General features: G+C 37.6%; 25 protein-coding genes and 2 pseudogenes. 16 read left to right on the top strand and 11 right to left on the bottom strand.

The genetic code is table 11. From position 1 onward, the window contains the following. The first annotated feature begins 286 nt into the window (after nt 1-286). The 5 genes and pseudogenes from FJR06_RS10995 to FJR06_RS10980 all read left to right on the top strand — a co-directional run bounded on the left by FJR06_RS10995 (nt 287) and on the right by FJR06_RS10980 (nt 25,656). On the top strand, nt 287-451 hold the full coding sequence (locus tag FJR06_RS10995) for a DNA-binding transcriptional regulator (protein WP_254434411.1): 165 nt from the start codon (nt 287-289) through the stop codon (nt 449-451). A 298-nt stretch (nt 452-749) separates the two neighbouring features. Further along, complete coding sequence (locus FJR06_RS10990) at nt 750-1,100, top strand: DUF4347 domain-containing protein (RefSeq protein ID WP_168651423.1); 351 nt, start codon at nt 750-752, stop codon at nt 1,098-1,100. Beyond that, nucleotides 1,034-1,201, top strand: a pseudogene (locus FJR06_RS24910) (DUF4347 domain-containing protein); the annotation flags it as partial. The gene FJR06_RS10990 and the pseudogene FJR06_RS24910, both read left to right, overlap by 67 nt. A 57-nt stretch (nt 1,202-1,258) precedes the next feature. Beyond that, a complete protein-coding gene (locus FJR06_RS10985) occupies nt 1,259-24,703 on the top strand; it encodes a LamG-like jellyroll fold domain-containing protein (protein ID WP_168651422.1) in 23,445 nt (7,814 codons plus the stop codon). A 689-nt stretch (nt 24,704-25,392) separates the two neighbouring features. Continuing rightward, nucleotides 25,393-25,656, top strand: a complete 264-nt coding sequence (locus FJR06_RS10980; RefSeq protein ID WP_041458150.1) for a hypothetical protein — start codon at nt 25,393-25,395, stop codon at nt 25,654-25,656. Between the two features lie 2 nt (nt 25,657-25,658). Here FJR06_RS10980 and FJR06_RS10975 read toward each other — a convergent pair. After that, nucleotides 25,659-26,489, bottom strand: a pseudogene (locus FJR06_RS10975) (IS4 family transposase); the annotation flags it as partial. A 380-nt stretch (nt 26,490-26,869) separates the two neighbouring features. Here FJR06_RS10975 and FJR06_RS10970 point away from each other — a divergent pair. The 5 genes from FJR06_RS10970 to FJR06_RS10950 all read left to right on the top strand — a co-directional run bounded on the left by FJR06_RS10970 (nt 26,870) and on the right by FJR06_RS10950 (nt 29,548). Next, nucleotides 26,870-27,661, top strand: a complete 792-nt coding sequence (locus FJR06_RS10970) for a DUF4231 domain-containing protein (RefSeq protein WP_168651421.1) — start codon at nt 26,870-26,872, stop codon at nt 27,659-27,661. 182 nt (nt 27,662-27,843) lie between these two features. Next, a complete protein-coding gene (locus tag FJR06_RS10965) occupies nt 27,844-28,032 on the top strand; it encodes a hypothetical protein (protein ID WP_041458148.1) in 189 nt (62 codons plus the stop codon). A 200-nt stretch (nt 28,033-28,232) separates the two neighbouring features. Then, entirely contained in the window at nt 28,233-28,751 is a 519-nt protein-coding gene (locus FJR06_RS10960) for an inorganic diphosphatase (protein ID WP_015081563.1), read from the top strand. Nucleotides 28,752-28,880: 129 nt separating this feature from the next. Further along, complete coding sequence (gene panD, locus FJR06_RS10955; RefSeq protein WP_015081562.1) at nt 28,881-29,264, top strand: aspartate 1-decarboxylase; 384 nt, start codon at nt 28,881-28,883, stop codon at nt 29,262-29,264. Nucleotides 29,265-29,398: 134 nt separating this feature from the next. Then, complete coding sequence (locus FJR06_RS10950; protein ID WP_371260363.1) at nt 29,399-29,548, top strand: hypothetical protein; 150 nt, start codon at nt 29,399-29,401, stop codon at nt 29,546-29,548. 527 nt (nt 29,549-30,075) lie between these two features. On the opposite strand, the gene FJR06_RS10945 is transcribed toward FJR06_RS10950, so the two are convergent. The 5 genes from FJR06_RS10945 to FJR06_RS10925 form a co-directional block, all read right to left on the bottom strand. Beyond that, the gene (locus FJR06_RS10945) at nt 30,076-30,480 is read right to left on the bottom strand and encodes a type II toxin-antitoxin system VapC family toxin (protein ID WP_015081561.1); all 405 of its coding nucleotides are present in this window, start codon (nt 30,478-30,480) and stop codon (nt 30,076-30,078) included. Beyond that, nucleotides 30,470-30,685 carry a hypothetical protein gene (locus FJR06_RS10940; protein WP_015081560.1) on the bottom strand — a complete coding sequence of 72 codons (216 nt, stop codon included), beginning with the start codon at nt 30,683-30,685 and terminating at the stop codon, nt 30,470-30,472. The genes FJR06_RS10945 and FJR06_RS10940 overlap by 11 nt, the downstream gene beginning before the upstream one ends. 166 nt (nt 30,686-30,851) lie before the next feature. After that, on the bottom strand, nt 30,852-31,232 hold the full coding sequence (locus tag FJR06_RS10935; RefSeq protein WP_168651420.1) for a hypothetical protein: 381 nt from the start codon (nt 31,230-31,232) through the stop codon (nt 30,852-30,854). Continuing rightward, nucleotides 31,207-32,379, bottom strand: coding sequence for an AIPR family protein (locus tag FJR06_RS10930; RefSeq protein ID WP_168651419.1), 1,173 nt, complete (start codon nt 32,377-32,379; stop codon nt 31,207-31,209). The genes FJR06_RS10935 and FJR06_RS10930 overlap by 26 nt, the downstream gene beginning before the upstream one ends. Beyond that, on the bottom strand, nt 32,342-32,728 hold the full coding sequence (locus FJR06_RS10925) for a hypothetical protein (protein ID WP_041458147.1): 387 nt from the start codon (nt 32,726-32,728) through the stop codon (nt 32,342-32,344). Before FJR06_RS10925 ends, FJR06_RS10930 begins: the two co-directional genes overlap by 38 nt. 421 nt (nt 32,729-33,149) lie before the next feature. Here FJR06_RS10925 and FJR06_RS10920 point away from each other — a divergent pair, with 421 nt between their 5' ends. From FJR06_RS10920 to FJR06_RS10910, 3 genes are all read left to right on the top strand, one after another. Continuing rightward, entirely contained in the window at nt 33,150-34,712 is a 1,563-nt protein-coding gene (locus FJR06_RS10920) for a ferredoxin--nitrite reductase (RefSeq protein ID WP_168651418.1), read from the top strand. Between the two features lie 142 nt (nt 34,713-34,854). Continuing rightward, entirely contained in the window at nt 34,855-36,351 is a 1,497-nt protein-coding gene (locus tag FJR06_RS10915; protein ID WP_015081558.1) for a NarK family nitrate/nitrite MFS transporter, read from the top strand. 190 nt (nt 36,352-36,541) lie between these two features. Beyond that, complete coding sequence (locus tag FJR06_RS10910) at nt 36,542-38,722, top strand: molybdopterin oxidoreductase family protein (RefSeq protein ID WP_015081557.1); 2,181 nt, start codon at nt 36,542-36,544, stop codon at nt 38,720-38,722. An 85-nt stretch (nt 38,723-38,807) separates the two neighbouring features. Here the strand turns inward: FJR06_RS10910 and FJR06_RS10905 are convergent, their stop codons facing one another. From FJR06_RS10905 to FJR06_RS10895, 3 genes are all read right to left on the bottom strand, one after another. After that, nucleotides 38,808-39,851: an anthranilate phosphoribosyltransferase family protein gene (locus FJR06_RS10905; RefSeq protein ID WP_015081556.1), complete on the bottom strand. Its 1,044-nt coding sequence runs from the start codon at nt 39,849-39,851 to the stop codon at nt 38,808-38,810. Nucleotides 39,852-39,909: 58 nt separating this feature from the next. Beyond that, entirely contained in the window at nt 39,910-40,833 is a 924-nt protein-coding gene (locus FJR06_RS10900; RefSeq protein ID WP_015081555.1) for a LysR family transcriptional regulator, read from the bottom strand. A gap of 335 nt (nt 40,834-41,168) precedes the next feature. Beyond that, complete coding sequence (locus FJR06_RS10895; protein WP_015081554.1) at nt 41,169-41,597, bottom strand: ubiquinol-cytochrome c reductase iron-sulfur subunit; 429 nt, start codon at nt 41,595-41,597, stop codon at nt 41,169-41,171. Nucleotides 41,598-42,169: 572 nt separating this feature from the next. Between FJR06_RS10895 and FJR06_RS10890 the strand changes: the two genes are divergently transcribed. Together FJR06_RS10890 and FJR06_RS10885 are read left to right on the top strand one after the other, a co-directional pair. Continuing rightward, nucleotides 42,170-42,322, top strand: a complete 153-nt coding sequence (locus FJR06_RS10890; protein WP_148279087.1) for a type I restriction enzyme HsdR N-terminal domain-containing protein — start codon at nt 42,170-42,172, stop codon at nt 42,320-42,322. A gap of 37 nt (nt 42,323-42,359) precedes the next feature. After that, nucleotides 42,360-43,064, top strand: coding sequence for a hypothetical protein (locus tag FJR06_RS10885; protein WP_200863832.1), 705 nt, complete (start codon nt 42,360-42,362; stop codon nt 43,062-43,064). A gap of 121 nt (nt 43,065-43,185) precedes the next feature. Here FJR06_RS10885 and nifJ read toward each other — a convergent pair whose 3' ends face one another. Beyond that, nucleotides 43,186-46,773 (bottom strand): pyruvate:ferredoxin (flavodoxin) oxidoreductase, encoded by a 3,588-nt coding sequence (gene nifJ / locus FJR06_RS10880; RefSeq protein ID WP_168651417.1) that lies wholly within the window; start codon nt 46,771-46,773, stop codon nt 43,186-43,188. Nucleotides 46,774-47,143: 370 nt separating this feature from the next. Further along, nucleotides 47,144-47,290 carry an AAA-like domain-containing protein gene (locus tag FJR06_RS24905; protein ID WP_083881489.1) on the bottom strand — a complete coding sequence of 49 codons (147 nt, stop codon included), beginning with the start codon at nt 47,288-47,290 and terminating at the stop codon, nt 47,144-47,146. Between the two features lie 318 nt (nt 47,291-47,608). Here FJR06_RS24905 and FJR06_RS10870 point away from each other — a divergent pair, with 318 nt between their 5' ends. Continuing rightward, nucleotides 47,609-47,854, top strand: a complete 246-nt coding sequence (locus tag FJR06_RS10870) for a hypothetical protein (RefSeq protein WP_015081551.1) — start codon at nt 47,609-47,611, stop codon at nt 47,852-47,854. Nucleotides 47,855-48,389 lie beyond the last annotated feature (535 nt).

Below are 48,389 nucleotides of genomic sequence, written 5' to 3'. Positions count from 1 at the left end.
GTTTATTATTTAACAACAATGCCCCTTCTATTCATTTAGAGGGGGTTTTGTTTTTTGTACAAACAGAAATTGATAAGCCTTTGTGTAGCTTGATTTTAATAATATAACCCACATTCCGCACTTCAAAAAGTAGCACAAGTAAACTACATTGACGGTCAATTAAAATTTATGATTTTAACAATTAGGTATACTAAAAACGGTTAAGAATTAGACTTTAGGGACAAAAATAAGTATTATAAACAAATAATCAATAAACTGTAATTAAGAGATAAGGTCTGATGTTATCATGAACCAGATGTTGAAAAGACCATTGCTGGTCAAACAACCCGAAATTGGGGGGCTAATTCGGGAATTCCGCCTGCTCACTGGACTTACCCAGGAACAGTTTGGGGCTTATCTAGGCGTGACCTATGCCACTATTAACCGTTGGGAAAATGTCCTGAAAGCTTAACTAAGTAGGTGAACAGAAAAATTTAAAGGTATATAACGGTATGTAAAGTTGTCTCAATGCGAGATTCTGATTAAGTTTCAGCCATTTTACAAAACGCAATACCCCTCATTTTTATTTTGTTTACCTACTTATAGCAATCCTAAATGATTCCTGAAAAATAGTAAGTAGTGAAGGGTGGGCGATGCCCATCGTAGCCGAGTTTTGCTGGGCAATGCCTACCTTACGTATAGTTAAAAAATCAAGTAGGAATCCTATCGGTTGATTAATATTACTTAAAAAAGCTAAGACTACAAGAAAAATGATAACAAACACACCCACCACCACCATTGTTTTTGTTGATGCTCAGGTTGCTAACTATCAAAACCTGCTCAAACAAGTTCAGCCCGATACAGAATTTTTGCTCATCAACGCAGATCAAGACGGAATAGAGCAAATCACCAATACTCTTAAGGAGCGACAAAATATTACTAGTGTGCAAATTATCTCTCACGGTAGTGAGGGACAAATTCAACTAGGAACAACTCGGCTAAACCGCGACAGTATCCAAGCCTATCGTGAGCAATTACAACAATGGCGTAAGGCATTAACAGCAGAAGCAGATATTTTACTGTTTGGCTTGTCGGTTTTGGTCAGGGTCAGGAGTTTTTAAGGGATTTAAGTATATTCACAGGAACAGATGTTGCCGCCTCCGTAGATATTACAGGTAATGCACTGTTAGGCGGAGATTGGGATTTAGAATTTGCCACTGGAAATATTGAATCTGGGATTGCTATTTCCTCGGAAGGACAACAAGCTTATGCAGGCATTTTGCCTCTGACAGTAGAGTATTTTATTGGTAATAACACCAAAGAGGGAAACGGAGTTGAAAGAACAGAAGTAAAACAATGGTCTGCAAGAAGTACCACCAGCAATAGCGCAGGTTTGATTCGTGAAGATTGGGGAACGGGATCACCACCAAACTCCAACGTAAACCAAGATAATTTTATTGTCCGCTGGACAGGATATGTGTACGCTTCCAGCACGGGAGATTATAAATTTTACGAAAATTCTGATGATGGCGTTCGTCTCTGGGTCAACAATAGGCGGCTTATTGAGGAATGGAATCAAAGTGGGTTAGATAAGGAAAATTCAGCTTCTATCTATTTAGAAGGGGGAAAATGGTATGCCATCCAAATGGATTATTTTGATTGGGATGCTAGTGCTGCTGTAAATTTACAATGGCAACCACCAGGAAGTAGTAAAGCCTATATTCCTAATAATTACTTAATTCCCCTAGCGAGTAGTACCGCTACTGGTCCAAATGATTTAGGGTATGGGTTAAAAGGGGAATATTTTAATAACCGCGACTTGTCTGGTGATCCAGTTTATACACAAGTTGATTCTGCTATTAATTTTGATTGGGGTGATGGTAGCCCCAACAATAAAGTTAACAGTAATAACTTTAGCGTGCGTTGGACAGGTAGTATTGTCATTCCAGAAACTGGAAGTTATGTATTTTCTGCAGAGACTGATGATGGAGTCAGGCTGCGGATTAATAACTCTTCAAATTACGATATTGACCGTTGGTCAGATGGATCTAGATCCCAAGACGGTGGATACATTAGGACGTTCTCAAAAGGAAAAGTAGTTCCAATTACTTTGGAATATTTTGAAAATAGTGGCGGTGCCAAAGCCAAATTACTCTGGCAAGCTTGGACAAACGATAACAAAACTAATGAAATTATTTCCAAAAGTTTTATTCCAACAACCAGTCTAATTCCTTACACTGATAGACCTAACATATACATTTCGTCTCTTACAGGAGCTTCTGAAAAAGATGAAGATGGAAAAGCACAATTTAAAATTGGCACATCATCAACTATCCCAGCAGGTGGAATTAATGTTTTTTATAGACTACTTCCTCTTAACGGTGCATCAACTGATGATTTCTCAGATCCCAATCTTGGACAATTAACCTTAACTCCGACTGAGAAAGAGAAAGTTATTACCATCAATATTGCGGATGATGATATAGCTGAATCAAACGAAAATCTCCGCATAGAAATTATTCCAGGAGTACAATATCAAAGCGGCTATAGTCTTGATGTTCCAATTATAGATGATGAACCAATTATTGGCATTGAAAACCTCATAAATGGGTCAGAAGACAGAGGCAAGAATGCCGAATTTAAACTTATTTTTGACCGACAAAGACCAAAGGAGTTTACCTTAAAACTGAATTTAGATCCTGTTACTGACAAAAATGCTTCAGATCCTAATAAATACGTCAAAACAACTGGAACAAACACTATACGTGGTAATCATATTAATACCACTAAAGGTGCAGATTATCTCTTTTATTGGCGTTATGCAGACCATAGCAAGAAAGAATACTTTACTGGAAACGAAATTACTGTTCAGGCTAATACTGGGCAAAGTAATAAAACCATTATTATTGGTGTAGAACCTATTGATGATGATGTTGCAGAAAATACCGAATCTGTCACTGTTCGGCTGGTACAACCGACAAACGGGAGTGGTACTGAGAACAAGTTTTATCAGGTAGATACTCAAAAACAGTCTGCGACAGTCTCTATAGAAGATAATGAACCCACTTTAGAACTGGTAACAGTTAGAAACGCTAAAGAATATGGGGCATTGTTATCCGACCAAGAAGATGCTTACTCCATTGGTTATATTGAATTAAAATCAGATAAACCCATTCTCAACTCCTTGGGATTGTGGGTAAAATATACTATTACGGCTGGAGAAAATGTAATTCAAGGAGTTGATTATCTCAATTCCCAATATCGCAAAGTTTCCTTTCAAGCCGATAGCCAACAAAATGGAATTATCATTCCCCAAGTTGAAGACTTAAATATTCCCGGTAACACCGTAATTGACCCGAATAAAATTAGAATTTACTTTATGGCATTACCAGATGCCATTAAAGAAAATAATGAAAGTATTACTGTTCAAATACAACCCTATCATTTTGATCTGGATGTCACCAATAATAAAGATATTTCCAATTTCCGGTTAAAACAAAATGGTCAGATTGTCAACAACATTACCGCCAACATCACCATAGAAGATAGTGGTCTTTATCAACCGCGAGTATTCATTGTTGACCAAAATAACCAATTAGTTACCACGAATAATCCCTTAGTAGTAAGGGATGGCAAAGCAGTTTTCAAAGTAAAATTGGGCAGTCAACCCATCAAAGATGTTACTGTTAAATTCAATAATCCGACTGTCGGGACTTTAGATAGTAATGAGATTCGATTCGAATATCAAGCTTCCAAATCTTCCGCATTAACTTCAGGAAGTAGGAGTTTAACGGAAGGTTCGACGGAAGCAATGGAAAGTAATGATACATCAGCGAAAGCTATTGCTATTACAACAACTGCTTTCACTTTTGATGGTGAGATTAGTAGTGACTATTCCAAAACAGATATTGATTTATTTAAAATCGCCCTACGCAAAGGTGATAAAATTAGCATTCGTGTAGATGCTGGCTCTACTAATCCCAGAATTTCTGACTTAGATTCTAGACTAAAACTATTTAATTCCCAAGGTTCAATTGTCATTGAAAATGATGATGCTCCTGGCAGATCAAACGATCCTTCGATTGAATATACAATTACAGCCGACGATACTTACTACATTGGTGTCGCTTATTATAGCGTCGATTATGGTTTAACCAGAATTAATAATAGCAACCAAAATTCTGGTAAATATAAGCTATCAGTCAACGTTACACCTAATTCCACTGCACCAGATCCGAATTCACCAATTGTTAATCATTGGGATCAATGGCAAACAATAATACTCAATAGTGTTAATTCCGACTTTAATCTGACAGCAAGTGTTAGCAGTACAGATAGTAATTATGTTAACTTAGGTATTTCTGTTCCTGTCACTACTCAGATACCTTTCCAAAACCAAGTGACAGAAGGAGCGCAACCTCAAGACTTAGGTACACCTAAATTGAGTTTGTTTGTAGATGGAAATATTAACGAAAATAGCGATCAACCTGGTCAATTTAGACTACAACTAAGTCATCCTGCCAAAGAAGATTTGACAGTAAGCTATACTGTCAGTGGATCTGTAACTTTAGGAAGTGACTATACAGGGAATTTAAGTACACTTAATACCATACCAGCTAATGGACAAATTTCCGCTTCCAGTTTGGTTTCTCCCGTAGGTGAAGAAAAAGAAAAAGCCTTTGATAACAATACCAATACCAAATGGCTGATTTCTGCTAAATCTGCTTGGATTCAATATCAACTACCAAATAATGCAGCTATTTTTAATACCTACACCATTACCTCAGCTAATGATTTTGAAAATAGAGATCCACAAAATTGGGAACTATTAGCTTCAACCGATGGTATCAACTTTGAAAAAATAGACCAACAATCGGGGATTAAATTTGCTAACCGTTTTGAAACTAAGACTTTTGCAATCAATAACACCAAGGCTTATAAATACTATCGCCTGAATATTACTAGCAATAATGGAGCCAACGAACTACAATTAGCGGAATTTAATCTCTGTCACAGAATTATCATTCCCAAAGGTGAAACTGTTGCTATCTTACCAATTTTTCCAGTTAGTGACTCTATTAAAGAACAAAAGGAAAATCTTACTATTTCCTTAAATCCTGGTAACGGCTACACAATTGATAGCACTAACCAAACTAAAACCCTGGAACTTATTGATAGCAATATTGCTGGATTAAAAATAGCCAATGTCACCTTTGACTCACAGAATTTAAACGCACAAGGTCAACCTACTCCCATTATTGCCTCTAGCTTCCGTCCTTTGCAAACATCTGAAAAGGGAGATGGAGAAAGTTTTGCCATTCGTTTGCAAAGTAAACCCAGTAGCGATGTAACTGTTAGTTTTACAGGTTTAAATACAACCGAAGGTGAATTAAAACTTTATCAAGGTGGAACTATATCTCCAATTGTTTTCACACCTGATAATTGGGATCAATATCAAATAATTACTGTTGTTGGTAAGGCTGATACTTTAGTTGATAGTAATATCACTTATCAGATTCAAGCAACACCAAGCAGTGCAGATTCTAACTACAACAACACTAACTTACAACAAAATATTACTGTTACCAATCAAAACATTGACAGTAATACTGCTATTAATTCATCTATAACTCGTCCTGATCCAACTTTACCAGTAGCAAAATTCTCAGGAAACAATGCTACCATTTCTGAAGAAGGCGGTTCACAAAAAGTACAAATTACACTCGATAGACCAGCACCTCAAGGTGGTTTGACAGTCTCCTTCTCTGTAGATGGTAGCACTGCAACCTTGAACCAAGATTTCATAGTTAACACTAATATCTTCCAGTCACAAACTGGCGCTGCAAATCCCTTCGATCAGATTGATATTGGCAACTTTAGCACTCCCAGCTTTGCCGACTTGGATAAAGATGGCGATTTGGATCTTGCCTTGGGTAATGCTGATGGTACTGTGAAGTTTTATGAGAATATTGGTTCTCCGGGACTTCCTTCCTTCATTGAACAAACAGGAAGCAAAAACCCCTTCAACAGCATTGATATCGGCAATAACAGCACTCCAACCTTTGCTGATTTGGATAAAGATGGGGATTTAGATATCATTATTGGTAATAGTGCAGGTCAGATATCCTACTACGAAAATATTACTGATAGTACAGGAATCAAATTTGGATTACGCACCAGTACAAATAATCCCTTTAATGGTATTGACGTAGGTGATAATAGCACTCCTACCTTTGCCGATTTGGATAAAGATGGTGACTTAGATGCAGTTATTGGTGCAGCCGATGGCACAATCAAATACTACAAAAACACGGGTACACCAAAACAACCCACTTTCTCAGCCCAAACAGGCACTAGCAACCCCTTCAATAATATTGATATCGGTGACAACAGCAATCCCAATATTATAGATGCCGATAACGATGGCGACCTTGACCTATTTGTAGGACGCAAAGATGGTACTATATCTTTCTATCGCAACACAGGTAATGCCACCACACCTGCTTTTACCTTAGATAATGCCAACTCGCCCAGCAACACTTGGAAAGTACAAGCTAACAGTGCGTCTGTTTTTGCCGATGTTAATAGTGATGGTGATTTAGATGCGGTAATTGGTGCAGCTGATGGCAAACTACAATATCAAGAACAAGTTATTATCATTCCTGAAGGACAAACCACCGCCGAAATTACCATTAACTCTTTTGGCGATCAAATCAAAGAAAGCAACGAAACTATCAACATCAGATTAAATCAAAGACAAGGTTATCGAGTTGATACCGAGCAACCAGAGAATGTCCAGAAAACTATTACTATTCAGGATAATGAAAAAGCTGGTATTTTGTTGAAAAATGCCCAAGGGCAACCCATCAGCAGTTTACAATTCTCAACCCAGGAAAACAGTAATACTCCTCTTACCTTTACCGCTCAACTGACCAGCAAACCGACAGATAAGGTTCAATTATACTTTTTTAGCAGCAACCCCGGTGAAGGAATATTAACAACAACACGCAATACAACTACCATCACCGACTCAGAAATTGTCCTGAATTTCACACCAGATAATTGGAATCAACCCCAAAGCTTCTCGGTTGTTCCTCAAAATGATAGCGTTGCTGATGGGCAAGTTCGTTATGCAATTACTAATCGTGTCCGCAGCCAAGATCCCACTTACAATGACACCAATGATTATCAAGTTAGTTTAGGAATTACTGACAGATTAATTGAACTAGGGAAAGCGAACAATCAACTTTCTGTTTCCGATCCCAATTCTCCAACAACTGAACAAAAAGAGAAAGCTTTTGACAACGATTCTGCTACTAAATGGTTAATTTTTAACAAGCAAGGTTGGCTGCAAGCTAAATTTTTAGATAGTGCAGCAGTTGTTAATAGTTACTCCCTAACTTCAGCTAACGATTTTCCACAGCGAGATCCCATCAATTGGGAATTACTAGGCTCGAACGATGGTCAAAATTTTGAAGTTCTAGATCAGCAGTCTGGAGTTAAATTTAATAATCGCTTTGAAACTAAAACCTTTGACTTTGATAACGGTAAATCCTACAATTACTATCGACTGAATATCCTAACTAATAGCGGTGCAAATGAACTTCAATTAGCGGAATTTAATCTTCACGTTAAAGATCAATTAGTCATCGCTAACAATGATGATAACGACACACAAGGATTCACAGTTACGCCCCTATCGAGTACAACAGAAGGCGCAGGAGACGCTTTTAGTATTAAGCTGAATAGTCAACCTGTAGGTAAAGTTGTAGTCACGATGACTCCTGGTAATGAAGAATTTTACTTCTTAGGTAAAAACCCAGGGGATACTCACAGCATCACCTTCGATCCACAAAACTGGAATACACCGCAAACAATTCAAATTACTGCGGTTGATGATAACAAAGTAGAATATCTGCAAAAGAGTTTAATCGCATTCCAAGTCAGTGGTGAAGATCCAAAATATAACAGCCTAAGCACCACTGTTAACTCCTTCTTGCAATTCGATGGCATTGATGACTACATTAAAGTAGATCGAGAATCGGATTTTGATTTCACAGATGTTATCACCGTTGAAGCCTGGATCAAAGTTGATCAGTTCAACAAAAACTGGCAATCTATTGTTACTAAAGGTGATAGTAGTTGGCGGTTAGCTCGCAACAACAATACCAATAGTTTAGAATTTGCGATTGGTGGTGGGAATACAACAAATGTGGTAGGAGGCATAACTAATGTCAATGATGGTAAATTACATCATGTGGCAGGAGTATATGATGGTGCAGCATTATCTCTCTACATTGATGGACAACTGGATAATCAAGTTCAAGTTAGTCGGACTCTTCCTACAAATAATTATGATGTATTGATTGGTGAGAATGCCGAAGCAACAGGACGGCAATTTGCTGGACAAATCAGCGAAGTAAGAATTTGGAATGCTGCTCGCACACAAGAGCAGATTCAAGCCAATATGAACAAGAACAAATCCCTGGTGGGTAATGAGCCGGGATTGAAGTTGTATTACAATTCCGCTTCCCAACAAGCAACGCCTAACCAAATTTTTGACAGTAGTGGAAATAACCACAATGGCGTATTCCAAAACGGTGTGCAGTGGAAAACCACCAACGATATTTTCTTCAAACCCTTAGAAGTTATCATCAAAGATAACGATGTTCCCACTGCTAGAATTATTCCAGGCAAAGCCGGAGCAGAAATTTACTCTACACCGGGCTATTTCATCATTGAATTAGATCGTGATTCCAATAACCTGCCTCCAGATAATACAGGTATTGAAGTTAACTATCGTATCGTTGGTGGCACTGCAACTTTAAACGCAGATTACCAATCTATTAATACGAGCAAAGTGCGGGTATTTGGTAATCAAGTTTTATTACCAATTGTTCCCATTGATGACAAGAGAATTGAAGACCTAACTTTTACCATTAATAAAGTTACTCCCGGCACTACTAACAACGGTAAAACCACCTTAACTTTAGATGTCTCAGCTAAAGGCGTAGTAGCCAGTGATAATATTCTCATTACTGCTTCTAGTTTAAGTTCTCCCAATGGAGAACAAAAGGAAAGTGCTGCTGATAAAAACTCACAAACGAAATGGTTAATTAGTAATAATTCAGGTTGGATTCAGTACGAATTTGTTAATAATCCTACTCTTGTAAGCAAATATTACATTACCTCAGCTAATGATTTCTCTGGTCGAGATCCGGTTGATTGGACATTACAAGGGTCAAATGATGGTCAAAATTTTGTCCCACTAGATACACGGGCAAATATTAAATTTGCTAATCGGTTTGAACAGCAAGCTTTTACAGTCAATAATCCACAACCCTATCGTTATTATCGTCTCAATGTTACCAAAAACAATGGAGGAATTGAGCTTCAGTTAGCTGATTTTACTCTGGAACAGAAGAATATAATTGATGTACCTACAGCCAGTATTGTTGAATTGGCTGGTCAAAAAACAGGTTCAGTTAAAACCCCAGGTCGAATTGATCAATTTGGACAAGGCTGGTTTAGCTTTGATGGTATTGATGATTATGCTTCTTTGCCCAGTCTCACAATGGGTGGTGACTTTACCGTTGAAGCCTGGGTGAGAGTTAATCAACATCCTCAAAGTAACACTGGTAATGTTCGCGCCCGTATTATTGACTTTGGTAATGGCCAAGGCAGCGATAATATCATTTTGAACTTTGACGGCGCTACAGGTAGATTACGCTTAGAAACATATAATGGCTCAAGCTATACAGAAGTCACCTCAGATAGTCAGATACCTACTGGAGAATGGATTCATGTTGCTGGAGTTAATGATGGTAAAGGTAATGCTTCTCTTTACATTAATGGTGAGTTAGTTAAATCAGAAGCTGGGCAAAACATCGCTCAAAATATATCTCGTAGCAAGAACTTTATCGCCCAAAGTAATTGGTCAAATGAAAAGTATTTCAACGGTGATATTGCTGAATTAAGGGTTTGGGACACAGTACGTAGTCAACAACAAATCAAGGAAAACATCAACCGTTTTCTTACAGATCAAGAAACTGATTTGAAAGTTTACTTCAGTGCTAATACCAGTAATTTTAACCAACCAGGAACAACAACACAAATTCAGGGTATTAACGGCATTAATGGTACTTTACAGAATGGGGCGATATGGACAGTTACAACTGTAAACAATCCTATTGATAATAACGTTCTCAATTACAAAGGACAGATTCAGGTAGAAGTTGACTCGTCCATAGCTAATCAAATTACAGCTAATTCTATTGCCCGTTTCCCATCAGAAACTGTCACCGTTGAGTTACTACCCGGTGATGGCTATAAATTAGGTGATTCTAAGTCATCTAGCCTGAATATCATTGACAATGATGTTCCTGGCATTAGAATTGTCACTGGTGGTAATCGTGCAGTAGCCATTGAGGATGATCCTTTTAAAACCAATGACAAAGACGAAATTCGCTATTCCCAATATGAACTTTCCTTACTGAGTGAACCTTCAGCACCAGTCACCTTAACCTTAACCAGTAATACATTCATTGTTGATAAAGACAATAACAAGAAAAAACAGCTAAGGTTTATTAATGTTGATATTGATCCTAAAGATCCTACAAAGAAGATCATTAGACCGGCTGACTTCATTACCTTAACTTTCCAACCAGACAACTGGTATCAGCTGCAAACTGTCAATATCCAAGCCATTGATGATGGGATTGTCGAAGATGATACCAATCCCAGTCAGCCCCATGAAGCCAGCATTCAATATCAAATTACCAGTCGTGACCCCAACTACAACAATCTGCCAGTAGCAGATCAAATCGTAGGTTTAGCTGATCGGGTATTAGATAAAACCCAAACCAATGAAGGGATAAAAGCAGGTTTGGATACCCTGCAATCCACAATTAACAATTTGGAATTGCCCATCATCGGCTCGTTAGAAGGTCGTTCTCCCACCTTAATGGCAGATTTAGGTAATCTTGTCAGTAAGCAAATAAATCAACTAGAACCAGATCAACTTACTTCCACTCAACTAGACAATTTTCTGGAAAAAGCTTTGACGGAGTTAGGCATACCAGGGGTAAATGTCACTACAAAAATGACAGATACTGATGTCTACTTTGCCTTTGACTTGAGCAAAGAGTACAACCTGTTTAAATTGGATTTATCCAGTGATTTAGGTGTGCCAGCACTAGGTATTGGTTTTGACACCCAAGGACAACTCACAGGTGACTTTAAATATGATGTTAGCTTGGGCTTTGGTATCAATAAACTACTCGGTTTTTATCTTGATCCAGAGAAAACAAAATTTAATGCAGATGTTAGCCTCGATTTAGACGATTTCAAAGGTAAGGGTAATCTTGGCTTCTTGCAAGTAGACTTTGCTGATGATCCCAAAAATCCCACCAAATTAGGGATTTCCTTTAACATCAAACTCAAAGACCCACAAGCAGGTAAGAATAACCTCCAAGAAGCAACCCCAGCAGTTACAACCATTGATGTGGCTGCATCTCAAGTGGAAACTACTCCTGCTGATCAGATAACAATTCCCCAAACCCAAACCTTACCCTCTGTACCAACGGAAAAAGAGGCTATCCAACCTCTGACCGATTCTCAAGCTACATTACCTGAAGCACCTAGCACTACAGTCCCCGGTCAGGATATTGAACAAATTCCTGTAGCTGACAAAACCCTGACGGAAACAGTAGGAGAAAAAACTGTACAGTATAACCAGAATTTACAAACAATTCTAGCCACTGCACCGTTAACTTCTACTTTTAGCAACATCTCTGCACAAACCATCAGAACTTGGTTAGGGAAGCCAGATACAGATGTCTCTGCAATCAATCAACAGCTAATTGCGGTTCTGAAAAATGCTTCTCCAGAAGTGAAAGTTGCATTGCAAACCCTCCTCAAAGATGCAACACAGATTGACATTGGCTTGAATGACAAACAACTGCAAATCACCTATCTGGGAACAATAGATGTAACACAACTCAAAACCGTAGTTCCAGGGGTGAAAGATTTACCACTGGATGGATTGAAATTACCTGTCACGAAACCTAGATTAACGATTACCAATCCTGGTTTAGAAAATGCTAACTATACCTTTGCTGCTGATAGTTTACCTACAGCAGAGTTAGTCACTTGGTTAGCAAATAAAGGCAAAACCTTATTACCCGCAGAAGTGCAAACAGTTCTCAATGAACTGCTGAAACTAGGACAAAATTTGGATGTAGTGTTTGCTTCAGACCAAATCCAAGTTACTTATCAAGGTAGTTTAGATATAGCTCAGTTAAGAGGAGTAATTCCAGGTATTAAAGATTTACCTTTAAATGGGTTAACCTTACCTGTGGAAAAACCTAGCATTACTATTACCGATCCTGGTAGCAAGAGTGCAAATTATACTTTTACAGCCGCAAGTTTACCCAAAGCACAGTTAGTAAATTGGTTATCTAACCAAGCTAAAACATTGCTACCTACACAAGTGCAAGAGGTTCTCAATAAACTTTTGGCACTGACACAAAATGTTGATTTGGTATTAGGTAAAGAGCAAATCCAAATTACTGCAAAAGGTGATTTAGATATTGCTACGGTAATTAGGGAAATTCCAGGTGTTAAAGAATTACCTTTAAATGACTTAAGCTTACCTGTAAAAAATCCCAGCATTACCATTACCAATCCTCAGAGTAAGAATGCAAGTTACATTTTTGTTGCGGAAAGCTTGCCTAAACAACAACTAGCAAATTGGGTAACTCAGAAAGCTACGACCCTATTACCCACAGAAGTGCAAGATGTTTTAAATAAACTCTTAGCCCTGACAAATACAGTTGATTTAGTATTAGGGAAAAACCAAATTGAGGTTGCTTATAAAGGTAATTTAAATTTAGCAACTCTCATTAAGGAAATTCCAGGTGTTAAAGATTTACCCTTGGGAGGATTAACCTTAGATGTTACTAATCCGCGTTTGACAATTACTAATCCCACATCTGCTAATCCTGATTATGCTTTTGCTGTGGATAGTTTACCAAAACGTCAAATCATTAATTGGTTAGGAAATCAGGGTAAATCTTTATTACCACAAGAAGTACAAACGATTTTAAACCAGTTGTTGACTTCAGAATTAGAGCGCGTAGATTTGGTTCTGGGTAAAAAGCAAATGCAAATTACTTATAAAGGTGATTTGCAATTAGATAGTTTCATTAAGTTCATTCCTGGTTTGAGTGATTTACCCTTAGACAGGTTGAATCTACCTGTTACCAATCCTAGCTTGACATTGGTCAATTTAGAGCAAGGTGTTAACAATATTGATTATGTCTTCAGTGTTGACAGATTGCCCAAAGACGAATTAACTAAATGGTTGAGGGAAAAAGCTGTATCACTGTTACCTCAAGAAGTAAGAAACGTTTTAGATAATTTATTGCAAGTTGCAGAAAATGTTGACTTGAAACTGGGTAAAAATCAAATTCAAGTTGCTTATTTGGGTAATTTAGAATTAGGGGCAATACTCAAACAAATACCGGGAATTCAAGATTTGCCACTGGATACACTGAAGTTACCTGTCACTAATCCTAAACTGACAATTATTAACCCTAATAGTCAAGATATTGATTACAGCTTTGTTGCTGATAACCTGCCGAAACAAGAATTAATTGATTGGTTGGTGCAACAGTTACCGGATAATGTGAAATCAATCTTAAATACCGTTTCTAATGCTGCTCAACAGGTAGATGTATTATTTAGCGATCGCCAATTACAACTAGGTTATAAAGGCAATATTGATTTAGCCAAAATTGTCAAGGTAATTCCCGGTATTCAAGAATTACCAAACCTAGATAGTTTAGCTTTACCTGTGGCTAATCCCCGTTTGACATTAAGCAATTTGGGTACTAAGAATCTCAAAAATATTGACTACACATTTAGCAGTGATAGTTTACCCAAAGCTGAATTAGTCAACTGGGTAAAAACGACCCTTCTCCAACAATTACCTGCCGATGTTCAATCATTTCTGCAAAAAGCACTGGATATAGTGAAAAATATTGACCTGAAATTTGGCAATAACCAAATTCAAATAGGTTACTTGGGTGATTTAAACCTCAAAACTATCATTGATCAAATCGGCACTCAACTAGGAGATTTCTTATCACCCCTCAAAGGCTTAAATCTCACTCTCACTAACCCTAGCATTACCATCACCAATCCCAAACAAACACCCAGTTTAAGTTTTGGGGTAGATAATCTCCCCATGAATCAGGTGAAGACATGGTTAACCGAACAGGTAAAAACCTATGTCTCTGATGCTAGTGTTCAGAATTTCTTAACTGGACTCCTCAATGAAATTGCCCAAATTGATTTAGTGGTAGGAGATACACAAACCCAAATCACCTATTTGGGAACAGTGGATTTAGCTAAAGCACTGAAAACAATTCCAGGGTTAGAAAGTTTCACCCCCAACAATCTCACATTACCTATTCTCAACCCCAGTTTTACAGTTACACGCACCGGCAAAACTCGCACCTTTAGCTTATCCGCGGAAAGTTTACCCAAACAAGAATTAACTGAATGGTTAGGAACAGAAATTAAAAACCAATTACCTGCGGAAGTACGGAGTATTGTTGATTCACTCCTAGCTGTAGCAGATAAGATGGATGTGCAGTTGGGTAGTAATCAAGTGCAGTTCAACTATCAAGGCGCACTGGATTTAGCGACGATTATCAAAGAAATTCCCGGATTAAAAGAACTACCTGTCAATAATCTGCAATTACCCGTTCTTAACCCCCGTTTGGCAATTACTAATCCTGGCAAAAATGCCAGCTACAGTTTCGCCGCAGACGAGTTACCAAAAACACAACTTGTTACTTGGATTAAACAGCAATTACCCACTGATGTACAATCGGTTCTCGATACTATCACAGCCCAAGCACAACAGTTAGATGTAGTTGTAGGTAATAACCAAATTCAACTTACCTATAATGGTGCTGTTGATTTGGTGAAAGTGCTGGGGTTGATTCCAGGAGTCAAAGACTTACTACCTGCGACTACCCAACCACTGAATATTATTAATCCCAGTCTCACCATCCTTAACCCTGGGAAAAATGCCAGCTTTAGCTTTGCGGCTGACAAGTTACCAAAACAGGAATTACTCGATTTAATCAGCAGTCAAATACCGACAGAAGTTAAGTCAGTCTTTAATAATCTGTCAGAAAATTTAGATGTGATCTTTGGTCAGGGTATCATCCAAGTTAACTACCGGGGTGATGTGGATTTAATGAAGATAGCGAGTTTGATCCCAGGAGTGAAAGAATTACCTCTGAATGGATTAAAACTCAATGTTACTAATCCCAGCTTTACTTTGATTAATAAAGGTAAAGCCGCAGGTGCAACTCTGGCCACATTTGATTATGTATTTGCGGCTGATAAACTACCTACCCAAGATTTAATTAACTGGGCGAAGAATACCACCACCGATATCTTACCTGCTGAGGTGAAAGGTGTTCTGGATAAATTACTGAACATAGCCAAGGATGTCAACTTTACTTTGGGTAATGGACAAATGCAAATTGCCTATAACGGTAATTTGGATATTGCCCAAGTAATTGGTTTAATTCCTGGACTGCAAGATGTTAGTTTCTTCAAAGGGTTGAACTTACCTGTCACCAATCCCAGCATTACCATTATTAATCCCAAACCAGGTACAGGACTCAAGACACAGTATCTATTAAAGAGCGATCGCTTACCCAAAGAAGAATTAGCAAAGTGGGCAAAAGAAAAAGCTACAGAATTACTGCCCGCAGATGTAGCGAAAATTCTCGGTAGCTTGAGTGCGATCGCTCAAGGCATTGACTTAGAAATTGGTACAAATCAAATTCAACTTTCCTTCCAAGGAACAGTGAATTTAAGTAATGTCCTCAAGGAAATTCCTGGAGTTAATGAACTACCAATTCAAAGTTTAGATTTACCAGTTCTTAACCCTAGTCTCACCATCACCAACCCAGGTAAAAATGCCAGCTATAGCTTTGCTGCTGCTCAATTACCCAAAGAACAATTAATTAACTGGTTAAAAGACCAAGCAAAAGCCCTTATACCCAGCGAACTGCTATCGATATTTAACACCTTAGCTAACATCGGACAAAACCTGGATGTGCGCTTTGGTGACAGTCAGTTGCAGGTCATGTATCAGGGAAATTTGAACCTGATGGATATTATTAAGGGTATTCGTGGTGATTCAGATAGCTTCAATGTCTCCGATTTAACCCTAAATGTTCAAAATCCCAGTATCACCATTCTTAATCCTGGTAGAAATGCCGACTTTAGCTTTAAAGCAGATAAGCTACCTGTTAAGCAGTTAAAAGATTGGTTAACTAAGAAAGTGGTAAATTCCCTACCAGAAGTTGCCACAAATATCATCGAAGGTATCACTGGTGTAGTTGAAGACGTGAATGTCTTAATTGATAAAAATGACATTCAAGTTCTTTATAACGGCAGTTTGGATATATTGAGCATTCTGCAAAAAATTCCAGGGGTCAAAGATGTCCCTTTACCCCCTGCTGGTACACTATCAGTTATCAATCCAGCGATCACCCTCACAAAAGTTACAGGACAACCTATAGACTTTAGCTTTACTGGCGAAAAACTGAATAAAGATGGCTTGAAGAAATGGTTAATAGATGCGGCGAAAGATGCCTTACCTACATCCATCAAAGATTTAGTTACTGCCCTGATAGATACTGCGGCTGATTTTGATGTCCTGTTCAAAAACAACAAACTACAAATTAGTTATGCAGGTACGTTAGACGCTGCCAAAGTCATTCAAAAAATTCCTGGTTTATCTGAATTACAAACCACTGGTTTAGCCCTACCAATCACTAATCCCATCCTCACTATCTATGACTTAGATAAAGGAATCAGCAAAGCCAATTATACCTTTGCAGCAGATCATTTACCGAAGGAAGAATTAATAAATTGGCTAACCAAACAAGCTACTTCCCAACTGCCTCAAAGTGTCCTCAATGTAGTTGATGATTTACTAGAATTAGCACGACGTATTGACCTGCAACTAGGCAAAAACACAGTTCAAATTACCTACCAAGGGGTTTTAGATTTAGCTGATGTTTTAGAGAAAATCCCTGGCATCAATAATCTATCCTTTAATGGCTTAGATTTACCGATTACTAACCCCAGTGTCACGATTACCAAACCGGAAGTAACAGCTAGTGGTACTCCTGGAACTTGGAAAGATGCTAGCTTTAGCTTTAAAGCCGACAAATTGCCCACAGAACAATTAGCAAATTGGTTAACTAATAAAGCTGGATCAATTCTACCCACTACCATTTCTAAACCAGTTGAGGAAATATTGACTGCCTTTGGTCCAGTTAACCTATCCCTAGCCAACGACAAATTACAATTTAGTGCCGATACGATCAAATTGGATCAAGTAATCAAGGCTATTGAACTAAATAGCATCTTTACCACGATTCCTGAGTTAACCTTAAAAAACACCAGTTTAACTTTAAGTAACTTTGGTCAAGGCACTACTCAATATCAATTTGCTAGCAGTGAGGTTGAGTTAAATACACTAGCTACAGCTTTGGGATTACCCAGCAATATCAGCACATATTTACCAACTGTTAACTTATTTGTTGGTAGCGATCGCCTCCTCTTCAGTGCACCGCAAAGTCTCGATCTCAAATCAATAGTTCCTATTAACAGTCTTGGTTTACCAGAAGTAATTACCCAATATATCCCTGATATCAAACTAGATAACGCCCAGTTGAGTATTATTAAGGGTACTGCTGGTAAAGAAATTAGCCTCAACGGAACAGTGAGCGGTTTAAATTTAGGTCTAACTTACAGCAATGGTAAATGGACATCTAAAGGTATTGATGATGGTGGACGGTTAAGTGCCTTAGACTTAATTGATCTGCTCAAACAAGGCAGAGGAAAAGCCAAACAAGGTTTCTTTGATCTAGTGGAATATCAATTGACTGGTGGAGCTAATCTGGGACTCACAACCAAAACCAGTATCGAAGGTAATCCTGCCTTCCCTGCCTTTAGTTTCGATTTAGCCGCTAACTTCCCCGTATTTAACTACGGCAATCAACAGGAAGCATCAAAAACCGGGGCAAATATCAAGCTGAATAATATAGCTATTGACTTAGGCTCGTTCATAAGTAACTTGATTGGACCTATTATCAAAGAAGTCAACGAAATAATTGAGCCTCTGAAACCTGTTATTCAACTACTCAATAGCGATACGAAACTCTTTACTACACTGAGATTAAGTGGATTTGACGATAACAGAGATGGGAAAGTTACCCTGTTAGAAATCGCTAAAAAATTAGCCCCTGCTGACCAGAAAGCCAAAATAGAAACATCACAAAAATTCATTAAGGCAGTTGGTGATATTGTTGGATTGATTACTGAATTAAGTAAGATGCCTGCCAATCAACCAATTATTATTGATTTGGGCAGTTATACATTAAGCGGCTTTAAAGCTGCCAGTAAAGATGCGAAAGATGCAGCCAATAAAGTCGAAACAAATAACAACGGCAATACCTCGGCATTACAAACAACCAATAGCACCATAGACCCAATCAAACAAGCGGAACAAAAAAGTAGTGGTAAACCTGCCAGTGGTTTCCTAAGCAAGCTGAAAAATATTGAAGGTTTACAGTTCCCTGTCCTTACTAACCCCATGAAAGCAATTGATTTGCTCTTGGGTAAAACTACAGATTTGGTAATTTATGATGTTCCCGACCTCGACTTTAACTTTGCAATGTCTAAAAACTTCCCCATTTGGGGGCCAATAGCAGGTCAGCTAAGTGGTGAGTTTAGTGCTAAAACTAATTTGCTGGTTGGATTTGATAGCTATGGTGTCAATCAATGGAAAGACAAAGACTTTGCCTTTAAAGATATTTATCGAATCTTTGATGGTTTTTACGTCGGTGATTGGAATGCTCAAGGACAAGATATTGATGAGTTAGTTTTGAATGCCACTATTGCAGCAGGATTAGGATTAGATGTTGGTTTTGCTAGTGCTTTTATGCGCGGTGGCATTCAGGGGAAAGTTGGTCTAGGCTTCAATGATGTTGGCGAAAATAATGGTACTAGCGATGGCAAGATTCGCGGTTCTGAGATTATTTCTCGGATCAACAACCCATTACAATTATTTGACCTGAATGGAAATATTGATGCTTTCCTCGATGCTAAAGTCAGCGTCGCCATCGTAGGTACAGTATGGCAAAAAGAATTTGCCCGCTTTAATTTAGCGAAATTCTCCTTGGGCGCAAGTGGATTTAGTGCTAGTGGCGCACTGTCTCAAAGCTATATTGCTGGTGCAACGATATTCTTTGATGTCAACTTTAATAATCAGTGGGATGAAGAAGAAATTAAATCCATTACGGATGAATATGGTCAATTTAATCTTGATTTGCCTGTAGAACTGGATAAAAACAACAATGGACAAATAGATATCAATGAAGGACAACTGCTGGGTTTAGGAGGTTTTGATACTTCCAGTGGCTTACCATCAGGGGCGTTAATTGCTCTACCTGGTGCAACAATTATTACTCCCCTTACCAGCTTACAGGCAAAGCTGGTACAAGGTGGATTAGACCGAGATGAAGCGAATACTTTAGTTAAACAGCAATTAGGGCTAAATTTAGCAGTTAATTTAGAAACCTTTGATCCTCTCAAAGCTGTAGGTGAAAACTCAGCAAATGGCTTAAAAGTTTACTTAACTCATGTACAGATTCAGGCATTGCTCAATCAAGGTAGAGCATTATTGGATGGGTTGCAAACTGCTACACCAGAGGGACAAGCTAATCCTAATAATTTACTAGATGCGATCGCTGGACTCGCTAAGTTCCTCCAACAACGTTCCGCACAAACCCAGACAGGTTTAGATTTCACTAAAGAAACTGACCTTAAACCCTTCTTTAGCTTCCTGATTACAGAAAGAAATCTTACAGCTACAGAACAACAGTTAGATACAGTAGCGCAAATAGTCGTCCAAGGTAACGAATATTTATCTCAAATTGCCCAAATCGCTACTAAGAGAACTCTCGCTGAAGTGTTGCCAGCTATAGCTTCAATGAAACGGTTGGTACAGGGTGATAGTGCCAAGTTGGTAACAGAATTGGCTCAAGGTCAGAAAACATCAGCAGCGGTTGAGCAAGAGTTTCAAACTACTCTCCAGAAGAGTAACACCTTCGTGGATGCAGACATCGCGGCCTTTGGCAACCGTCGGATTCGCGTAGTTACAGTTAACAAAGAAATAGCTGAAAACAGTACCAACTCAGTAGAATTCACTATTGAACTCAACCAACCTGCACCCAACCAAGGTTTAACCGTCTTCTACTCCCTCACCGGAACTGCGACTCTCAACCAAGACTATCAACTAGACGTATCCGCAGATAACATTGGTGAACTGTATATTGCTCCTGGTCAAAGCAGTGCCACCATTAAAGTTACAGCCCTCAACGATACCATTGATGAACCCTTAGAAACCATTGCCCTAAGACTGAAATCAGTAGGTGAAGGTTATACCATTGACCCCACAGGCACAGTTGGATTAATTGAAATTGCAGATGATGATCAAGGTGTAGTTAATAACCCAGTTACAGCCATTGTTAAGCTTGGTACTTTTGCTGATGATACTTTGACAGGTGCAGCCGGCAATGACCGCCTAGAGGGTGATTATGGTAGTGATATCCTCGATGGTCAAGCAGGTGATGATCTGTTGCGTGGTGGTAAAGACAACGATACCTTGATTGGTGGTGCAGGTAATGATCTTCTAGAAGGCAATTATGGGGATGATAGCCTCAATGGTGGGGACGGAAACGACATTCTTGAAGGTAGTGTTGGCGAAGATAGTCTCCAAGGTGGTGCAGGGATCGACATCCTCAAAGGTGGGGTGGACAATGACTATCTGGAAGGTAATGCAGGTAATGACCAAATAGAAGGACAAAGCGGTAATGATACCCTGGTCGGTAATGAAGATAACGATTGGTTAGTTGGTGGTGAAGGTCATGATATCTTAATTGGTGGCTTGGGTGATGATATCCTCAATGGTGGTCAAGGTGCAGATGTCTTCTTCCTCAATTCTGCTAATGATGGATTTGATACTCTATTAGATTTCAATCCCAATCAAGGTGATAAAATCCAAATTTCCCAGAGTGGCTTTGGTGTTAATGACCTCAATGATTTTACTTTCCTCAGTGGCATCTTAGATTTCCAAGGTAAGAATCTGGCACTGATCCAAAATAATGGGGCAACTTACTCATTCTTCCCGAACCTGAGTGAAATTATTCAGATTGTTGATGCACCTCAAGCCATACCAGAAGTAACACCGCAAGTTAAAGCAGCAACAGAACCCTTAAAGACTATAAATACTGGTGTTACTGCTGCTAATTCCATACCAGAATCTACAGATACTAGTAATAAATCCTTACTAGACAAAGTTTTAGAACGTGGTTACATCACCTTTGGAACATCAAACAGTTATGCTACCACCTTGGGTTTTGACCTAGAATTTGTGAAAGCCATAGCAGTTGCCTTGTTTGGTGATGAGAGCAAAATCAAATTAGTTACAACTTCTTTTGACGATGGCTTCACACAGGTGGCTAACCAAACTTTAGATTTAACTACGCGGAGAGTCAGCCAAAATCTTGATCGGGATGCTAAACTGAATGTAGATTTTGGGCCTACATATCTCTATGATTACCAAGCGATCGCAGTTAAAGCCGATAGCACGATCAAAAATGCCTCAGATTTGAACGGGTTGATTATTGGTGTCGTCAGTGATACCAATGCATTAGGTAATCTGCAAAACCTGTTAACACCCCAGGGAATTAACTTCACACCCAAAGAATTTAAAACAACAGATGAATTATTTGCGGCATATCAGAATGGCGAGATAGCTGCTATTTCTACAGACAGGGCATTAATTTACAATCGTTTAGGTGATGCCATAGCTCAAAACCGCATCCTCGACGTAGAATTTTCTCAAGAACCCATTTCTTTGGTATTGCCAGAAAATGAATCAGAATGGGCAGATGTGGTCCGTTGGGTGACTTATGCCACCATTCAAGCAGAAGAATTTGGTATTACTTCCCAAAACATTGGCCAAATTATTGCCGAGAATACTGATACTGATACCAAGAATGATGCTTCACCGGCGATTCGTCGCTTCTTAGGTTTGCAAGATGAACTAGGAAAAGCATTAAATATCCGCAATGATTTTGTCGTGCAAATCATCGAGGCAGTTGGTAACTATGGGGAAATTTATCAACGTCATTTCTCTAAATTAGAGCGCGATCGCAATCTTCTGTGGACAGACAATGGATTAATGTATTCTCCACCCTTCTCTGGTGTCACCCAAGATATCCAATTAATTAATAATGATCAACGCAATTTGCTCACAGAGATTCAACAGCGCGGAGTTCTCAAATTTGGTATCCCAGAAAGCTCTACATTCCCAGGTTTTGTTGAGAAGAACAATGATGGTACTTACCAAGGTTTTGATATTGACTTAGGTCGAGCGATCGCAGTAGCAGTATTTGGCGATGCCAGCAAGATTGAATTTGTGTCTCAGCAATTTAACGATGGTTTTGCTAATACTGCTAATGGTAAAGTCGATGTTTCTGCTGGTGCATATACCCAAAACCTGATGCGTGATGCCAAATTGGGTGTTGACTACAGTCCCATTTATCTCTACACCGAACAGGGACTTTTGACACGATTAGATAGTGGTATTACTGCTTTACCTCTGCTCAACGGTCGCACAATTGGTGTAGTTGCAGGAACTACAGCCTTACAAAACCTAGAAGATGCCCTCAAGGTCTTTGATGTCAAGATCAATCCCGTCATTTATAGCAGCAGCAGTGAGATGTATGCTGCTTACGACAGCAAACAAGTAGATGCTGTTTTTAATGATGTTTCCTTACTAGCAGGTAGAATTTCTTCCCTACCCCATCCCGAAGAACATCAAATTATCAGAGATAATTTCACTAAAGAGCCTTTAGCCCTAATTGTTGATGAAAATCAATCAGATTGGTCTGATGTAGTGCGCTGGGTAACAAATGCCTTAAAACAAGCGGAAGAATATGGCATTACCTCTGAAAATATTGATCAATTCATTGCTGATAATACCGATGACCTCAAGGAAAATAACTCATCAATAGAAATTCAGGCATTCTTAGGACTGCGAGGAAATATCGGTACATCTCTTGGTTTACCCAATGACTTTGTAGTGAAGATGATTAAAGAGGTGGGTAACTATAGCGAAATTTATGCCCGTAATTTCAATACCGACCTGTTACCCCGTCAGAAAAATGAATTATCTAAAGAATTGGGATTACAGACTACTGCACCTTTGGGTATCAATACCAACAATTTAAATAGTATCCCCATTGCTGAAGATGACAACGCCCAAACTACAACTAACACAGCAGTTAATATTGATGTTCTCAACAATGACAAAGATTTAGATAATAATTCTTTAACTTTGAGCATTGTTTCTACTCCCAGTCATGGGCAAGTGCAAATTAATGATAATGGCACACCTAATGACAAAACTGATGATTTTATTATCTATACTGCCAACAGCAATTTCACGGGAATAGATAAATTCACCTATCAAGTTAATGATGGTAAGGGCGGTACAGATTCAGCTTCAGTTAATGTTTCTGTTAAATCAGCAGTAGTCTTTAACAACCAAAACAATGTTTTGAAATTGCAAGGACAGTTAAATAATCAGAAGCTCAAATTCTCTCTGAATAGTAAGCATCTAGAGAAACAAGTCATTCATGAAGTTGCTTTTGTGGCTTATGACAATGAACAAGGTGCTGTGAATGGTTTATTACCAGGTCAAAATGGTTATCTCAATGCTTTACTCCAACGTGCTGAAATTATCTTCTCTGTAATTCCTGATAATTTCATTGCTGATCCCACGAAAATTATTGATGGTTTCCAAAGTCAATATCTGGGTGCTGTGTTGTTGCAGGATACTAGTTTGGATGCGGTGAAGGCTGATTCTAGTTTGTTGAATCGGGTGTTATTGGGTTCTCCGTTTAATAGCAGCAGTTCCGAGATTTTGGATATTAATGAACTGGCTGCTGGTAAGTTGCAATTGAGTTTCCAAGACCAATTGGGTGATGCTCAAAAGGATTTAGTATTAACGGTGGAAACTACTAATGAACCTGTGCCTTTGGGTGCTGATTTGCAACGACAATCAGGTATGGAAGTTGTTGATTTGCGAGATTTCAATGGTAAAGAAATTCAGGCTTTGTTCCCTGTGGTTGCTAGTGAGGCGGCTTATGATAATACTATTGGTTTCTATGAGGTTGAGGATACTCAAGGAACTGTGAAGGATGGTTTAACTGGTACTTTGTTCCGTCCTGGTGATGCTGGTTATGATCAAGCCGCTATCCGTAATAGTCAGTTGCATGGTGTAATAATGAATGACCATGGGGCTGGTACTCAAGGTGTGTTTGCTGGTGGTAAGATTTATGCTCCCTATTTGATTGCTAATGGTACTGTGGATGGTGCTTTAGGTAATACGGGCGTACCTGTTTACTTTGCTTTCTTGGGCGCTAATCCCGACAAGAAAGATCATGTTCTTTCTTTGGGTGATAATATGTGGGGCTTTGAAGATTTACCTAATGGTGGTGATTTGGATTTCAATGATATTGTTGTTCAGGCTAAGTTCTCTGTAATATAATAGCTATCGGACTCAAAGAATATAGAGTCGTTTCGGCGAAACGACTCTATATGTGACTTGAAGCATCTTCAAGTAAACGTCGAGCTTCCGAAAACAGTAAACCAAAAAGTTTTTCCTCAAGGGTGATGGCTTTACCCACCATAGCCATCCCGAATCAAAAACTACGGATAAGCAAGTAGTATAAAACCCACATTCCGCCCCCTCAACTGTCACATACTAAGGCATTGGTGACAAGTTAAGGAAAAGGGGAAATTGTCAAGGGTGGTATTTGTACCCACATTCCGCACCCCCCGGTGTCACAATCGGTAATTTCGGACTTTTTAATATATTAAAGGATGATTTTTATACAAAAAGGTCGAAATTTTATGTGGCGATAGCGAAGCGCTGCTGCAAGCAGTTCGCTAATCCCAAATCCCCCAACGACCATTTTTCGTTGTGTGACAGTTTAGGGTGCGGAAGATGGGTTTGTAGCCCACATTCCGCACCCTAACTGTCACACATCAACAAAAAGCTGGTTAAGTAGGGCTTGCTGAGTAAAGCTAGAACCGCCTCTAAATAAGGGTTTTGCTGATTTTGGGAACAAAAAAGTGCAAGGCTATGGCATTTAGAGCCTCAAAATCCTTGCATTTCTATGGAAAATCAGGGGGTGAATTTGGAAACCAATCTCCCAAACCACCATTTTTCGCACTGTGTGGCATCTAGGTTCGCTTTGGATACTTATTCAGCAAGCCCTAATTACAGTAGCAGCTACAGCTAGTAATTCTACACAGGCAGAATTTACATCTTTAGAAGCATTAATTCCCACTTTACCAGAAGCAGAACGCAACGATTTTTTGGTTAAAGTCCTCAAAAATGAGCCATTAATTGGAGTTCAATTAGCAAAAAGATTGAAAGAATTATCTAATAGTCAACTTACTTTAGTTCAAGGTAATGGTCTGACGGGGCGACAATGAAGCTAGGATGTAGGTAGAATAAGCTCTATAGCCCTTAGACCCCGTTGATAGTACTTGCGCTTATTAGGAATAAGTCTCAATAAATCTAAAACCGAGTCCCAGCAACTTGTATCAAAATCAACCCAAGCTGTACCATAAAATCCAATATAAAAAGTACTATGACGACGTTCATATCTGCCAAATTCTTTAACGCGACCAACGTATTTTTGCAACCCTTGGCGCTTAATTTGCCGTCCTTCAATAGTAGCACTAGTGTAGGCGATAGCTATTAATATAACCAAAGAGATTAGTCGATTGCCTCTAACTTGAGTACCTTCTAAACAATAACCTCCTTTTTTAAAGTCTCTAAACATTTCTTCAATACAAAATCTTTTCTTGTAAGCTGAAATAGCCTCGGCGATAGTATCTAAATTTGTTAAAATAAACCACGGTTCTTTTGGGGCTATTCCCTTAACTTTACCTTTCCATTTACCAGCGATATTGAAATTATCAAACCCATGAGTTTTTGTGACTTCAATACCTTGTAAAAATAAAGAAACACCTGGAGATAATCCCAAAGTTTTTAATTGCACATAAATATCTTTTTTTATTTCTACAAAGTGATTATTCTTCAATCGAAGACAGAAATATACTTCCCTTTCCCTGAAACAGTTTGCCAAGACAACAGAACAGAATTCTCTATCTCCTAATACACATATTTTATAAATATCAAATATCGGTAAAATATGGGATAATATTTTCTTTTGTTCATCAAAATTACTACTCCCTAATTTTGGTAATAATTCAAAATATACGGGAAAACTTCTGTTCTCCCATACCACACTTACCATAAACCTATATTTTGAATTGACTGTAATACAGTAATTATTATATTTAGAAATAAACTTTCGCTAGGGCTAAATTGTGTCTCTAAATATGTCTGATAAAATACAGGTAGCATAGGCAACATTTTTATTGGGTACGGGTTTTGATGTGTTACCGCTTCCCATCATACCTGCCTACAATCCTTATTCCATCAATCTTTGAGCGTATCCTTGAAAACAACTGGAAAATCCGGATCTTAACCTTTTTTCCGAAAAATATTGCTAGTCCTGGCAACTTGTCAATAATGTTACTTTCGTGTAATATAGATCTTTGGTTGTGAAAATATTTTTACAACGGGGTTTCCAATCATCAATTCAACATTCCGACAATAACCACACCAGGAAAAAATATGCTGTTTTTTTTCAAGTTGATTGATTATTTATTAGCCGCAGTTGCTATCACATCAATTTTCATCATTTATGTTGGTTCTAGTGATCAACAATATATAACTGCTGCATCCGTTGCTTTAACTGTTGCTCTTGGTTTGTTTATCTTCAATAGACAATCTGTGAAGAATGCTCAAAAGGAATCACAAAAAACTGAGCTTTCCAAAAAAGCTGAACTCTATACCTCTCTATTAAGCAATGGTACTACATTGGACTATAATACAGTTTTACCAGCACGAGCTAAAGCTTTAGAATATTGTCAAGAGTTGATTGATGATTATAAAAGTTCTCGAAATCTCGCCAGAACTCTTTACTATGTTTTGCAAATTTCTACCGTTATTTTGTCAGGTGTCACACCAATTTTAGTGTTGGTGGATAAATTAGAAGCAGGACAAAGCTGGTTAAAATGGCTGCCTGTTATTTGCCCAGCCGTTGCTTCCATTGTTGCTAGTATCGTTACCTCATTTCCTTTTGAAAAAAATTGGATGGCTGCTAACAAAGCCGTTGAATTATTAGAAGCTGAACAGGAAAAGTTTATTTTGGGAATTAGCCCAGCCTATCGTTGTTATGATATTTCCGAAGAAGGTAAACAACAACAAAGAGTAAGTCAGGCAATAGAACTATTTATTAATCAAGTGAATAATATTCACCTCCAAATAGTTCAACCCAGCAGTGATTCAGAACAAGGAAATCAAGAAAAACAAGAGTCACCACAATCTGAAGAATCAACTACAGGACAAAAAGTGGCTGCATAATCTTGGGCGCAGGGACTAATCTAATTGGACGCAAGACCTGCGCCCCTACGGAATTTCTGAAGGATCAAAAATGTCAGTTATCCCTGACATTACGGTTTATAGTAAAAAAATAGTTAGAATAGTGTAGACCCTCTTTTCCAGGGAGTCAACCCACTCGTGATTCTGATTAATTGCAACCTTGTATGAATTTAAATAGCCAGTCTGCCCATTCTTCCGATACATATTCCCAACGTTTGGCAGACATTGTGGGAACAGTGATCGCTTTGATCACCCTCACTTTACCAGTATTTATCATCGCCCACTATTCTTCAGTAAATGTTGAAAACAATCAGCCATCCTTAAGCTATAACCTATCTATTCCCGGAGATTAAAATATACAGCAGAATTTAGGAGTCAAAGCAGAGGATAATGGGCAGGGAGTTTTTTTCTCTGCTTTTTTTTGATCATTTGTGAAATTCGCCAAGATTTTTAGCAGGAATCTGGGGGAAGAGATCCACAATGCCTTAGAATCTTACACTGGGAGCGAAAATGGCTGCTACCGCTTATTCACTTTTAGTAAAGGAGTTTTGTTGTGGATTTATCTTTGATTCCTGCCCAACCAAAGCCAGGTGTAATTAATGTCCTGATTGAAATTGCTGGCGGAAGTAAAAATAAATACGAATACGATAAGGATTTACAAGCATTTGCTTTAGATCGGGTTCTCTATTCTTCGGTCAAGTATCCTTATGATTATGGTTTTATCCCTAATACCTTAGCTGATGATGGCGATCCGTTAGATGGTATGGTAATGATGGATGAACCAACATTTCCCGGTTGCGTGATTGCGGCTAGACCAGTTGGTTATTTGGAAATGATTGATGGTGGCGATCGTGATGAAAAAATTCTTTGTGTTCCCGATAAAGATCCGCGCTATGCTCATGTAAAGTCTCTCAAAGACATATCCCCTCACCGACTAGAAGAAATTGCTGAATTTTTCCGTAGTTATAAAAATTTGGAAAAAAAGGTCACGCAAATTCTCGGTTGGCAGGATGTGGATAAGGTAGCTCCCTTGGTGGAAAAGTTCATTCAAGCAGCTAAAGCTAAAGCATAATAGATTATGGGTGATGGTAATGTGAATTACTCATTACCCACTAAACCGATAATTGTGGAATCATCAGTAATCACTTACTGAGTCTAATTCCCAACTATCTTACTGGTTGCAAAAAAAATTTAAACTCAAATGCAGCGCACTCTCTTGTCGGCAAAAATTCATAACTGTACGCTCACAGCAGCAAATATTAACTATGTGGGTAGTATCAGCATTGACGAGGTTCTCCTGAAAAAAGCTGGTATATTCCTCTATGAGCAGGTACAAGTAGTGAATATTGCTAATGGTGAGCGTTTTATTACTTATGCCATACCTGCTCCCGCTAATTCAGGAGCGATTGAATTAAATGGAGCAGCCGCACGTTTAGGTGTAGTTGGCGATCGCTTGATTATCATGACTTACGGGCAGTTTACTATAGAAGAGTTAAAATGTTACTCTCCGACTGTTGTAATTGTGGGTGAAAAAAACCAGTTATTAGAAGTGCGACATTATGATGATCTGCTCAGTAAGCTCTAATTTTCAATAAAATGTTAAATTTTGAGTTGTCCGATTCTCAAATTTATGCTCCTGAACAACTAAGTCCTACTCTTGCTGGTGAATCTGATCTATTTCAGGTGCGATTCTTGTACGTGGTTTGATTCCTACTCCTAGTGGCTCAGAAAGCTGGAGTAAAACGGTTAGTAATCTCCTATCATCATTCTGATGATGATGATTTTCTTGATCATGTTCAAACTGAAATTCAGTCAGTATTCCCTAAAGCATTACTAGCTCGTGAAGGACTTATTTTAAGTATTAATTAATATAACCGCCTAAGAGGTGGGCGGGAAATCGCCAAAATGTGTACAGAAACGTGAAATCGCCCAAAACTGCCATCTTCCTGTTACCAATTCTCTAAACTTAATTCTTCAACTCTCAATAAATCACTATCATTAGAAACATTAATATTCATTATGATGAAACTGATTTAGATGTTGATTTAAAAAACTTGGGAATTATCTAAAATTTATGATCATAGTTAGCAATACTTCACCTACAGCACTTCCCGGTGTTATGAGGTACATATCTAGCGGGCAAGATGCCCGCACTACAAGAGTTTCGTGATTCAACTTTGTACCTCATAAGAGCGGAAACCGCTGTATTACTAATCTATCAGCTATAGGGAAAAATCCAATTAGTAGAACAACTTTATGGATAAATTATCATATCATCAGCCGTTTTTCAAGAATTAACACAATGGGGAGATTCAATACCAGGAGCAAAAGAAGTCAAAACTTATGACTGGATTATTGTAAAACCTGTTAATAATGTTAGTTTAGGACAATCTTTATTATCTCATTAATGCTTGAAACCCAGCTTGAATAAAATGCTTATCAAAAGTTAAAGCTTGAGTAACTTTATTTTGTTTCATTACCACAAAAGAAACACAATCAACTAAACCCCATGATTTATCTTGATGTTGTTTGTATAAATTTAATGCCTCTTCAAATAATTCAGGATTTAACCGGATAACTTCTACTTCATCAGAATTTAAAAAAGTTTCCATTAATTCAACTGCTTCACTTTTATAATTACTCGATAAAGCATTACCAACTTCTAATAAAATTGCATCAGTGGTTATCAAAGGATAATTTTCAAATTTTTGAGCTAATTCTAAAGCTTTGAGATGATATTGATCCCGTTTGTTTATTAAGGCTACAATAAACAGCGTATCAACAAAAATTTTATCCCTCACTTGTATCTCTCCCTAAACTAACACTCACTTGAATCGAGAAATCTTCAGGAGCATCAATTTTAATCTTTCGTAATTTGGACATGAGACTAGGTTTTTTAACAGCATTTTCTGAATCGCTTAACTGTTCAATAATTCCATAAACTTGATTAAGTTGTTCTTCTGTTAAATTTTTTAGTTTCTCTTGAATCATTTGTTTTGTAATCATAGTAACTTACCTCACATAACTATTCTTAAGTACAATTATAGCAAATGACTCTGTAAATTTTCTGGTGTTGCACATTATAGCATTTTTTAGTTTTGTGATGTCTGTTTATTACTCCAGTGTTAATATCCGAGTAATAGATTGTGTCAGATATATCTCATATGATTAACTAGTTCTCCAGGGGAAGCAATAGTTGCTTACTATTTATATGGTTTTGTCGAATTCTTGGAAGATTTTTATTGGTAGCATTTAGTTCTGACAAAATAAAATCAGTAAAAGCTTGTTGTTTACAAATTTTTTCATAATCAATAAAATCTGAGTTATTAGATTTTTGATAATATTGTTGGGCTAGAGTATTAAATTTATCATTGGTTTGGATAAATATTTCTTCACATTTTTCAATATCATTAAGAATACTAATAATTGTTTCACAATATTTTTCTATATCTTTCTTATTTTTACAACTAGGACAATCACTATCACTAACAATATATTTAAAAATCATTAGTAGATAATATTTAACTTTAGTTGATGTATCTTTTTTTTTCATAATTCAGATTTACATATATTTTCAATTTTTTGTATAAATAGTTAAGTTGATAAAATGCCCATGAACTTGTGTAATAAGGGATTGGATAATGAGAATTAGCAAAAATATCATTTCCAATTCTATCAATTAATTTTTTATCAAAATAGCTAAAATTATGAGGTTCATCCAAAAACATTGCAGTGAAAGTTTTAATCTGAGGTCTAATTTTAATAATTCTATTTTTAATAACATCTTGGCGCAGAAATTGTCCGGGTCTTCTTTCATAATAAAGTGGCTTCTGATGTCCTGATTTCTGAATCTCATAATATTCATCTAATTTTTTATTAAAATCAGATAAAGCAGCTAGTAATTCTTTCTGAACCTCTGTTTGAGAATTAGTCGCCTTAATAATTTCATTTCTAATATTATCGTTATCTGTTTCTATTATTTTAACAAGAATAATTGTATCATCTATGTTAGATACATTTTTACAAATATTCAGTACATGACTAGTTTGACAACCATTAACAATTTGATAGTCAACTAATCTATATGTTTTATCTTTGACTATGTGTAACTCTTGAGTAATAATAGTAACTCCATTATTTAAAATAGGAAAAAGATAAATTTTATCGTCAGATTCAAGAGTTTGTTTTATGCCTTCATTAATTCTATTTTCTTCTCCTAAAAAACCTCTAACATTATCATAAAAAATAAAATCTCTGATGCTTTTATCTTCATCTTCACGCAAAATTATTTTCCTAAATTCAGAAAAAGACATTGTTGTTATATATGCTTTCTCTACTCCAGGAACTTCCAAATCAAAGGAATTATTAACTTTAATAGTAGTCTCAACTTGAAGTTGAGTTTGTCTATATAACTTTTCAATATCTTTATATCCCCAAAAAGAAAAATTAATACTAGATAAAAATGTCAATTCCTCTTCTAACTCTTTCAACAATCTTAATTGTTTATTTTTGATTTTAGACTCAGCATCTTTGTGAGAAATACTGATATAGTAAATCTTACATTCTGGACGTTTCCGTATATTTTTAATATATGTTTTCAGTAAATGTGATGCTAAGTTTGCCTTTTCCTGAACTTTCTGACTTCTTGAATAGAAAGGTTTTTTATCTCGATAATCTGCAAAAAAAATCTTTAATTGCACTCATTGTTCTCTCTACAACAGTAAGTTCAAAACTGTTTTTTAACTTAGCTTGTATGAAAATAAATTTTAATTCAAAACTTCTATTTTTATTATCTCCAATTATATTTTCTGCATCATCTTTAGAATTAACTAAAATATCATCAATTAAAATACCAATACCATCTAATCCTGTATCACTCGGTTGTCCAGTATGAACTTTAGTAATATCAAATTCGTCTCCTGTTCGATTAGAAGACGAAAAGACACAATAATTAGCGAATCGTTCAAAATCTGTAGGATCATCTTTCGATTCTAGCTCATAATCTTGCAAATATTCCTGAACAAAACTGTTGATTACGGGATCTATCATGGTTTTTTTTAATTTCAATATCTTGGTATTAACACAAGATTATAATATAGCAATTCTCACAAACAAACTACCTAATTTTACAAAAATAAACTTTGCTATCAAACTTAGCAAGGTGATTGTTATTTACCAGTGACAAAACAATTATTGCCGCTTTTATCTGTATAAACATATCTATTAAAAACAATCTTCCATTAATTATGCAAAAACCGCAATCAATATATCCAATTTTTGCATAATTACTCAAATTTAGTAACCTACTATACGAACTGTTATGAAAAATCACACTAACGTAACAATATCGAAACTGTTACACCACCAACCAGGAAACTACTATCAGTTATTTCCCCAAAGTGGCAAGTACAGAACCGATAAGAACACGGATACACAGTTAATTCAGTCCTGTTTCCCCAAAAAAAGCATAATGATAGAAACAGCAACTACCACAGATAAACTCAATAAATTCGAGAAATTCAAAGCCGAAAAAGACGGACTCGTAGTTAAAAACGAAATAGAAAATTTTGCCCAAATTGGTTGGGAAGCAATGGACGAAAACGACCTCAACCATCGCCTAAAATGGTTAGGTGTATTTTTCCGTCCAGTCACTCCCGGTAAATTCATGATGCGAATGCGTCTACCTAACGGTATTCTCAACAGCAGTCAATTGTCAGTTTTAGCAGAAGTGGTACAGCGTTACGGTGAAAATGGCAGCGCCGATATTACCACTAGACAGAATATACAACTACGCGGGATCAACTTTGAAGATATCCCCGATATCTTTAATAAATTTCACAAAGTCGGATTGACTACTATCCAATCAGGGATGGATAACGTCCGTAATATTACAGGTGATCCTGTAGCTGGTTTAGATGCAGATGAGTTTTATGATACCAGAGAATTAGTGCAGCAAATCCAGGATATGCTGACTAACAACGGTGAAGGTAATCCAGAATTTAGCAATCTTCCCCGCAAATTTAATATTGCAATTACTGGAGGAAGAGATAATTCCGTTCATGCAGAAATTAACGATTTAGCCTTTATTCCCGCTTTTTGGAGAAATGAAAACGAAGTACCAATCTTTGGGTTTAACGTCATTGTCGGCGGCTTATTTTCGGCAAAACGTTGTGAAGCTGCTATTCCTCTCAATGTTTGGGTATCTCCCGCCGAAGTTGTATCATTATGCAAAGTCATTGTCGAGATTTTCCGAGATCATGGCTTACGTGCAAATAGACTAAAAGCCCGATTAATGTGGTTACTTGATGAATGGGGGATAGAAAAATTCCGTGCTGAAGTAGAAAAGCGAGTTGGAAAATCATTATTACCCGCAGCAGCAAAAGATGAAATTGACTGGGAAAAACGGGATCATGTGGGCATATATAAACAAAAACAACCTGGATTTAACTACGCAGGTTTAAATATTCCCGTCGGCAGATTGTCTGCTGATGATATGTTGGAAATTGCCAGATTAGCGGAAGTTTACGGAAGCGGAGAAATCCGGTTTACCGTAGAACAAAATGTCATTATCCCGAATATTCCCGATTCCAGTTTAACAACATTTTTCACAGAATCTATATTAGAGAAATTTTCAGTTAATCCTGGTTTATTAATGCGATCGCTAGTATCATGTACAGGCGCACAATTTTGCAACTTTGCCTTAATAGAAACCAAAAATCGCGCCTTAGCAATGATTAAATCATTGGAATCTGAACTAACTTTATCACGTCCTGTGCGAATTCATTGGACAGGATGCCCTAACTCCTGTGGACAGCCCCAAGTAGCCGATATTGGCTTAATGGGAACTAAAGTGCGTAAAAATGGCAAAATGTTGGAAGGTGTAGACATTTACATGGGTGGAACAGTGGGGAAAGACGCACATTTAGGAACTTGTGTGCAAAAAAGTATTCCCTGCGAAGACTTACAACCCATATTGAAAGAAATACTAATTACCAAATTTGGGGCAAAATTGCGAGAACCAGCAATAATTTAACCTCAATAACTAGACATAAAATCATCCGCGTTTATCTGCGTTTATCCGCGTTTGATAAATCATCAATTTAGGCAATTTCATAATTGTCCTTGGATTTTTATATCCAATTTTTCAGAAATTCAATTATTTAGCGAGAAAAGAAATGTTAAAAGGATTATTTTCATTCCAAGGCCGCTATCGCATACTACATCAGACATGGTTTGCATTTTTCCTAACCTTTGTTTGTTGGTTTAACTTTGCCCCCTTCGCTACCACAATTGGAAAAGAATTACATTTACTTCCTGAACAAATTAAAACATTAGGAATTTGTAACCTAGCATTAACAATTCCGGCCCGTCTAATTATTGGGATGTTATTGGATAAATTCGGGCCAAGAATTACCTATTCCCTCTTATTAATGTTTGCAGTTGTTCCTTGTTTAGCAACAGCATTAGCCCAAGACTTTAACCAACTAGTTATTAGTCGCTTATTAATGGGAATAGTCGGTTCTGGATTTGTGGTAGGAATCCGCATGGTAGCCGAATGGTTTCCTCCCAAAGAAATGGGAATTGCCCAGGGTATTTATGGCGGTTGGGGTAACTTTGGAGCATTTGGAGCAGAATTTGCATTACCAACAATTGCAATTGCAACCAGCTTTTTAGGTGGTAGCGGTTCTAACTGGAGATTAACAATTGCCTTAACAGGAATTGTCACTGCAATTTACGGATTATTCTACTTTAAAAGCGTTCAAGATACACCCAGCGGTAAAGTTTATCAAAAACCCAAGAAAAATGGCTCATTAGAAGTAACTTCTATTAAAAGCTTTTGGGCGTTGATTGTTTCCAACCTTGGTTTAATATTCGCATTGGGTTTATTAGCTTGGAGACTAGAACAAAAGAAAATTCATTTCCTCACACTTAGCCAAATGTATATAGTTTGGATTGTATTAGCAGGATTATTTGCTTACCAAACTTACCAAGCATATCAAGTCAATCACGAATTACTAACAGGAAAAAAAACCTACCCAGCAAATCAACGTTATCAATTCGGTCAAGTAGCATTATTAGAATTTACCTACATTACCAACTTTGGTTCAGAACTTGCAGCCGTTTCCATGCTCCCGGCATTCTTTGAAAAAACCTTTGGTTTAGAACATATTGTCGCCGGCATGATTGCCTCCATTTATCCCTTTCTTAACCTAGTTTCTCGTCCCAGTGGTGGTTTAATTTCCGATAAATTAGGTTCGCGTAAATGGACAATGACAATAGTTTCTGCGGGGATTGCAATAGGTTATTTAATGGCACATTTCATTAACAAAGATTGGCCTATCCCCCTCGCAATTGCTGTCACCATGTTTGCGGCTTACTTTGCTCAAGCTGGTTGTGGTGCAACTTACGGAATAGTGCCATTAATCAAAAAAGAAGCAACCGGACAAATAGCCGGAAACGTCGGTGCTTACGGCAACTTTGGCGGCGTAGTTTATCTAACAATCTATAGTTTAACAGACCCATCAACCCTATTTGCCACCATGGGAATAGCCGCCATGATTTGCGCCTTTATGTGTGGATTCTTCCTCAAAGAACCAAAAAATTCATTTGCATCTGATAATGAAAATGAAGGAGAAATAATTAATCATCAATCTGTTTTAATAGAAGAATAATTATCTCACGCAAAGGCGCAAAGGTAAGAAAATAAAAACTAGAAATTAAAAATATTTCTCCTCTTATGAAATTATCTCTGTGTCCTCTGTGCCTCTGTGGTTCGTTTATCATAACTTTGCTCCTTAGCGTCTACCCTGCGGGATCTCTAAGAGAGATTGCGCGAAATAACTTTTTAAACCTGCAAATATTATGACAGAATTTACCAAAACACTTTGTCCTTATTGCGGTGTTGGTTGCGGTTTAGAAGTTTCTCCACCAGCCCAACATGGAAAAGCCACAAATCGAGATAGTGAAGGAATTCCTATTTGGCGAGTTAGGGGTGATAAATCCCATCCTTCTAGTCAAGGAATGGTATGTGTTAAAGGTGCAACTATTGCTGAATCTTTGGATAAAAGTAGATTACATTATCCCATGGTGCGCGATTCTTTAGATGCAGAATTTCGGCGTGTGAGTTGGAATGAAGCTTTTGATATTATTACCCACCGGATTCAAACATTGAGATTGAATCAAGCCACAGATTCTATCTGTATGTATGGTTCTGGACAATTTCAAACAGAAGATTATTATATTGCTCAAAAGTTACTTAAAGGTTGTTTAGGAACTAATAATTTCGATGCTAATTCCCGGTTGTGTATGTCTAGTGCGGTATCTGGGTATATTCAAAGTTTTGGTGCTGATGGTCCTCCTTGCTGTTACGATGATTTAGAATTAACTGATTGTGCTTTTTTAATTGGTACAAATACAGCAGAATGTCATCCCATTATTTTTAATAAGTTAGCAAAATATCATAAAAAAAATCGCCATGTTAAAATGGTTGTGGTTGACCCTCGGCGGACTCCCACAGCCGAAGCAGCCGATTTACATTTAGCTATTCGTCCAGGTACAGATATTGATTTGTTAAATGGTATTGCCCATTTATTAATGAAATGGAATTATGTTGATCTAGCTTTTATTGATGATTGTACTAGCAATTTTCCGGCTTATGCTGAGGTAATTCGGCATTATTCGCCGGAGGTAGTGGCGAGTCGTTGTGGTATTAGTATTGAAGATTTAGAAACTGCTGCTAAATATTGGGGAAAATCAAAATCTGTACTTTCTTTATGGTCAATGGGTGTTAATCAATCTTCAGAAGGTACGGCTAAAGTTAGAACTATTATTAATTTACATTTAATGACGGGACAAATCGGTAAACCTGGTGCTGGTCCTTTTTCTTTGACTGGTCAACCTAATGCTATGGGTGGCAGAGAAGCGGGAGGGTTAGCCCATTTATTACCGGGTTATCGGTTGGTAAAAAATGCCCAACATCGCGCAGAAGTTGAGGATTTTTGGGGTTTGGAAAGAGGACAAATTTCCCCTGTTCCTGGTTTAACTGCTTGGGAAATGATCACTGGTTTAGAAACTGGAAATGTGGGTTTATTGTGGATTGCTGCCACTAATCCGGCTGTGAGTATGCCAGATTTAGAAAGAACTAAAAAGGCGTTATTAAAATCTCCTTTTACTATCTATCAAGATGCTTATTACCCTACGGAAACATCAGCTTATGCTCATGTTTTGTTACCTGCGGCACAGTGGGGTGAAAAAACTGGGATTATGACGAATTCGGAAAGAATGGTCACTCTATGTTCGGCTTTTCGTGAACCACCCAGAGAAGCAAAACCTGATTGGGAAATTTTCGCAGAAGTGGGAAGAAGATTAGGTTTTAATGATAAGTTTAATTTCCAAAATTCGGCAGAAGTTTATCAGGAATTTGTCCAATTAACTCGTCAGCGTCCTTGTGATATGTCGGGTTTAAGTCATGGGTTTTTAGCCGCACAAGGTCCAACCCATTGGCCTTATGCACAGGGTAGTAATTCAGGAACTAAACGTCTATATACTAATTTGCGATTTCATACACCTGATGGACGCGCTAAGTTTGGTGCATATTATTCTAAAGGACTTGCTGAACCACCGGATGAGAATTATCCTTTTATATTAACTACTGGTAGATTATATGGTCATTGGCATACACAAACACGCACCGGCAGAATTGAGAAAATTCGCAAACTGCACCCGCAACCGTTTATTGAGATTCATCCCCGTGATGCTGCTACTTTGGGTATTATTGATAATCAGTGGTTAGAGGTGCGATCGCGTCGTGGTACAACTAAGTTTCCAGCTAAAGTTACAAAAGCTATTTCTCCCGGTACTGTCTTTGTCCCTATGCACTGGGGTAAACTGTGGGCAGATGATGCAGAAGCTAACGCTCTTACCCATTCAGAAGCTTGTCCTGATTCCCTGCAACCGGAATTAAAAGCCTGTGCTGTGCAGTTAGTTCCAATTCTTGTAGAATCTACGGTTAAAAATTATCAACTTCAGTCTTCTCAGTGGTAAGCTTTTGTCTGAATCAGGATGTCCAGGATTAAAGGATAAACAGGATAAATAGGGTGAGAACAAAAACTTTATCACCAATTACCGATTAAAATCTTTGCAGCAAAGTATTAATTTGTTGCAGTTTAGCTGCTAATACACCACTGCTGATTAGTTCAGTGGCTGTGTCTATACCAGTTTGCATATCTGAACAAATACCAGTGCGCCATAGATAAAAACCACCATTCCATAGGGCTGTTTGGCTTAGTTCGCTGGTTTTTCCCGTTAAAATCCCCTGCATTTCCTTAATGAGTTCTTCTGTGGTTGTGAGGGGAACGTTTTTAGTGATAAAGCCATATTCACGGGGTGCGAGTTGTAGCCGGGTTAATACTTCTGGGTTTGATGAAGATAAGCCGATAATGGCTGTGCGATCGCGTGGTAAGTCACAACTACCCTCTAAACCCTTGATAAAAGTGTATTTATTCACCCCACGTAATCCCAAAGCAGTCTGAAACATTCCTTCTGTGGGTGGATGAACAAAACCGGCAATAATGTGAGCATCACTCGTATATGGACACCAAATCAACTCCATTGTGGCTAACGGTGGACGTTTCCCCAATTGCTCACGGTATTCCCACAAAGTTTGATTTAAAGGAAAATGCTTAGGTGTGTAAATAAAACCGATTCCTGTTTGTTCAAAAACCTGCTGGGTTTGTTCGAGTGATAAACCAGTCCAATCTATTCCTAAACCTTGCCAAATCTCGATTAAAGGTAAACCATATTTTGTCGGTAAGCGATCTCCTCCGTGCATAATTACAGGTTGTCCCGCAGCAGCTAATAATAAAGCCGTAATTATATTAATTGGTGCAGTGCGGGTTCTGCCATCATAGGGTACACCCAAAACTATCACAGGTTGGGCTATTGGTAGCAATTTGGGTCCGATTTCATAGTAACTGTCTAACATCCCTGCTAATTCTTCACCTGTGGGACGTTTAATGCGGTGAGCAATTAAAAATGCGCCAATTTGCGCTGGTGTGGCTTCACCTAATAACATCATTTTTGTTGCAGTAGCGGCTTCAGCACGAGTTAAATTATCTGATGTGTGAGTTCCACTACCTACTTTTTGAATAAATTCTCTAAATTTATTAGTCATTTGTTAGTTGTTAGTTGTCAGTTGTCAGTTGTCAGTGGAAAAAGGTAATAGTTTATTTTTAATTTTTTATTTCCGGAATATTATCTTTGACAAGTTGCCAAAAATATTGAATAGGGGGAATGTGGAGACGATCTTGAGTTGTTACCATCACTACCCGACGAGTTAAACTAGAATTATCAGCTAAATTACTATTTTCGGCTAGGGGACGAACTGCCAGGGTGGGATCATGTCTGGCTTCTATTAATGCTGATTGGGGAAGTAAGGCAATGAGTTCTCCTTGACGAACTACTCCCCGAAAGGCATCCAGGGTATTTACTTCTAAAGCTGCTTTGAGTGTAGCTTTCATCTGTTCAAATTTATCTTGAATCAGACGTTGCATTCCATAACCATCTTTAAATACCACTTGGGGATAACGAATTAACTCTAACCAGGGGATAGATTCATATTCAGATAGGGGATGATTTGCTGCGATGAGGACTTCTATGGGTTCTTCATATAGCAATTCTACGGCCATTTCTTTGCCGGTGATTAAAAAGCGATTGTGCATTACAATTGCTAAGTCTACTAAACCATCTTTGAGGACTTTCAGAGAGCGATCGCTTCCTAATGATGTGACTCGCAATTGCACCTCTGGATAATGATGACAAAATTTTTGTAACACTGGTGGTAGGTAAGAAGCACAGACTGAATGAATTGCTGCAATACATAGTTCTGGTTGCTTTCCCCCCATTAAATCTGTTAATTCCTGTGTAGCGGATTCCCATTCCTGGCAGATTTTATGCACACGAGGAAGTAAGCGTTCACCTCCTAAGGTTAATTTGGCATGGGTGCTGCGATGAAATAATTCTATGCCCAAATCTGCTTCTAATGCCTGAATTTGCCGACTAATAGTTGATTGAGTCACACCACATTGTTTAGCTGCTTGTTGAAAGCTACCTGTTTGAATGATCGCCAAAAAGGCTTGCAACTGCTCTAGACGCATTTTAATAGAACCTAAGTATAAATGAATAACTCTTATTAATTTAACGGGTTATCTGTATAATTTTAATTTAATTTAATTTGTTGTCCAGCATTTAATTTACATAATCACATTAGCAAAAATACTTGTGCATACTGAATTGATGCGTTGTATAACAACTGATATAGCAAGGAATAGGGAATAAAGTCAGAAAATTATTTCCCTCTGCCTCTTTCGTCCTGATTCCTGCTATGAGGTACATATCCAGCGGGCAAGATGCCCGCACTACAAGAGTTTCATAATTCAAGTTTGTACCTCATTAGAGCAAAATCTGCTGTATGATGACAGCCTGGAGATTGTCAAGTTGCTTTAACTAAGATAGAACCACCTTCAATTTTAGCTTGGTAAGTTTTCAGCGGTTTTTTAGCAGGACCTTCTTGTGCTTTACCATCAGGAGCAAATTTTGCACCATGACAGGGACAGACAAATTTACCTTGTTTTGCGTTCCAGTCGATGCTACAACCTTGATGAGTACAGGTAGGATTAACAGCAATCAGATTTTTTGCGGCTTTAGATGTGCCAACTACTAATACTGCGCCAATGGTTGAATTTTCTACTAATAGTTGCCCAGTTTTGTCTAATTGTGCTACAGTACCCACTTTTTGCCAGCCTTTCGTGGCAGCATTAGCAGATGTACTCGTTTCGGGAGAACAGGCTGCAATTGCGACAGGTAAGGAACTCGCTAAACAACCTAATCCTACCCAATTTATAAAGTCACGACGTTTCATATTTGCTGGTAATCAATATGTGATTTTTTACTAACATCTATTATTACTGGCGATGTTGGATAATGTCATTATTTAATTATTGATTTGTGCTGATGGAATTGAGGGCGCATACTCTGCAACTCTACGGTTTTTGTGAGTTTAAATCATTATTTTTGTTATAAATGCTTTATTAAAGTAGTAAGTTAATTTATTATTAAATAATTTAATTACATGAATTTTAACTAAACATAAAATAATCTTAATTGATTGTCATATAGGAATCCGGTTTAATTCTTGGAAAGATACGTAGGTGCGTTACGCGATTGCTAACACACCCTACAATACTCCACCAAAATGTAAATGATATTCAGGGATGTTATACATTGTAGCATTTTTAGTTATCTGATGTCTGTTCATTTCTCCAGTGTTAATTTCTGAGGAATAGATTTTGTCAGATTTTGAAATTAATTTTTTAACTATTAAGTTTGATGTATAATGAATTTTTGGTTTAGTATAATATTATAGCTATGAATACTTGCCATGATGCGGTTAAAAATGCTTTAATCTAAAAATTTGATAAGGAAAAAGAAAAAATGGATAATCTTTTTGGTAATTTAAACTTTCAGACACTACAAGAAAACCCAGATTTCAAAGAAGATAGTGTTAGAGAAGTAATTATTCTTCCTATTTTAAAAGCACTTGGGTATACAGAAACAAATATAGTTCGTAGTAAAACATTACAATAACAAATTAATAGCCGAAAGTATCAAAGAAATGTATCGAGTGCTAAAGTTTGATCGTTGGTTATCATTTGTATTTGCTCATAAAGATCCTGAATTTTGGCATTTAATTATTGACACTGCGGAAAGTTGTGGTTTTGAATATGTTGGTGCAGTACCGCAAAAAAACGGACAAACAAGTTTTAAGAAAAGACAAAATCCTTTTACAGTTTTGTCAGGACAACTAATCATTAATTTTCGTAAAGTTCGCAGTCCTAAAGCCATCATGAAAGCCAATTTAGGGATGGATATTGCAGAAATTGTCATTCAGACTATTGAAGGAATTATTGCAAAAAATGATGGTGCAAGCCTGGAACAAATTAATGATGAACTCATTATTAAAGGCTTAGAATTAGGTTTTTTAGACTTGTTAAAAAAACAGTATTCAGATTTAACACCAATTTTAATTGATAATTTTGAATATGACGAAAAAACAGAACTATTTACTCTGAAAAAAGACACGAAATTCAAGTCACATATTGATGTAAAATTGAGAATTAAATACTATTTGATTAGTTATTTACGCAGAATGGAACGAGAAAAGAAAAAGCCAAGTTTTGATGAAATAGTTTTGCATCTATTACCGCTTTTAAAAAATGGAACTACCCCAGAAAATCAAACTATTTTGAGCGTATTAGAAGATATTGGAGAACGAATAGGAGAAAATAGTTGGACATTAAAAAAAGAAGGTCAACTTTCATTATTTTGATTAGAGATAATCCAAAGTCGAAAAAGAAGGACTCGCATTTAAAAATCGAATAAATAATTTTTCCCAAATCGTGAATAGCAAGATCCCCGACTTCTTAGAGAAGTCGGGGATCTAAATTAAATTACCTATTAGCCAAATATTGATACATTTCCCATCTTGCATTAACTTCTGCTTGCGCTTGTTCTAGCAACAACTTGGCAACCTCTGGTTTACTCTTCGTCAACATCTTGAATCGGTTCTCCTGATACATTGACTTTTCCACCGATTCAGAAGGTGCTTTCATATCCAATTGTAAGGGATTTTTCCCCTGTGATTGTAATGCCGGATTATAGCGATATAACAACCATCTTCCTGAGTCTACTAGAGCCTTTTGCTGATGTAAACCTTTGGTCATATCAATACCATGAGCAATACAATGACTGTAAGCAATTATGATTGATGGCCCATCAAAAGCTTCCGCTTCTAAAAATGCTTTGAGTGTATGTTCATCTTTTGCACCTAACGCCACACTCGCCACATAAACATTACCATAAGTCATGGCCATTAAACCCAAATCTTTCTTAGGTGCAGGTTTTCCACCAGTCGCATATTTAGCAACTGCGGCTTTTGGTGTGGCTTTGGAAGATTGTCCGCCAGTGTTAGAATAAACTTCTGTATCCATGACCAAAATATTCACATTTTTGCCTGTAGAAATCACATGATCAATCCCACCAAAATCTATATCATACGCCCAACCATCACCCCCAACTATCCACACACTTTTCTTAACTAAATAATCAGCGAGGGATTGAAGATTTTTGAACGCAGATAAACGCGGATTAACGCGGATATTTTTTTCATTTATCTGCGTGTATCTGTGTTCATCTGCGTTTAAAATTTCTTGGAGTTTATGTTTGAGAATGACGATTCTTTCCCGTTGATCCCAAATATCAGCTTCGGTTTTTTGTTCAGATTTCAGAATAGCATTAACTAAATTATCACCAATTTCACTACTTAATTGTGACAATAATTCGCCTGCAAATTCCGCTTGTTTGTCTATAGATAAACGATAACCAAAACCGAATTCGGCGTTATCTTCAAATAAACTATTGGACCAGGCCGGACCTCTTCCCTCAGCATTTTGACTCCAAGGAGTTGTGGGGAGATTTCCCCCGTAAATGGAAGAACAACCAGTGGCGTTGGCAACGAGTGAGCGATCGCCAAACAATTGTGTTAATAATTTAAGGTAGGGTGTTTCTCCACAACCAGCACAAGCACCAGAAAATTCAAACAATGGTTCTTGTAATTGCTGCTGACGAATTTGGCTTACTTTCAAAGTTTTCCGGTCAGGATTTGGTAAATTCAAAAAGAAGTTCCAATTTTCCCGTTCTTGTTCCCGCAACGGTAATTGCGGACTCATATTAATCGCCTTGCGGGTGGGTTCTGCCTTGTTTTTGGCAGGACAGACGCTAACACAAATTTCACAGCCTGTACAGTCTTCTGGCGCTACCTGAATGGTGAATTTCTGGTTAGCAAAGTTTTTATCTTTGCTGTTAGTGGATTTAAAAGTTATCGGTGCATTGACTAACTCACCGGGTTGATAAGTTTTAGCGCGAATAGCCGCATGAGGACAAACCATCACACATTTGCTACATTGAACGCAGACATCACCATCCCAAACGGGTATTTCTTCTGCAACGTTGCGTTTTTCCCATTTTGCAGTGCCACTGGGGAAAGTTCCGTCAGCAGGTAAAGCACTGACAGGTAAATCATCACCTTCCCAGACCATGATTTTGCTAAGAACATTCTCGATAAATTTGGGTTTGGTAATTGCTAATTGCGTTTCTTCCCTATTACCTCTTACCAATGACCTATTACCGACTTCATGGAGATTTTCTAGAGTGTTGTCTACGGCTTTCAAATTCATCTTGACAACTTCCGCGCCTTTTTTACCATAAGTCTTTTCTATGGCTTGTTTGATTTTAGCAATTGCTGCTTTTTCTGGTAATACTCCTGCTAAAGCAAAGAAACACACCTGCATGATAGTATTGATTCTGTGTCCCATACCACTATTTTTCGCTACTTGACTAGCGTTAATAGCGTAAATTTTCAGATTTTTGTCAATAATCTGCTGTTGGACTTTTGGGGGTAGATTTTCCCAAACATGATCAGCATCATAAGGACTATTTAACAGCAAAGTCGCTCCGGGTGCAGCCGCTTTTAAAATATCAATACTTTCCACAAATCCCCAATGGTGACAACCGATAAAATTAGCTTTGTCTATGAGGTAAGTTGAGCGAATTTTTCCAGCACCAAAACGCAGATGAGAAACTGTCATTGAACCGGATTTTTTGGAATCATAAACAAAGTAACCTTGGGCGTTATTTTCTGTTCCCTCACCGATGATTTTGATGGAGTTCTTATTTGCACCAACTGTACCATCTGAACCCAAACCATAGAACATGGCGCGAACTACATGATCTGGTTCTGTGGAGAAATTAGGGTCAAAATTCAAAGAAGTGAAAGTGACATCATCATTAATCCCAATTGTGAAATGATTTTTGGGTTTAATTTGAGTGAGATTATCAAATACACTCTTCACCATTGCGGGAGTAAATTCTTTAGAAGACAGTCCATATCTTCCCCCAACAATTTTTGGGAATGTGGTTTTTTTCCAGCCTTCATAAATAGCTGTCACCACATCTAAATATAAAGGTTCTCCTGCACTTCCGGCTTCTTTGGTTCTATCAAGAACGGCAATAGATTTAACACTATTTGGTAATGCTTCTATAAATCTGGAAACATCAAAAGGACGGAAAAGCCGCACTTTGATAACTCCGACTTTTTCCCCTTGGTTGTTGAGATAATCCACTGTTTCATGAACAGTTTCACAACCAGAACCCATAATCACAATTACTCTTTCTGCGTCAGTGCTTCCATGATATTCATAAAGTTTGTAATATCTGCCTGTGCGTTCTGCAAATTTGTCCATAATTTTTTGGACAATATCAGCACAACTATCATAATAAGGATTTGCACCTTCACGAGATTGGAAATAAACATCAGGATTTTGTGCTGTTCCTCGTAATACTGGTTTGTCTGGAGTTAAACACCGTTGACGATGTGCAAATACTAAAGATTGGGGAATGAAAGATTGTAAATCTTCATCTGCTAATAACTCAACTTTCTGCACTTCATGGGAAGTTCTAAATCCATCAAAAAAGTGCATAAATGGTACTCTTGCTTCTAATGTTGCTGCATGAGAAATCAGTGCAAAATCATGACTTTCCTGTACAGAAGCGGAACATAAAAAAGCGAAACCAGTCGCTCTTGCAGCCATGACATCACTATGATCACCGAAAATAGATAACGCATGGGTAGCTAAAGAACGAGCAGAAACATGAAGTACGAAACTGGTTAATTCTCCGGCAATTTTGTACAAGTTAGGAATCATTAATAATAATCCCTGAGAAGCGGTGAAAGTTGTACTTAATGCCCCCGTTTGTAATGCCCCATGGACAGCAGCAGCAGCCCCTCCTTCGCTTTGCATTTGGGTGACACTGGGAACTGTTCCCCATAAATTGGGTTTATTTTCTGACATCCAAGCATCAGCCCATTCACCCATATTTGAAGATGGGGTGATAGGATAAATGGCAATGACTTCATTTAGTTTGTAAGCTACACGGGCAACGGCTTCATTACCATCAATTGTGGCATAGGATTTGGTCATGATTTTCCTTTTTGTGTCTTTTCTGGTTGTTTAAACTGTATGCAGAGAAACCAAAAAGATAAGCATTAGAAATAGCTAAAGTCAGGAAGTTAATTTGTGATCTTTTTTACAGTTTTATGAATTGGGAATTATTAATTATGAATCATTTTGACTTTTAGCCAATATTTTAATTATAGCAGATGGTAAATTTTCTATCTATATTAATATTAATGTTGTACTCAAGATTTATGATCTTTGATTTATCAAGGTTTGATGATTTTTATGGGGTGGAGGTGCGGGAGGTTTTTCCGTTGTCATTTTATCCTAAATTAGCCTATTTCCTTTTTTTGGTTTTAGTACCTCACAAAATCGCGTTTCACTCAGTTACACGTTAAATAGGTAAAATAGACAAAAAATACTCAAGGAATAACTCGCAAGACAGACTCGCTTGATCACCTTTTAGATCAACTAACCCCATCTTTTGTAACTGAAAACCTTGCTCTGGAGTATAATCTACAGGAGTTGACTGGTTGACAATCGTCTTTGCCTCACCTTCCTCTCATTCATTCTCCCTTCTCGTTCCCAGACTCCGGCTGGGAACGAGTTTACAACATCATTCTAAAACCCTATCCAACTTTTTCTTATCATTTAGATATAGACAATAGCGATCGCTTGCTCAATTATGGCTTTCAGGTAGTGCTAAAAAAGGGTTAATTACCCTACGAATTTATTGTACTTCTTCCAATGAAACACCTAATTTATATGCCATACGGTTATTCTTTTTCGGAGATATTTAATAGAAAAACTTATTCAGATTTATCAATCTCATCCTTTATGGTTCAAGCAAATTGTCAACGTGATCGAAAATTTACTTAATCGTGATCCATCGCTGATATTAGAAAATACTGAAACTTTTCTGACAGATAATATGCAACAGGAATTTAATCTAATTATTAATCAACTTTCAACTAGGGAAAAAAAGATATTAATGATATTAGCAAATAATGAAACATCTTTATCTACAAGTGATATATTTAAACAATCATCTTTATCTTTAAATGAAGTAATTAATGGATTAGAAAAATTGGCGTTGCTGAATTGAGGTATGAAATTCCCAAATTGAACCTTTAAAACTCAAACCTCAGTGCGTCTCTGCGCCTTTGCGTGAGACTAAAATTCATACCCTTAATCAGCAACGCCGAAAAATTAAGCGATCGCTGTTTAATTACACAACAAAAATCTTGTTTTCAAATAAATGAACTTATCAAAACATATTTAATTCAGACTGAGTTCGTAGTTGGACTTTAACCCTAGCCCTTTCAAGCTAGCCCTTTCAAGATGGTGAAATTTGGAACGACAATTGGTTGTTTTAAGCTTCGCAAAACCGAAAATATGACCGAAAGATTCAAGATGGTAGTAATGAAACAACGTATTTCCGTTAGTCACCTTGAAAGGGCTAGACTTTAACTCCTAGAAAAAACGCCAAAAATAAACTCCCTCGATAGTCAACTAAAGAGAGAGTTTTTTGTAAATAATAAACCTGGCATCGAGCTATTTTCACGGAGGGCTACCCCTAAACTATCGTCGCCGCAGCAGCGTTTCACCTCTGAGTTCGGGAAGGGATCAGTGTGGTTCCA

Source organism: Dolichospermum sp. UHCC 0352, assembly GCF_009711925.1.
GTDB classification, from domain to species: Bacteria; Cyanobacteriota; Cyanobacteriia; order Cyanobacteriales; family Nostocaceae; genus Dolichospermum; species Dolichospermum lemmermannii.
Note: the sequence above shows the minus strand (reverse complement) of the source record. Positions and strands in the feature narration are given on the sequence as shown.

Bases quoted from the DNA above. Each gene is read 5' to 3' on its own strand.
- FJR06_RS10995 (WP_254434411.1), top strand. From the start codon at position 287: ATGAACCAGATGTTGAAAAGACCATTGCTGGTCAAACAACCCGAAATT.
- FJR06_RS10990 (WP_168651423.1), top strand. From the start codon at position 750: ATGATAACAAACACACCCACCACCACCATTGTTTTTGTTGATGCTCAG.
- FJR06_RS10970 (WP_168651421.1), top strand. From the start codon at position 26,870: ATGCTGTTTTTTTTCAAGTTGATTGATTATTTATTAGCCGCAGTTGCT.
- FJR06_RS10965 (WP_041458148.1), top strand. From the start codon at position 27,844: ATGAATTTAAATAGCCAGTCTGCCCATTCTTCCGATACATATTCCCAA.
- panD (WP_015081562.1), top strand. From the start codon at position 28,881: ATGCAGCGCACTCTCTTGTCGGCAAAAATTCATAACTGTACGCTCACA.
- FJR06_RS10940 (WP_015081560.1), bottom strand. From the start codon at position 30,685: ATGATTACAAAACAAATGATTCAAGAGAAACTAAAAAATTTAACAGAA.
- FJR06_RS10935 (WP_168651420.1), bottom strand. From the start codon at position 31,232: ATGAAAAAAAAAGATACATCAACTAAAGTTAAATATTATCTACTAATG.
- FJR06_RS10925 (WP_041458147.1), bottom strand. From the start codon at position 32,728: ATGATAGATCCCGTAATCAACAGTTTTGTTCAGGAATATTTGCAAGAT.
- FJR06_RS10920 (WP_168651418.1), top strand. From the start codon at position 33,150: ATGATAGAAACAGCAACTACCACAGATAAACTCAATAAATTCGAGAAA.
- FJR06_RS10915 (WP_015081558.1), top strand. From the start codon at position 34,855: ATGTTAAAAGGATTATTTTCATTCCAAGGCCGCTATCGCATACTACAT.
- FJR06_RS10910 (WP_015081557.1), top strand. From the start codon at position 36,542: ATGACAGAATTTACCAAAACACTTTGTCCTTATTGCGGTGTTGGTTGC.
- FJR06_RS10905 (WP_015081556.1), bottom strand. From the start codon at position 39,851: ATGACTAATAAATTTAGAGAATTTATTCAAAAAGTAGGTAGTGGAACT.
- FJR06_RS10900 (WP_015081555.1), bottom strand. From the start codon at position 40,833: ATGCGTCTAGAGCAGTTGCAAGCCTTTTTGGCGATCATTCAAACAGGT.
- FJR06_RS10895 (WP_015081554.1), bottom strand. From the start codon at position 41,597: ATGAAACGTCGTGACTTTATAAATTGGGTAGGATTAGGTTGTTTAGCG.
- FJR06_RS10890 (WP_148279087.1), top strand. From the start codon at position 42,170: ATGGATAATCTTTTTGGTAATTTAAACTTTCAGACACTACAAGAAAAC.
- nifJ (WP_168651417.1), bottom strand. From the start codon at position 46,773: ATGACCAAATCCTATGCCACAATTGATGGTAATGAAGCCGTTGCCCGT.